Here is a 55,406-nt window from a genome sequence, read left to right as displayed (position 1 = left end):
TTAAAGAGGGAATAGTAATGAGAATCAATATACTAGCTGGACTTATTATCATGACATTAGGTGCGCAATACGCTGTTGCAGCTAATTTAAATAACTACGATTTAGAACGGCGAATTTTTGATGTGTCTTACCAATTAAACCAGATAGCCGAAGAACACACCACCGATTTATGCTCTGGAGATGTCGCAATCGCTGCTGCATACCTGGAGTCAGCAGGACATGAATTGCAACACCAAAACAAAGACAGGGCGCTGGTTTCTATGGCCTATGGACACAATGAATTAAAAGAAATCAGCAATGCAAGAAGTTACTGTGTTCATCTATCACCAAAGATAAAACCTTATCTTGCAAAAGTTATCGTGATGAAGAGTGAACTTGAGAACATCACCGTTCCAGATACAGATCAGACATCGGATTAATTTTAAAGAATGAGAAAAGGAGTACTTAATGAACGCAATTAAAATAGTCATGTTATCGATGACATTCTTGGTTGGAAGTGGAGTGACTTATGCTGAGCCAGAGACAGGGATTGAAAACAACGTAAAACTTAATCAGGTACTTACAGCCAATGTTCCAATGAATGAGGAACAGGATGTCGAATATTTCAAGCACCTATTTATTAATGGGGGCCTTTATGAGTTTTTGTTGGCTCTGAATACCGAGGTGCCAGAACTATCTAAAACAGCGGAGTATGTGGCTTTGTACAAAAAACTGGATTTAACAAATCAGATGTTGTCACAAATTTTAGTGGAACTGAAAAAAAATAATCAATTATTAAGTCAAAAGGAGTGACCATGGATGGATAAGTACTCTTTTTAAAACCGCGATTTATTAAATAAAAAAGAATAAAAAATGAGCACAAATTGGGGCTCAGGGGATTTCTTTACCCAAAAAATGGAGATTCATTAAAAATGAAACAAAAGAAGCTTAAAAAATCATCAGTATTCCTAAGTACCTTGCTTTTATCGGGAGCCGTGTTTTCAGCTTCTCTGGATAAAGAGGCATTGGCTTCAGAGTGCCAATTTTTGGGGACTAGTTTGAGCCAATTGGCAAAAGCCAACCTCAAAGAGTATTGCACAACCGATATAGGTTATTCAGGAAGTATGCTGGAGCAATCTGCCTCCCTAATTCGAGGCGAACGCATAGAGCTCGCACGGGATAATCTCGATCTTGTGAATAGGACATTAGCACGTGTTGCATCTAATTATAACGATTGTCCTTATTTCTCATCAATGACACGGCCTTTTGCACAAAAAATAAATCATTTAATTCACGAATTGGATTCACTCAATCAGCGTTCATCAAACTAAAGGAGGGCATTATGAATGTCAGTACAGTAATCAGAAAAAGCAGTATCAAGCTTCATGAATTTATACAGTGGTCAGTCCCCTTGTTGGTCTTCAGCTGGGTTGTTGTTTTATGTCTTACCAATACAGGATATGCAGAAGGTCAAAATTATTTAAGTGCGATGAAAGGGGATGTCAGTGCAACCTTTGGTAAGAATTCGGATTTGCCAGGTTATTTATACGCGGGTGAAACACTGGTGGCCGGCGTTACCTGGATGAAAACCAAAAGTCCCTGGGTGTTTGTGGGGTTGCCTTTACTCATGATTTTCACCCATTGGGGTTTAAGTTATGTCGCATAACTATTCCACGTTTATGTTGTCAGAGGAACCACGCATTGCTGGGATTCCTTTGACCACTGGACTACCTGTGTATTTGCTCACGGGTATTGGATTACTCATCGGTTATGCACCGCAGCTTTTTGTAATTGGGGCCGTTTTAAGTTTAATCATGCATTTTCAGTTTGGTGGACTGCCTTTACGGGTTTTATTAGGAATTATTTATTGGTCCTTACCACATGCCATGACAACGCTTATTTTTAGGTCATTCCCTAATTCAGCGCATCGAATCTACGTGGGGTGAGTTTATGGATCGTGTATTTCGTGACAATGTGCTTTCAAAAAATAAAGTGTTGCTTCATCTGACACTGGCTTGGGCGGTCACTGCAACCATTGCCGTGTTCATTTTGGGTGGGCTTTGCGTTCATGTCGTTAATAACAAAGAAACTCATTGGTTGCCCATCTGTATCGAAGACGGTTACTTCTTGAGTAACTCTTCCTTTTCTCCTTCCTATATTAAAGACATGACTAAAAGGGTCATTCAATTACGATTAACCTACAATCCAGATACGGTAGCAGCTCGATTTGCTTCATTAGTGCATTTAATTCCTGCGTCTCATCAAAAGGCATTCAAAACCATTCTGGACTCAGAGTCCTCTGTGGTGAAAGAAAAAAATATCAGCTCTGTGTTTTATGAAAAAGACATTGAAATAGACGAATCCACCTTACAAGCCAAGGTAAAGGGTATTTTAAATCGAACCAGCCATGGTCTGGAAGTTAAGCCACAAAGCAAAGTGTATTTAGTCCAGTTTGATCACCTGAACGGGATGATGTGGCCTAAGGCTATTAAGGAGATTCACCAATGAAATCACTTCACATTCTCGTGTTAAGTTGCGTGCTCCTTACCTCACTGCATGCCGGCAATACAGCCGCCTTGCTTAAATTTGAAGAAGGGGAGCGATTTACGTTGTCTTTGTCTTCTCTTAACTTTAATCGCATTGATGTGGAAGGTGAGCGAATTATTAAAGTCAGTTTTCCTGAACATTCCTTTATTGTGGAGCAAAGCAAAGAGACAGAGGATGATTTAGATGGTGCTGTAGTTTTAAAGCCATTAGCACATATTCCGTTAACCGTCTATTTCACAACAAGTCTGAATCATCATTTCTCAGCCACCATATCTCCGACTGAAGATTTGGGTAAAACCATAAAATTGGTATCCAAAAAATTAAAAGGATTTGATTATGCGAAGGCAAAAGAGCAGAGCCAATATCAAAATAGCGATTTAATGACGGCACTTATGGAAGGGACCCAGCCTTCCGGTTTTCAAGAAGTGGAGATTAAGCCCACGACCTTTCGTTTGCATAAACAGTTAAAAGTAACTCTGGTGAAACAATACCGAGGAAAAGATTCTTCGGGATATGTGTATCGCATTGAAAATCAATCCCAAAAACCAATGGAATTAACGCCAACATTATTCGATCACCCCAAACTGGTTACGATGGAGCTGTCAGAAAAAATGTTGCAAGCCAGTCAAACCGCCTATTTTTATGGCATTTACCGTGAACAATCCAACATCGGGTAATAAGGAAGCGTGTCATGATGAAACCGTTTAAAAAGTTAATGAATAAAAGTAAAAAAGCCAATCTTAATCAAAGTGCCAAAATGGAGCAGCTCCGTAATGGCTTGGCTTTTCTGCTGCTTGGTGGATTGTGTTATGGATTCTATCTTTATTCGTCAAAGACACAACCTACGCTTCCTGCAAATAAAAAGCCTGTGTTTGATGGGGTATTAGACAGCGCCTTTAGTAAATTAAGTGATGAGGCCGTACTTGAAAAACAACAACGCCAAATTGACGCACTCAAAGCCTTGGTAGAAAAAAATAAAAAGAACACACCAAACAAATCAGACGATCTGGTTTCCGAAAACCAAGCCTTATTAAGCGCTATGCAAAAACAATTAGAGAAGCTGGCGCTTGAAAATAAAGAAATCAACGGAAAACTACAGGTTGCACTGCTTAAAAATTCACAAACCAGTTTAGCTGCGGTGGCCGCAAGACCGCCTACGCGTGAGGAAATAGAAGCGCGTCATAAACAACGTATCCTGGATGAAAAAGCCTATTATGGAAAAGCGGGGCTTGAAACGGTTCATTTTAATTACCGCCGCCAACAAAAAGAAGAGCGCACACCGGATAATTACGTATGGGCTGGAACCCACGCCGAAGGCATTTTACTGAGTGGAGCAAAAGGGGATGCTGGAATTAATGGTGCTAAAAATATGGGGACGGCACTGATTCGTCTGGATTCCAATGGGATTATGCCCAACAACCGTCATTCACGCCTTAATGGCTGTCTGGCTATTGTTTCAACTTATGGTGATTTATCCGATGACGCGGTAGTGATGCATCTTGAAACCCTCTCGTGCGCGAAACCTAATTTAAGTTTTGAGCAAAAGGTGTATGGCGCAGTGTATGACTTGGATGCGATGCAAGACTTACGCGGCACGTCCATTTTAAAAACCAAACCTCTTTTAGAATACAGTGCTGCTGCAGGGATTTTAGCAGGTTTTGGAGATGGGCTTAAAAACCTTAATACGGCTCAAACCATTAATCCAGCAGCAGGCACCATTACTACCTACGGCCAGGCTTCCACCCTCGTGCAATCAGCAGCAGGAGGGGCTGTGAGTAATCCGGCCAATAAAATCTCCGACTACATCATGAAAATCGCCGATATTTATCATCCATTGGTGGTGGCACGTGCTGGACGTCGTGTGTCCATCATGTTCACCAAAGGCTTTTGGATTGATAGGGCGCACCAATCGTTTGAGTCGGGCAAATCCATTGATAATCAATCGGCTCAAAATGAGGCTGCGATTACAACAACCATCAGCCGGGTAGGCGGTGAAGCAGGGGAGAGTAACAGTGGAGAGCCTTCTGGGCCACAAAACACGTTCCAATCCGATACGCAAACGGCGCAGCAATTCTTAAATCAGAATGGGATGCCCAATCAACCGCTCTTTTCAACAGTTAATCCTACAGGAGACGTACATGGTTAAAGCATGGCTTGTTTTGTTCTGTTGTTCGGCAGTGATGCTTACGGGGTGTTCACGATCCATTTTTGATCATCAGGATGTTCGCTGTCCTTTTGTCGAGCGTGGTGGGTGCCAAAGCATGGAGCAGGTGAATCGTATGGTTGATGCACGGCGATTTACACCGGATGGGCAATACGTGCAACAAGAGCAATGTGTAGGCTGCAGCGCCTATTCAAAATAAATGAAACGGAACTTTTTTAGGATTAACTATGTTCGCAACACTAAAAAAATACGTCCAGGGTTTTAGGAATTCAATCGATGACTATTTGGTGGATGGGGAGGATGAGTCGTCTTCCCAAAATACCTTAAATGTAGGCGATCACCAATACCCTCTTTTTTGTAAGGAGCTTCCTTATCATTATTATGATGAGGAATCGCATTTATTTATTAATCGTTGGAACTCAGGTTTATTGTATCGCATCACCCCGTTAACCGGTGCGAATGAAAAAATTGCAGAGCAGTTGGATTCGATTTTAAGAACCAAGGTTTCTGATGAATTTACCTTACAGCTCATCTTAGTCAAACACAATCAAGTGGGACCGGAGCTGGATGCTTTTTCAAAGCAGTTCATGAATCAAGATTTTGAGCAGTTAAGTGTGATGGGTAAAAGCCTTCGTTCGTTTTATGGTGAGGCGGCAGTTCATGGATTTAAAACCAATACCAATGTTAATCCCAGAATTACACAAACCGAGTGTTATGTCGTAGTTGATAAAATCAATGGAAAAAATGAGGAAGACGTTAAAGCCTGCTTTGCTCAATTTCGTATTGCCTTTGAAGCTTCGTTAATGTCGGCCAAAATTGGTTTTAGAACCTGTAATGCTGAAGATTTATTACGCTTACTTAATTTTTACCTGGCTCATGAACCCGATAATATTTACCCCAAATTTTCCTCTTATGAACCAACGCAACTCATTAAACATCAGGTGATTGGTCGTGATTTTGATGTGGAGGTAGCCAAAGAAGGCCTGCTTGTGAGTGGGGTTAATAATCAAGGTAAGGCATTCGAAACGGTTGTCTCAGTGATGACCATTGATGGCTTACCAGGTGAATACCATCTTTGGGATAACATTAATAACAGTGCCAATATTTTTCACTCAGAGCAAAGCATCCCCTGTAATCACATTATTTCTGTTACCTACCTGGTTGACGAGCAAAACAAAGCGCAGGGACGTGCGAATCGCAAAACCAGTGATTTGGATAAAAAAGCAAAGGGAGATTATGCGCTGCATGTTGCAGGGACTGAAAAAAAAGCGCGTGAATGGCGTCATTTTCGCGATGATTTGGCTTCAGGAAAGACGCGCTCTTGTAAAATGCTGTATAACGTCGTGCTATTTTCCAGACGCTCCGAATATGCCCGCGATGTGGAAGCCGCTCGTACCTGCTTTTCTTATAATGGTATTAAGCTCGCTTTAAGCCGTAGGATGCAATCTCCTTATTTTCTGGCAACGTTGCCTTTTTTATTTACGAATCATCTCCAAAAAGGATTTCAGCTACCCACGATGATGTGGCCTATTTCCTCATGGAATGCGACTCAATACATGCCTATTCTTTCGGATTGGTCGGGTACGGGATCGGGCATTTTATTACCGACATTACGCAATCAATTTTCTTGTATCGATCCGTTCTCTGGTAAGTTGGGCACGAATTACAACATTTCTGTGACCGGCACATCAGGCGGGGGGAAGAGTTTTTTTATTCAAATGCTGATGCTCAACGTGCTGTTCAACGGAGGGGATCTCTTTATTGTCGATGTTGGGGGAAGTTATAAGAAGTTATGCCATGCCTTAGGTGGTGTTTATCTGGAATACTCCAATTTGGCAATGAATCCCTTTACTCATGTAACGAATATTGGCAAAGAAATACAGCATATTCTTTCTTTGTTTCAATTATTAGCGTGCGCTAAGGATGGGGCCAGTGATGATGATCGAGGAACGTTACGAGAGGCAATACTTCAGGCGTTTTTTGAGCATCAACAAACCACGTTAATTGATCATGTGCAGTCTAAGCTTCTGGAATTGCATCAGAACGACCGAGAAAAATACCCTACAGGAAAAATTCTGGCGAAAAATCTTGATCCCTATTGTACTCATTCAGAGCATGGGACGGTCTTTAATGCGCCATCTAAATTAGCGCCTGATGCACGAATTATTGTCGTGGATTTAAAAGAAATTGAGGACGATGAACACATTCGTGCGCCTGTACTACTGTCTATTTTGTCTCAGTTTCAAGGCCGTATGTTTAATTCTGATCGCAGCCGTCAAAAAATGTGCATCATTGATGAAGCCTGGTCCTTATTTTCTGGCGATCAAATTGCAGTTAATTTCATTAACCGAGGTTTTCGTACAGGACGGCGGCATAATGCGTCCTTTGTGACGATCACGCAAGGTATCGATGATTATTACGCCTTTCCTGAAGCACGTGCTGCTTGGGAAAATTCTGCAATCAAACTCATTTTTCTTCAAGATGCAGATTCCCTAGCCAAGCACCAACAAGAACATAACACGTTTTCTGATTTTGAATTTAAATTACTTTCTGCATTTCCTAAAGCTAAGGATGCTGGATTTTCACAAGTTCTGATTCGTGCAGACGGTATTTCTTCGTTTAATCGACTTTTTGTTGATCCGTTTACACGGGTCCTATTGTCTTCCGATGGTCGCGATTATCAAGCAGTAATGGATTATATCGCGCAAGGGCGCTCGTATATTCATGCCGCCATGTTGGTAGCCAACAAACATTATGGTTTATCCAAAAGTGTGTTGGTAGAGGGAGGTCTTGCCGATGCTGCGTAATTATAAAGCCCAACTCTTAATTCTAGCGGGTTTGGTTTTGTCTGGCATGGTGTTATGGAGCATGCACAAGACCACACCGATTGCTGTAGTGGATATGCAGCGCTTACTGAATCAGCCGGCGGTCTTATTGAGCCAAAGTAACTTATCAGAACAAGAACAAAAGAAGGTGTTAAAGCAGTATTCGTCGTTGTTGCCTCAGACCTTGTCTCAGTATGGGGCTTCTCATCATGTGACCCTGATCACCGCAACAGTGATCTCCAGTGGACGCTTCGATGTGACGGATGAGGTGATTGCGGCAACCTTGGAAAAGCTGGGTGCATTATGAAGAAAGTAGCGGGTTTGATTGCAACACTCTTAATGAACGGAGCTCCGGTATATGCCAAAAACTTAGGCAATTACGGCCAGCTTTTTCCTGTTATTGAGCAGGACATCCGCCAGGTCATCATGGCGAAGCTGCATCGCTTAGAGAAAACAGGTGCCTTGAAACAGCACCAGCAACAAATGGTGGCGCGAGTGGAAGAGCACGTGAGAAGGCCAAAACCTCTTCATTTACCCACAACAACTACCCCTAAAACGCATGAGTTAGATCCAAGTATCGTCGTGAATCAAACACTTTATACCCATGATGGGGTGTTGATTGCTAAGAAGGGTGCGCATCTTAATCCTTTTGAACGCGTGTCATTTTCTAAAACGCTGTTTTTTTTCGATGCCGATGATCCGAAGCAACTTGCCTGGGCCAAAGCACATTATAAGCATTTTGACCAGGTGAAATTTATTTTAACCGGAGGGGATGTTAAGGAAACCTCTGGAGCTTTGGGTTCAGTTTATTTTGATTTAGAAGGGCGCTTGAGTCGTTATTTTCACTTAAAGCATGTGCCTTCAATAGTCAGCCAGAAGAGATTGGTTTGGCGTATTCAAGAAATTGGGCAACACGAGCTACACAAATAGGAGTAGGTACTATGAATAAAAAAATGGTGATTAAAATAACCAGAGGCATTTGTTCGCTTAGCGTCTATGGGATTTATCATCTATTTATTGGATTAATTCTCGCCTTCATTTTTTCTCAAAATCCTCATGAATTTCTTCATGAATTAAACGGAAGTTCATGGCCTTTCTACTTAGCTGTAGCGGGTGTTGTAATTGGAATTTATTTATCCCTATCTTCCTGTCTTTCATTTTGTGAGGGAACAGCAAGCCATCAATACCGAATCATTGATTGGAATAAGGTTTATTTTTATATAGAAATTTTAGTCCATATGACCTGGATTTTGCTCCCAACACTCTTAATCCAGTATGCCGAATCGCTAAGAGCATTGAATCATTCATTGATTATTTTTGGTGTTGTTTTTTTCTTAAGTTTTGCAATGAGAAGACGCAATCGCCTGCATATTCTTGGTGGATTACTATGATGAGCCGATTGCTTGCCCGATTCATGGTGCTGTTTTTATTGAGCTCGCCAAGCTTTGTTTATGCGTCTCAATGCAAAGGGCACTTTGTTAATCCAATTACGGATGTCTGCTGGAATTGTTTGTTTCCACTCACCATTGGCAGCAGTGAGATAGTTAAAAGCAGTTATCCTGATACAAAAAATCCAAGCAATCCTTTGTGTTTATGCCCCACACCAATTGGCGAGCGTTTAGGCGTCACTATTGGTTATTGGGAGCCTGCTGCCTTGGTTGATGTGACGCCTAAACCCTGGTGTATGGTCAATTTAGGCGTGCAACTGAATGTCACTAAAAAAGGGTTAGGTGGCTCACAGATGCCGGAGACGGATGGACGCGGTGCGTTTTATTACGTTCATTGGTACAAATATCCTCTGGTGTATTGGCTGCAGGTGTTAACGTCCTTAGGGTGCATGGAAACTGAAGATTTTGACATCTTATATCCGTCGGAGTTAGACCCCACTTGGAATGATTCAGAATTGGCCTTTGTTCTAAATCCTGAAGCCGTTTTATTTACCTCCCCGCCTGCAAGAGCTTCTTGTGCCTTTGATGCGACCAAAGCACTTACAAGCACCGCTGTGAACAGTCTTTTTTGGTGTCAAGGTGCGCAAGGTTCTACGTATCCATTAACGGGGTTTGTTGCGCATCAAGCAAGTCCTATAAGTACCGCAGCCTTACTTGCAGAACGCGTTGATTTTAAATTGCATCGACCTCCAACACCTGCGATACGCGATTCAATAGGCCAAGATTGGCCTGCTGTATGTCATACCTATGCATCGAGCATTATGCCCAAAGACCGTTATCGCTATCAGCTGGTGAATACCTTGCCTGAAGCACATCATTGCCATCCGTTTGGGCAATCGGTGATTGAGTGGGAAGCAGGGCACACCTATCCAGGTGACGGAGATAATTTTGGGTTTTTGATTTGGAAGAAAAGAAACTGTTGTTTTCTTTAAATGATGGGGATGAATCATGAATGCATTTGGAGTTTTTTTAAGTAGCCTGTTTTTAGCCACGGCAAGCCATGCCAATGTGAATGATTTTATTAATGAGGCATCGGTAACGGGGAAGGCTCTGCACGATTCAGTAAGCCAAGACACCTTGGCTCATTGGAATGTGACATCTAATCAATCCTATGCACAAAATAAGACTTTGATTGATCAGATTATTGAACGTTCACGCCAAGGAGCCCCCGTTGCTCAAAAAGGGCAAACTGTTGATGGAGCCGTATTATTTGTTTCTTTTTCCATGCCAGAATCCTTGTTGTTTTCACTGAGCAATGAGGCAGCTGCTTATAAAATTCCAGTAGTGATTAATGGTCTGATTGAGGGGGATTTTAAAAAAACCATAAGGGTGTTTTCCAAGCTTCATGCTAAGGCCAAGGAGTCCAAATGGGCATTTAATGGAGTATCGATTGATCCTTTATGGTTTGAACAGTTTCATATTACTGCGGTGCCTGCACTGGTTGTGAGCAAAAGGCCGAGCTCCTGTGGACAGCAAATTATTTGTCCCGAACAGACTTATGATGTGGTGTATGGCAATGCATCTATAAAAAACAGTTTACAACTCATTGCACAGAAAGGGGACAGTGCAAACGAGGTGGCTCAGGCTCTTTTGGAGAACACTCATGTCTAAGTGGGTTGTTTTCATGGCATTACTTTCTATGGGATGTTTTGCGAATCAAACAGGAACGGATTTCAAAACTTTTAAAAATTACGCTAAATCGTTAAACGCCCAACCTAAAGATGCCATGCACGGATTTGATCCCCATGCGCTGTTTGATCAGTACTCAGAGCACCCTGCACAAGAAGGGTATTATCAAGGGGTTCAAAAGGAACAAACGGATTTATCAAGTCAGGCTAATGCGGCGATTAAAAATGATCCTGGTGCTCAAACCGTTATTGATCATTTTGGAACAAACAAATTTGAACTGAATCAAGCTAATTCTGTATTGGCTCAATCTCAATTGATTCAGGATGAAAGCTATGCGATTACGCACGGAGAATCCAATAATCGCGTTCAATGCTCCAATCAAAAGCCTGTCTGTACAATGAAGACGCATGAAGAACAGTGTTTCAGCTCTCGTTCATTGCCCGATCAAACCTGCTCCAAGAACCTTAAGGTCGTGGTGGATTCTGAAAAAGTGGTGCAACGCGCTGATTTTTCGTTTTCGGTCGCTAAAAAATGGACCGGAGTGATTAGTGTGAATTTGGTGACTGGAGCAATCACTAATGCAGTGGCAGGCTCGGTTCCTTATCCCATTCGGATGAAACATCCTTGTGATGGAATGAGTGCCACCATTCATTCAATACGAAATAATGGTGCGAATGCTTATTGGGTTCAGGTGATTGGCACCCCAACATGCGCTAATAATGGGTTGTTGACCTTTTATATTAATAAAGAATGGGGCCGAATCTATCCTATTCAAGTTGCTTTGACGGTCACGGCGCATTCCAAACCCTACATTAGCCAAGAATATTGGGACAGTAATTGCACGAGCTTTGAAAATAAGGGTTCGCTGTGTCGAATCAAAAAAGAACAATGCACGGATACTCAGTCACCTAAAGTAATTGATGGTCTTCCTGTATCCCGTGCGTGTTGGGCAAAAGAGCTGACGTACTCTTGTTCCAGCGCGGTTGCTGATGAATGCCTCGTGCAGAAAAACAAAGGGTGTTTTCAAACGGCCTCTGAGTGCGCGCGTTTTGATAAGCAGGCTTGTGCCCTGTATAAACAGACATACAGTTGTCAGGAAAATGTGTGTGAAGCACCTATCGAATGTATTAAAGACTTATTTTGTGCCGATGGTGAGTGTACAGAGCATTCCCAAACCCAAAACAGTGATTTTGGGCAAAGCGTTTCTTCTTTAGCGGTTGTGGGGGAAGCGGGGCATGAATTAAGTCAACAACCCAATGCATCTCTTTTTGGCGGACAGGCAGTGCAATGCAAAATATGGCCCTTGGATCTTATTGATTGTTGTCATGATAAGGGATGGGGAAAAGACATTGACTTGCTTCATTGTCGTGAGGAAGACAAAGCACTGGGTCGTGCTAAATTAAATTATGTGGCTCATTATCTAGGTGAGTATTGCAGTGAAAAAGTGGCTGGGGTTTGTTTAGAACACAAACGCTCTTACTGTGTCTTTCCAAGCAAAATGGCCCGAATTATCCAGGAGGCTCGTCTTACACAAGTGAATGGTCATGGTTTGGGTGATGCAGAACATCCAACCTGTTCAGGAATGAGTGTTGCAGAACTGCAGAAGATGGATTTGGGGCGGGTTGATTTTGTTGAGCCCATCTATCCTTTTGGCCATGGGACGCCTAATAAAGCGGCAGGGATTGCAGGCGATCTAAAGATCAAATCTCAAGATCCTAAAAAATCCATTGATGAAGTCACTCGAAGAATGCAAAAAAAGGCAGGTGAATTATGAGCCGCCTGTTGATGCTGATGGTATGGGGACTGTTCGTGACATCGCTGCATGCGGACATTGTGCAGGAGCATGCAAAAGGATTTCATTGGTATAGCGTTGAAGAGGCGCCCAAACCGATTAAAAAAATAGTGCAGCCACGACCTGCTCCTGTGGTGAAATCCCCTTATGAGCGCTTAATGGATAAACGTCAGGCCACACTGAATAAGTTGGCCGAGGCGTTGCTCTCTCCTTCATTTGATTCAACACATGAATACATGAAGGCGCAGATGGATTATTCAAAAAATAACCAGCAATTTGTACGCTATTGGCAACAAGTCTTATTAGTCCATCCTGAGCTGGATAGCACGCTTAATTTTCCAACCGATAACTCGGCGATTGCAGTACGCAATGATGCACAAAAAGTATTAATCAACAAAGTCATTCAAGAAAGCAGTACACGTTTCGGCTTTATCTTATTTTATCGTGGCACGAGCTCCATTTCACAAAAAATGGTCATGCATTTGATGCCCTTTATTAAAGAATATGGTTTTTCCATGATTTCAGTCAGTACTGATGGCCAACTCATTGATGGACTTCCTAATACTAAATCAATTTCTCTGGAAACGGTTCAAAAACAAGTAGCGCTTGAGGCGAAGTACATGCCCGCTCTTTATTTTGTGGATTTAAAGAGTAACAAGATGTCGCCAGTGTCTTATGGGTTTTTATCTTTAGAAGAGTTGAAGCAGCGCATTTTTGATGTGATGACGCAGTTTAAACGGTTTAGTTATGAAGGAGTGAATGAATGAAAAAATGGTTATTTTTAATCGTGCTATTCCTTCTAAGCACACAGTCTTTTGCGAATGTAGCACTGAATGAATTAACCCAGCTCTTAAATAAAAAACAAGAGCAACAGGTATTGGAGCGCACCAAAAACAAAAGAATCAATGTGCTTTCGGAACAACATTACTTTATTTTTATATACCGCTCCACATGCCCTCATTGTCATCAATTTGCGCCCATACTTCGTGATTTTGCATCCAGTTTTCATATCCCTGTAGAGGCTTACAGTTTGGATGGAGAGTCTTTGGATGGATTTGATTCAGCCAATTTAACACCCGAACTGTTTCAAACCTTATATGTATCTGGTGAATACAAGCCCGTAGTGCCAGCCCTGTACCTCGTGAATCGTCCTACCAATCAAGCGTATGCCGTGTTGTTTGGTGAGGCAGAGCCTGCACAACTTGCAAACCGCGTGGATGAACTTATGACGCATTTGGAGGAAAAATTTCATGATGAATAGATTCACAACTTCGCGAGATGACTATGTTTAAAAAAACCGTTGCTGCCTTTTTGTTGTTAGGGACCAGTCAGCTCTTTGCGAATGCAGAATCCGATTTATCCCATTTTTTTAATAACTTAGGGTTTGATGCCAATGTGACGGGATCGCATGCCTATCAAACACAAGCTGCGGGTTATGCGGCACTAGGTTCAGTGTATGCCCGTAATCAAGTACGTACCATACGTCTTGCGCATGTGGATGTTCCTGGAATGCGCTCTGGTTGTGGCGGTATTGATCTCTTCGCTGGAGGGTTTTCTTTCATCAAGTCAGATCAGATTGTGAAGTTCATGCAAAATATTTTATCCGGAGGAGCAGGCTACGCGTTAAACCTGGCCTTAGAAACGGAGTTACCTGAAATTGCACATGCGATGCAGTTTATGCAAAAACTGGCGAATGAAATTAATGGCACCAATTTTAATTCTTGTGAAATGGGTGAGAATTTAAGTGCTGCTGTGTGGCCGCGAAATAGGGCGGCACAACAGCGTCTTTGCGAAGATTTGGGTCGTCACAAAGGAACCTTTACGGATTGGGCCATGGCACGTCAGAAATGTTCCACGGGAGGTGAAGCTGACTCCATATTGGCTGAGGCTAAAAATAATCCTGAATACAAAGACAGGGTGCTAATCAATACCAATGTGGTTTGGGACTCCTTACAAATTAATCAGTTCATTGCACAAGATCCCAAATTAGCGGAAGTATACATGTCCATTTCAGGAACCATTGTCTTTAACGCGAAAGGGGCGCTAATGACCTACCCTTCGCTTGCAATCAATCAAGATTTTATTAAAGCCTTGTTGTACGGAGGAAAGTTACCCAGTTACCACTGCACTGATACAGGGCCACAGTCGCATTGCTTATCTATTGATGCCACAAGCACGCAAGAAATCAGTGCCAAAAAAGCCTTAGTAGCTCAAGTGCAAGAATTACTGCAAGGGATTTATGACAACATTAAAATGGGCAAAGAATTATCCGATAAGCAAAAGGGGCTGATTGAGTTAACACAACCCGCAGTTTTCAATCTTATTTCTGCCAATGCGCAACAAAACACGGGTATTCAAGGCAGTTATGAGCTGGCTCAAAGCGTGGCAACGGACCTTTTAGCACAATACCTTTCCAATTCCCTCGATATCATTCGAGCCTCTCTCTCAGGAAAAGAATTAGGTGCTCATAATGAAGAGCGTTTATACAAAAATCTGCAGACGGCACAACAGTTTGTGGCTCGGTTTAGCACGGAGAGTCGTGAGCGGTTTAACGCGGCTTTACAAACGAATGAATTAATCCGCAATAACGTTAAACAAGCATTAAGTGCATTAACACCTACCTTAAGAACAGCCTATTACGGAGATGCGCAATGAGTCTTTTAACCATTTATACGCCACAAAATGGAGAGTATCTAAAAACAGTACTGGATGCTATGGTCACGCTGCTTGGCACGTCAACCTACAAATCGGCTCAGGACATAGTGAGTATTCTTGCAGTAGGCATTGTCGGGTTTCAATACGTGAGTGGTAAAAGGATTCAAGCCATTAGTCGTTATGTTTTGTGCACGTTTGTCTTTTTGTTCTGTATTCTAGGAATCAAAACGCCGGTAGCTATCATTGACATGCAAACAGCGAATTCAGCGGGACCTGCACTAACCGTAGATCATGTCCCTTTAGGCGTTGGGCTGCCTGCGGCACTTATTAGTGGCATTGGGTATGGGATTACTCAAGTATTTAGTGACGTGTTTCATATGCCGCAGGATTTAGATTACACCCGAACCGGCATGTTGTTTGGTTCACGTACCTTCTTAGCGTCCACCAGTTCTAATTTGTCTTTGTCGCCTGAGCTCTCTCGTGATTTATCCACCTATATTAGGCAATGCATTTTTTCAGCCAAACTTTTGGGGAGTCAGCAAATTGCACCCAATGAGATGAAGAACAGTTCTGATTTAATTCGGCTGTATTTTGAGCATCCATCTCCCATTTATCGTGTCTTATTTCATGATGGTACTAATTTGAGCTGTATAGAGGCTGCTGCACGTTTAAAACCAGAACTTAATGAGGGAATAGAAAAACAACTCGTTCATTTATCCAATATTATGACCAAGGGCGACAAAGAGAAGTTTAGTGATGGTTTGGCGGCAGCTCATTCCTATTTTATGAACGTGTCCAAAGATGCGGCTCAAGTACTCACGCAAAATATTTTAATTAATGCCACCCGTGAATCCGCTCTTGATGCCTTTGCTTTTGCTGGTGCGGATGCGGAGCTGATGAATTACACCAACAGTTCCAGTCTACAAAAAATGCACGTGGCTGAAGCGAACAGTTTTTGGCTTGCAGGTTATCGGCTTCCTTATTATATGACCGTCTTTTGGATGTTGACTCTGTGTATTTTCCCTTTAGTGATGTTGTTAGCGCTGATGCCCGCCATGCATGGGGTATACATGATCTACATGCAAACCCAAGTGTTTTTATGGTCTTGGCCTCCGATGTTTATCATTATTCATTTTTTTGTGTCCTTAGCTTCCTCTACCACACTGACTTTATTTGGTTCTAAAAATGGTGGGGTTACTTTTTCAACAATTGATTCCATCGCCAGTATTCAAAGCAGCTTTGCGTATACGGCAGGGGGCTTGGCTATTAGCGTTCCAGTGATTTCCCTTTTTATTGCCAAAGGCTTACCTAATTTATTAAGTGCTGCGTCTCAACATCTAGGAGGAATGGCGCAATCGTTATCTACAGGAGAGGCTCAATCGGCCACGCAAGGAAATATTTCCATGGCGTCTTACAGTGGTTGGAACATGAACTACAACAACACGCATGCGAATAAATGGGATACCAATTATCAGCATATGGAAGGGCGGGCTACTGTTCAAGCGGATAATGGTGCCTTGCTTTCGCAAGGAATGGATGGGTCGCGCGTGATTAACGCACAGTCTGCAATGAGTCAGATGGCAACGCGATTACACGCATCTGACAGAATCAGCGCTTCATTGCAAGACAGTGCCAGCCAATCGTTCCAGAATGCCCAATCGCATCGAACCAGTGCAGACTCTCATTATCAACAAGCCTTGAGTGGACTCTCTCAATTTAATGAAAGTGATGCCAGTGAGGTACGGGAAGGAACGGGTATTAATAGAACGCTCAGTAATGCGTTGAATCAAGATGTTCGTCAAATGCAAGACGCGGTTAACCAATACAATCAGCATCATGACAAATCAGGACAAGTGTCGTGGGATGCGGCGTTTTCGGCCAGAATTGATACACGCAAAGGGATATTTGGATCGTTCGCCCACGCAGTAACGGGTATTTCTGGGGAGGCGAGCACGAGTTTGAAAACAGGTTTATCTGCTTCTAACTCGGTTCAAGCCTTTTTTAACTCAAGTGAGGGTCAATCGTTCTCTAGCGCATTGAACCACATGGAGTCTACAGCTAAGACGCACCACTTGGATGCCAATGATTCGTTTAACTTGTCGAAATCGGAACAAATCGCAGCCAACCTATCTCAAGGACATGCTTTATCCGATATGGCCTCAGCAGAATACAGTAAGGGCGAACATTATCAACACATGGCTAACCGTGTGAAAGAGCACTCCGACGGGATGGATAGAGTATTGGATCAAGCGTTTCACGATTGGGCGGTGCAGCATCATGGGGTCCAGGTAGAAAAGGCACTGATGGGGACCGATGCTTCGAGCTTAAGCGCACAACAACAATTGGCCGATCAGTTTATGAGTTCTTCCCAAGGACAATCGGCAGTCAAAGCGCAAGTAAGCCGCATGATCCACTCATCACCTGATCAAGTGAAAAGTCAATTTGAAGCGCAACGTGCTTCGATGACTGCCCATCAAAAAGCACTCATCAACCAAGCCCATCAGGATGGTGCTGGAGGCGTTTTAAATAAATCGCAAGAGCGACATTTAAGCCAGGTGCAAGATAACACCATCCAGCAAGCGCACGATCTGCGTATGGATAATCGAGAAGATTTATCGAAAGCCTATCGACACCAAGAGGGCAGTACACAACAGGAGATTAAGGCATCTGAAGCGGATTTAGTAAATCGGCAAGCAAAACAAAAACAGGATTATGTGGACAATGATCGTTGGTACAAGGAAGGACGTTATGAATAAGCAAACACGTGCGCTTGGAAGAGCGGTCAAATCGATGGATTTAGAATCATGAAACAAAGTTCCTTGCAAAATATGTGGCAATTTATGAGTGGCGGTCAGATTTTTGACTATAAAACCAAAATGATGATTCAGGTGAGTAACCGTATTTTTCACTGGGCTGTCTTAGGTTTTGTCGTGCTTTTTTCGCTGATTATGGCATTTTATGCCTCCTCTGAATTAAAGCTGGTGGTACTTAACCACATTTCAAGGTTTCTGGTTAAATTCCATAATGGGGAGTATGTGTTATGGACCAATCTGAATGGGAGTAAAATCACAGCGCTTTTTTATCAAAAAAGCCCCCTTATTCAAGCATCCGTACATCTGGCTCAAGATGTTCTTTGGAGAAAAGCGCAAGTTTCTTTATTTTTTGGTGGGGCGGTATACCTGTTGATTACACTGTTGTTTTCCCGTTTCTTTATTAAATTAGGTGAAAAATACACTAAAGATCAGTTTGTTTCCGGTACGCGCTTAGCTGCCTCGCCTAAAGAAACCATCAAATCGGTCAACGAATCACAACGTGGCGCTTCAGAAATTAAACTTTTGAATCGTCTTCCTATGCCTAAGTATTCTGAAAAACAAGGGATGTTGTTTCATGGCACAACGGGTTCTGGAAAAACGCAAGCCATGATGATGCTTTTGGAGCAAATTAGGGCTCTGGGCGAGCCTGCAATCATTTATGATAAAGAATGCACCATCAAACCGTATTTCTTTGATGAGCGCATTGATGTGGAGCTCAATCCCGTTTCAAAATTATGCGCTAATTGGAAAATGTGGCGGGAATGTGCCAATCCGTTGGAGTTTGGTTCGTTTGCCACCTATTTAATTCCTAAATCAGTTCAAGGCAGCGATCCGTTTTGGGTGGACTCAGCAAGAACCATTTTCACCTCGATGGCATGGAAAATCAGGGATTATGCAGAAAAAGATCCCGTGTTTCTTCTTCAATTATTACTTACTACCTCCTTGGAGGAAATCAGGAATATTCTCAAAGGGACTGAATCTGAAAATCTGGTGAGTAAGGAAATTGAAAAAACGGCCATTTCCATTAAATCCGTGTTGGCAACCTATACCAAGGCGTTGCGCTTTCTTGAGGGACTTGAAAAGTCGGGTAAAGAAGACTTTTCGATTAAAGAGTGGATTGAAAATACATCCGATCCTAAAAAGTATAATAAAGGGTGGTTATTTATTACGTCACGCTCCAAATACCATAAAGAAATAAAACCTTTAATTTCTTTATGGTTAGGACTTGCTATGCAAGGAGTGCAATCCTTGGTGGCTAATAATAAGGGGCGTATATGGCTTGTCATGGATGAATTAGCGAGCCTGCATCGTTTAGAAACCATTTCAGACACTCTGGCAGACATTCGTAAATTTGGTGGGTGTGTTGCCATTGGCATCCAATCCATTGCGCAATTAGATTTTATCTATGGAACCCATGAAGCCGGAGCCATTGCGGATCTACTCAATACCTCCATTTATTTTAGGAGTCCAAAATCGAAAGTCGCTAAATGGGTTTCCGAAGACTTAGGCCCACAAGTGATTAATGAGATGAAAGAAAGTCAGTCTTATGGCCCTGATTCTGTTCGTGATGGGAATACGGTGGGTTCGCAACGCACCAAGCGAAATACGGTTGAAGAGGGCGATATTATGACTCTTGATGACATGGAATGCTATGTTCGTTTGGTAGGCAATCATCCCATCACGCGTTTGAAAAACAAATACATTGAACGTAAAGAAATTTGCGTGCCTCTTATTGAGCGAACCATCAATTTTGATGCATTGGAAAAAGTAAATCACCGTGCATTGATGGTTCAAAATAATCCTCAACGAAATGATGACGTTAAAAAAATCCATCAATTTGAAACACTGGCGCATGAGGTATCGGATAAGGATTTAGTGCCTCCTGAATCACCGTATGCGGAACCCCAAGCCCAAGCTGCCACGAATAAAAACGACACCGATGCGATTGAGTTGCGTGAGGCATCCATTGTTATAAAAGAAATTTTTTAAGTCATCCAGGGAGGTATGATGCTGACCTTAAATAAAATAAGTGCGGCCAAAGACGCGGTGCATTATTACACCAATCAAGATAATTATTATTTAAGCGATCGAGATTCGCTTAATAGTCTGTCTCGATGGATAGGCAATGGTGCGCAAAAGTTACAATTGTCCGGTCAAATTGAGCCGTCGCAATTTTTGCAGTTACTAGACGGACAATTACCCAGTGGGCAATTGCTGGGTATTATCGATAAGGGTGAGCGTCAGCATAGACCTGGGACCGATGTGACTTTATCAGCACCTAAGTCCGTATCCATTTTAGCTTTGGTGGGGAAGGATGAGCGCTTGCTGCAAGCCCATCAAGAAGCCGTGAATATTACCTTTGGTCGCATTGAACAGCTCGCCGCAGAAGCACGCATTACATTTAATGGTGAAACTACATTTGAAAAAACCCGTAATTTAGTAGCAGCCATGTTTGTTCATACGACGTCACGTGAATTAGATCCCGATTTGCACACCCATCTACCTATACTCAATATGACCGAACGTTCCGATGGATTATGGCGTTCTTTATCCTCACGAGCGAAACACGATAAAGAACATCTTGATCATGGTTTTCGTGAATTAATTTATTCCAACCAGCATTATTTGGGATTGGTATACATGTCCTCTTTAGCAAAAAAAGTTAAGGAGTTGGGCTACGATATTCGCATTAAAGACCGGTACGGTAATTTTGAGGTGGTTGGTATTAGTGATGAAGCTATTACTGCTACATCCAAAAGGCGCGTACAGATTCTTGATGATATGAAGGAGCGTGGCACAAACAGTGCAAAGGCTGCCGAGAAATCTAATTTATCAACGCGTAACCCAAAAGTGGAAATAGACAGCCAAGCACTGCATCAACAGTGGGTAGACGAAATTAAAGAGCTTGGTATTGATTTGAGGGGGATAATCCAGGAATCCAAATTAAATATTGGGCGAGGAGCGGTTGAACGCACGCATACCACACCTTTAAGTCCTGATGCGCAAAAAGCCGTGAATGATGCGCTGGTTCATTTGTCCGAATATTCAACTCAAATCCAGCATGGGGCTTTGGTGCGTCAGGCCATGACTTTTTCAGCAGGTCTTGTGGGTCATGAGGACATTGAGCGAGAAATTGAATCTCTTTTGTCTGCAGAGGCACTTCAGGGGAAACCCTTGGAATATTATACAACGGCGCATCTTCTTACACGCGAGAAGGACTTTATTGCAAAAACTACCAACGAGTTAAAAGTAAGTTTTTCGATTCCAGTACCAAATCACGGGCTCTCTTCCCAGGTATTTAAAAATAGCGAGCGCATTCAAATCATTGATGTAGAGGGTTTTCGGTGCGAAAAAGAGCTGATTCAAGACATGGTGAATCTTGCGGAAGCACATCAACTCAATTCCTATGTGTTGCATCCAGGCAGTCTAAAAACACAGCAACTTCGAGCAGACATCAAACATTTGGATACAGGATTTATTTCCAGGATTAAAAATTTGTTTAAAGACGATATTGTACATACGGTGTCTGGGTTTCAATATCATTATGGAAAACACATCAAAGCGTCACCGTTTACGAGAAAAAAGCAAGATTTAGTGATTGTTCATGATGCGCAAAAACTTTCTTTTGATGATTTATCTGAGTTAAGCGATATTACTCAAGCAAGTCAAAGTAAACTCATTTTATTGAACAACGCGGCAGGAACCTTGGGTTTTAGTGCAGGAAATCCGATTAAGGTTTTAAAAGAGCATGATATTCATTCGTATAAATCGTTAACAGCCCCTATCAAAGGGGAGCTCAAGCTCTCGATTGGAAAACAAGCTAATGAATCCATGAGTTCCGCTTGGCTTCAATTGACGCCAGAACAGCAGCAAAAAAGTGCGTTGGTTGCCTTGAATAACAAACAAAAAGAGGCCTTGACGAACCAGATACGAGAAGGGCTTGTGCAACAGGGTCAGTTATCTAGGCAAATGAAAAGGGTCACGGTTTTGGCAACAGCCGCTATGACACAAACGGAAAAAGGATACGCCCACTCTTATAAAGCGGGTGATAAAATTACGTTTTATAATGAAGGGCGAATACCGAAGCACTATAAGGTGTGTGACGTTGGTGCCAAGGGGCTGTATTTAGAAAATGCCCAGGGCAAGATTAGCCTGTTTGCTTATGATACCAAAGAAGACTTTCGTGTATCACGAGAAAAAATACTGGAAGTCGCTGTTGGTGAGCGGTTAATCAATGAACAATCCCTAGTTCATCAGCGCGTTAAATATGCGCCTAAGAGTTCGTTTGTTGTGTCAAAAATTACTGAAGAGGGGATTTATGTTCGCCATGAGTCCAACACCTTATTTTTGACTAATAAAGCGTTGTCCGAACATCATTTTGATTATGATTATTGTAAAAAACCGCATGAGATAAAACCAGACACCACACAAGTGTTTATGGCGGCAAGACCGTACCAGATCAATCGTAATCTCATCGGAGAAATTGGTGAAAACGCGCAGCAGGTGCTTTTATTTACGGATGATGAACAAAAAGCACAGCGTTTTTTAGAAAAAGAGCAATTGAAATGGACTGCTTATGATGTGCAACAAAAAAAGCCCGATTTAGTCTATCGTGATATGGCCTATGCCAATAAAGCTTTGGCGCGAGAAATCAACTCGTTAATTCATCATCTGAGTCTGAAACCAGAAGATAAAGAGGGCATTGCAGCCACAGCACTCACGTATGCGCTTGCTAAATGCACGGAACGCAATGCGGCTTTTAAACACAGTGATTTAATAACCCATGCTTTAATGCATGCATTAGGAGAGGCAGATTTTGAAGACATTGCCCCATTACTGAAAGGACGAATGGCCGATTCTCTTGTTCATTTGGATACCTATTGGACGACCAAAGAGGCATTACACATTGAAGAAGAGATACTTAAGGCTAATTACAAAGAGCAAAATACAGTAAAGCCCATTGAGCCTTCTGCGCAAAAGCTTTTGTCTTTACCTGAAACCTTAACGCAAGGACAAAAAGACGCCATAACGTTGGTGGTGAGCACATCCGATCGGTTTGTATCCATTCAAGGGCTTGCTGGTGTGGGTAAGACCACGATGATGCGGCATGTGAAGGACATTGCTGAAAACAATCAATTTCAAGTCCTTGGACTTGCACCGACGCATAAAGCCGTAGAAGAGCTCAATGCAAATGGTATCCAGGCACAAACCGTGGATAGTTTTTTACGCAATGACGGTGGGTTGGGTGCCAGTCACTTAGTCATTGTGGATGAGAGTTCCATGATTGATAATGAGAAGTACCATGCCTTACAGCAAAAGTGCATTGACGCTCAATCGCGAATGGTGTTTACAGGGGATATTACGCAGTTGCAATCGCTGGCCTCAGGAATTCCTCACGAGCTCACTATCAAAAGCCAATTGCAAAAAACAGCGTTTATGACGGAGATTGTGCGTCAAAATCCGAACCCTGAATTAAGAAAAGCAGCGGAGTTTGCATCACGTAGAGAAATTAGCAAGGCTTTTGAACTCATAAAAAACATCGATCCTGAAGAGTATGTGCAGCGAAAAACATCGATACAGGGATTGAATCATTCATCACTGGTTGAAATTAATTGTACTGATGAGGAAGGAAAGAAGGACTATAAATCCATTTATCGTGCTATCGCTGATGATTTTCTCAGCCGAACCCATGAGTGTCAAAAAAATACGCTAATAGTTGCTCATGCGCACGAGGATAGAACACCCATTGAAGTGTTACTGCGTGATGGTTTGCGCAAGCAACATCAACTACACAGTCAAGATATATTGTGTAAGCGCTTATTTCCAATCAGCCTGGATCAGGCCGACCAGATACAAGCACATTCTTTTGAACCAGGCGATGTCATTCGGTTTGGTAAAAACTATTCAGTGGCTAAAAAGGACGAGTATTTCACCGTCAAAGCCATTGATAGTGAAGCAAATAAATTGTTCTGTGTTGATGCGTCGCAGGTTGCGTTTACAATCAGTGCTTCTATTTTACCCAAAACAATGCCTTCCTTTTATAAATTGCACGAACGGCCTTTAGCCTCAGGGGATCGGATTCGGTTAAAGCGAAATGATGATGCTCGTGGCATTATTGCCAATGAAGAATATACGGTCACACAGGTTTTTGGTAAAACAGTAGGATTAAGCAACAATAAAAATCAGGTAACGCTTAATTTAAAGGAACAATCAGATCTTCATTGGGATTATGCTTATACAAATACAGCTTATTCCAGCCAGGGTGCTACCTCCAAGTTCATGATTGCTTTGGAATTGGAAGATCGTCTTGTGGTAACTACCCACCGATCTCATGAAATTGATGCAACTCGTGCCAGTCATCAAGCAACTTTTTATACTGATAATTTTGAAGGGTTGGTCAATAGACTCGAAGATCCATTAAAACAACGCGATGCGGATAAAACCTCTGCTGTATTGACCGAAGAGGCTTATCGCTTGAAGCAACAGAAACAGCAACGAATCAGTACACAGTTAATGGATCGCGCTCAAGAACCTATTTTGGAAGAGGCTAAGGAGCAGAGAAACGATTCTCGACCCGTAAAAAAATACGAATCTTCTCAAAAGCCGTCTATTAATGCGGATGAACTGTATAAAGGATTATTGAACGTCTCTGATTCTTTAGTAAAAAGCCTTTTAGGAGAACCCAATCCTAAACTCTCTACTAAAAATGTATATCGCTATGGTTCTCTGGGAAGTCTTAAAATAGAGCTTAATTCAGGTTTATGGCATAACTTTGAAACGGAAGAATCGGGCAATCTATTCCATTTAATTGAGAGGGAACAAGTACTGTCTGACTTTAAAGAAACCTTGGAATATGCCGCGCGATTTATCCATTATATCCCTGAGCACGAACGTAAGGCACCACAAAAATTGAGTGAACGAAAAGAGAAGCCAATGAACGAAGGGAGGCGTCAATTGGCTCAAGCATTATTTCAAAAATCACAGCCTATTAAAGGAACTATTGCTGAAAAATACTTAATTATACATCGTGGACTGGCTCATTATGAGCATGCTGATCTGCGGTATTGTAGTTCGGTATATACCAAGACCGAAGATGGACAAAAGCATGTTCCCGCACTATTGGCTTTTAGTAAGGACGAACAAGGTAACATACATCATGTTCAGGTTACTAAACTAGACCCTCAATCGGCTAATAAGGATAAGTCGTGTGTGGCGGTGAAACAAACATTTGGTTCAATCAGCAATTATTTTGTTAATTTAAATCACCAGGGTAAAGGCGATATTGCGTATTTTACCGAAGGGGTTGAGACAGGATTAAGTATACTTCAAGCCAATGAACATGCGCGTGTGTATGCTGTATTGGGGAAAGCCAATTTTTCAAATATTGATCCAAAAGATAGTCCTAAACAAGTGATTATTTGTTTGGATAATGATGGAAAAGACACCTATAAATACGCAAAAAATGAACAAACCAATACGATTATAAAAGCCGCTCAGCGATTACATGATTCTGGTATCCAGGTGTCCATTATGATCCCTAAAAAAGAAAATACCGATTTAAACGATGTGCTTGTTAAGGAAGGAAAGGACGGGCTAAAAAAACAATTAAACCGGCTCATGAGTTTAGAGGAATTTAAAAAACAATGTGCTTTAGAGAACAAAGAATCGGAGCTCAAAAAAATAAATCAAGATAAGAGCATTCAGTCGTTGATAAAGCAGGATCGCAAACTGAATACACAAAATGACAATGAGTTTATACGGCTCAATCAAGGGTTAATTCATGGAATTAAAGAGCGCGTGCATCACAGAGAACTTGTAGAACGTAACCGTACTTTTAATAAATCACAGCCTAATCGAGAAATGGAGCGAGAGCTTTAAATTTAAAAATCAATAGCCATGAATCATGACTGTTCTGCACTATTTTTTCACTAAGGTATTATGCTTAATGGAGTTTACTATGCTAAAAATTGTATTTGCTTTGTTCCTAATCTGCTTTGTAATCGAGCGGTTAGCACCTGGTTGGAAGTTACCTCATGTTACAACCTGGCCTATTAGGGTGGTATTGCTTAATTTAGTGCAAATTGGAGTTGTTACATTGGCGGGTTATACCTGGGAATTATGGTTTTCTTCTTGGTCCATTTTTCATATGTCGCACTATTTACCTTCTTACGCAGGTGGTTTTATTGCCTATTTTATCGCAACGTTTGTGTTTTATTGGTGGCATAGGGCGCGTCATGAATTTGATTTTTTATGGGTTGGGTTTCATCAAATCCACCATAGCCCTCAAAGACTTGAGGTCATTACGTCATTTTACAAACATCCAGGCGAGATGATTGTGAACTCTATTATTGGCAGCCTGCTTGTCTATACAGTTCTTGGTCTATCCCTTGAGGCGGGTATGGTGTATACCGCATGCACTGCGATAGGTGAGTTTTTCTACCATACCAATGTTAAAACCCCTCGGTGGATAGGATATATATTTCAACGTCCAGAGATGCACCGAATTCACCATCAATTCAATCGGCATAAAAATAATTATGGGGATATCGTATGGTGGGATATGTTATTTGGCACCTACGAAAACCCCAAGGAATGGGGTAAAACGTGTGGTTTCACTCCTGAACGAGAGGAGCAACTATTCGACATGCTAACTTATAAAGATGTTCATTCAAAGTGAGTTGGTTTAATCAGAAATCAGGTGAGTTATCTTTTTGAACAAGCTATTAGGATTCGTTTATCTTAGTGTGGCGGCCAATGTGATTAAGGAACTTCTTTCCACAAGGGGTGCTCTAACCAGTTTCGTGGAATTCCCATGCTCTCATGTGCCCAATCATATTGTTCAAGAATAGGCTGAATAAGCTTCTCAGATAAAATGGCCCAATCTACGCCATTTCCTGCGGTGGTTAGTAATTTTTTGATGATTAACAAGATGATATATGAACGATCATTTCTTGGTGTAATGGGGGGCAGCCAAAGCTGATTAATGGCATCAATCTTGGGTTTAATGGCTAAATCTTTATTCCATAGACGGCTATGGTGAGCGCATATATTTCTTATATAGGTTAGAAAGTATAGCCAATTGGCCAACGTTTTTGGATGTAGCTTATAACGTTCAGCAATGATCCTTTTGTCTTCATTTTTAAGACCTTTAAATAAGACAGACAGGGAACCAAAGGATAAAACTTCTATTGCCATCCATACAGGCAGCTTAGGATAACCGAGGTATTTATTTTTATAATGCTCAATAAAGTACTCTCTGGAACGTTTTATTTCATTATTAATTTGCGTTAACCATGCGTTGTGATCAAATTGTTGGTGGAAGTTTTCAGGATTCGACAAAGCAAATGCGCCATAACTATGAGCAAGATGGTAAGCAATACTAGTCCTTATCGAAATTTCAATTCGTTCTAGTCCATCCATTATTAGTAATCTTAGCTTGCGATCGAATTCGTAGAGCCCTATGACATGTTCGAATGTAACATTTTCTTGAAACTGTTCAGTGATATAGCCTGATGGATTTGAGCGTTTAAATGGCAAGCAGTAGGCACTCAGTCGATAATAATTGGTATTAGAAAGACTTTGCAGAGCCGTTGGCCAATTATTTATAATAAGGCCTTTTGTTTGGAGTTTCTCTAGTTGGGCTTGGAAACTTAGGGCTGGTTTGAGATATTGAATGAGAGAATGAGTCATAGCAATCTATATAAAAAAACCGCCAAGGTTACGCAAGGACTAATGTCCTCTAGGCGTGGCGGTTGTGTTACCCTAATTATAGGGTGGTTCATATGATTTTTTCAATCTTTTAATAAAATTATTTCTTATAAACATAGGGTTTTTCGCTATTTTATGAATTAAATGAGGTTATTTTGCCTCAAGATAATAAAGTAATAAGTATTTACCTCATGTTGCAACATGCCCTATTAAAGACACCATGGAAGGAGGCTGAAAAAGGTTTGTCATCAACCATCCAGGGGCTTATCAGAACATTAATTTTTAAACTTCAATTAATAATAAGTTGCTTTCCATGGATGCATGTAGTGTTACCACATCGGTGTTTGTGATTTCAGCACCATCTCCTTGATTAAGTTCAATATCGTTGACCAGCAGTTTCCCCTTGGTAACTACAAGATAAGCATTACTTTGTATGTGATGTGATACGGATTTGTTACTCCCCAAATTTCCGGCAAAAATTTTTGCATTCTGATTAATCGTTAAAGGGGCATTTCCATCACCTGATACAAGCAAAGATAAGGAATCGCTTGTTTGGTTATTGGGAAATTGATGCGTTTTCCAATTTGGCTTTAGGTTGGTAGCCCGGGGTTTTATCCATATTTGAAATAATTTTGTTTCAACTGATTCGAGGTTATATTCGGAGTGAGCTATGCCTGTCCCCGCAGTCATCACCTGAACATTACCGGCTTCTGTCCTGCCTTCATTTCCTTGGGAATCTTTATGTGTTACAGCGCCTTGTGTCACATAGGTAATAATTTCCATATCTCGATGCGGATGTGTAGGAAAGCCTGTCCCTGGTTGGATCGTATCATCATTAATTACTCTCAAATTGCCAAACCCCATACGTTGAGGATTATAGTAATCAGAAAAGCTAAAATGGTAGTGGGTGTTAAGCCAGCCGTGATTTGCAGTGCCTAAAGAGCGGTAAGGATAAACAGTTATCATCATGGTTCCTTTAAACGTGTATTTCCAAGAAGTATAGTATTGCTTTAAACTATTGTAATTGGCTTAAAAGTTAATTGATAAGTAACTAATAGTTAATAATATGGCACATTTATCGCAAATAGAGATCTTTTTAGAAGTAGTAAAACATCAAAGCTTTATCAAAGCAGCTCATGCTTTAGGTATAACGGGACCTGCTGTTAGTAAACAAATTCAAGCTCTGGAAGATAGGCTAGGGGTTCGTTTACTTAATAGAACCACACGCTTGATTAGCTTGACCGAAGAGGGTTTGACTTATAGTAAGAAAGCTGAAAAAGCTTTGAGTGATTTACATGAAGCGGAACAGGAGGTTCTTGAGTCTAAATCATGCCCCACAGGACTACTAAAAATCAGCTTACCCGTTTCGTTTGGTACTCAGTACCTCATTGAGCCTATTAATCGCTATATGCAACGTTACCCTAATGTAGCGTTAGAAGTTTTATTTGATGATCGGCGAGTGGATTTAATTGCAGAAAATTTTGATGCGGCTATCCGCATTGGGATACTCGATGATTCTCGTTTAATTGCTAGAAAGCTTCATTCTTGCCCTATTATTTTATGCGCTAGTCCAACGCTATTGGATAGATATGGAACACCGGATTCTCCACAAACGTTAACCCACTATCCAGCAATTATTTATAATAAACACAGTAATGAAGATTTGTGGCGCTATAGTTCAATGAATGGGGAAAAAGGATACATTAAATTACAGCGTAAAATGGCGACCAATACAGCTGAAATGATGGTGCATGCTTGTTTGGCCGGTGTCGGTATTGCAGCTATACCCCTATTCGCTTGTTCTGATTTTTTAAAAAAAGGCGAATTAGTGAAAGTCCTACCAGAATACGCAACATACCCTCAATCAGACATCTATATCATGTATAAATCCAGAGAGTATATTTCAACTCGACTACAGTTGTTCATAGATCATCTAATTGAATTTATTAATGATTTATCTTGGTGATTCCTCATAACCAGGGCTTCATAAGTAAACTCACGTTCCCCTCAAAAAAATCTCCATAAAATCACGAAATGAGAAGGGTACTTTAAGATACTTTTTTTAATAAATTTGGAACCATCCGTTCAATCATGGCCAATGCTGTTTCTGCATCAAAAGCACCAATTTTAGAGAGATCTTTGTTGTATACACTGTATAGAATTTCAGTAATAATTTGTACTGAACGAACACTGTTTTCGAGTAATAATTGAGTTGAATCATCGGTCTTTTTTTCTAAAGATTGCAGATAAATTCGTGTGCCAAATGATAGCATTTCTGCTGCAGTTATATTTAATTCGGTGTCATTCATTTTTGCTATTTTATTCAATGAATGAAATGTGTCTGCGCCAATATCAATAGTTACTTCCATAATGATTCACCTTCTTCTATGGGTACTGTTTTTAGGCCAATTCCGTTCATTTTAAATCGAACTTCTTTGTACGAATTATTTTGAAACCCTGAGAAATTATCGTTTAAGTATTCAATGGTTTTTTGTTTTATTTCTTTCAAAGAGTCGTCATTAATATTGGATGAAATAACTAAACTTTGATAATGATTGTGGTACATCAGATGGGGTATGGATGCATGAATTTGTTCAATCATTTTTCTTATATCGTGCAATGGATTTTCATTTTTTCTCTGCGGTGAAATCTCATTATGTAAGCAAAATTCTAAAAGGAATTTTAATGCTTTTGCAGGCGAAGTCTCTGATGAACCGCGCTTTTGTAAATCAAATTGATGTGCAATTTTATTTAAGTACTCCCGTTCATATTCTGAAATACGCAAGGTAATGACATCATTTTCTTTCATAGAAGGGCTCATTTATTGAATCAATACAAGTATACAATAGTATTATTTATGTATACAACTGTATTTTTAATTGGATATTTCGTTGATTTATAATGGGTATATGTATACAATTGTATACATGAGGGTTTTGCTTTAAATTACTCGTTTTTAAAGGTTTGTTGAATTATTTATATATAAATCATATGGTTATGTGCAAATTTTTTAAAGCAATCACATTGCGTGGTGTGTGTAGATTCAAAAAATACAACTAGGCACAATCCTTATGAAGTACTACTATTAGTATAGTTAGAATAATGGATTAGAGAGTAAATAAAGAGCGCGTACCTTTGCGCGTTTGTGAAGGAATTAATTAACTATTAAATAGGATAAAAAAATGAAACTATTTTTTCAAAAGGATGTGATAGTTGATCGCATAAAAAAATTAATACAATTACTCATCCGAATTAAAGATTTTGTATTGGAAGCGCCACCAGGTTTTCTTGAATATCAAAAAGCCATTGCATCAAAAGATAGGCATTTTAATTACATGGAAAATGAATATTTTAAACAGTATATTTTGCCTAGGATGAATAAAGGCCATGGTATAACACAGGGCGATCATTCTTCTATGAATATTGACAATCAGCAATTATTTAATAATCATTCACAGGATACATTTAGAGTAAATCCTGCTACTGGTTTGCCTATGATTGGTTCGTATGATGCGGGGGGTAGTCCATTTGGATTTAATTACAATCACTCTATGCACCATCACAGTAATCATCATTCCAGCTTTAGCAATATGCATTCCAATAACCAATTTAATTCATTTGATTATTGGAATAGATAGTATACGTGTTAAGAATTTGTAACATAAAACGAGGATATCATGCCTTTAATTACCGAAGATAAAATAAAGCAAACTGAAAAAATACGAGTCGAAATTGATGCCACTGTATATAAAGAAATTCAAGCCTATTGTGAATGGGCAAAACTGAGAAGTTCAGATACATTTTTTGAAAAATCAGCTTTGTATATTCTAGGAAAAGATAAAAAATGGAAAGCTTCTGATGAATATTCAATGATTGATTAAATTAGTATTAATCATTAATGAGTGATTTATGTTTATTAAAATGTGTATTCTTATAAATTCAATTACAATGATTTTTTGTGCGTTAAGTGCTAATAACAATAGAAAATTATTGAAGGCAATGCAGCGATGCAATGGCGGTTGTGCGCAATCTAATAAAAGGGTGGATCATATTGCATGATGGATATAAACACTATTCTTTTATTTATTGCTGTGCTTGTATTTTTGCGGTTATTGGATCTCAGTAATTTTGAGTCTACTTGCCATCAAACGATTGATCATTGGCTAACTAAAAAATTTGGAATACGTGGGTTTGAAAAGAGGGCTTATAAACGTGGATTTCTTGATTTATTTCACAAAGAATTGGCTCTTCGTTCACATCGACCAATGACTCAACGTGAATGCCATTATGCGTTTCGTGTTGCTCAAAACAAGCATGAGAACAACCTGTAAAAGTACGTGGTATAATTGCCAATGCATAAAGCATGCATTGGCAAAATGAAAGATAAAAGCAAAGAAATATCTCCTTTTATTTAAATTAACTCCCAATCCCCAAAATACCCCTCCTTGGTTTTAATTAAATCCTCATAAACGCGCATTTCCAAACCATCTCCTAGTTCATCCCATCCTGTTAAATCCTTTGCTGCTTTTAATGCGCTATCATTAACAAAGTACACTCGTGGCACGCCATAAGTCCATATAATCCCATCAACACCATTAAGTGTTGCCCCTTCGAAACCCCAATCATTCATTTCTTGTTCTGGATTATTACGTCCATGATATAATCTTAATTTCATAATGCTCCTTCAAAATCACTTTATTTATTTGTTAGCCCGTTGCTTTTGATTGTCGGCTACTCATCAAGATGGTGATTGACCGCGAATAATTGAAATTTATCTATTATTATCCCCGTTCAAAAAATTAACTCGGTTGGCTGCTTCATCTGGTGATGTGTGATCGCTTTCTGGATGCCATTTCCCAGAGGGATCATAAAATCCAACAGTCCATAAAAAACCTTTTTCTGATTCAATATACACGTACATTTTTACTTCCTTAATTTTCTAAATAAATTGATAAACATTTGCGTACATAAGCCGGTTTTAAATCTAAATTCTTAGATAATTTGTTCATCCCTTTAATAGTGAATGAAGAGCTATAACCGTTTTGATTGATATATTCCAGCCATAATGCTTTGCCTTCATGCCAGTATTTCCTGTCACTATAGTTCATTATTTACTCCTTAATTTTGTTTAAAGGCCGTAATTCAAATTTACGGCCTGTTTTAATCTATTTAATCAATTGCAGCATAAATCTCTCTAGCTTCTTTGTGATACTCGATGTAATCCTTTAATAAATAATACTGATGGATTGTTTTATCCGATTTAGTTTTCCAACAGAGTTGATTAAGAACACATAGGGTTGTAATGATTCCAGCAGCATCCGCGCTTATTTCGCCAGCATAGCCGTTGCCTTCCACGTAGATAGGGAGTAGTTCGTCCATGTCAGGAGCTAAATAAAAACCACGATTGCTCAATTCGTAAAAATGCCAATAGCCACCGTCGTAAGAAGAACACATTACTTTTAAGGTGTTGTAGATGGCTTGTTCGGCATTTAGCATCATGATGCCAAAATGCTTAGGTAAAAAAGAAAGGCGTTGCTTATCGCTAACTAATTTTGAAGTAATAATTGTTGTCATTTTTGATCCTTAATGTTTTCTATTATGTTCCTAAGTGAACAAATACATTATGGCAAAAAATGGCGATCTTGTCAATAAAAAACATCTTTTAAATTGACGTTTTTATTGTTGCATGAGGAGGCTATTTTATTTCAAGATGTAATTTATTAGCTTCATTGACATTGATTTGTTGCATTCTTGTTTTAAATTCAGACGCGCTAAGTCGTTGGCCTTGATCTAGCTCAAACCGGCTTATCGAGTCCACAGGGTGAGGGGTGCGTTCTTTTTCCCAAGAGACTCGCACAAGGTATTCATCCTGCATTTTTATATAGACAATATGCGCATAAAAATTATTGCCTTTAAAAAATTGCTTATGTTCAATCCAATCTTGGGAATTTTTGTCAATTGGCCAGCAAAGTGTGTGTATTTGATGCTTTTTATAACGATTTTTTCCTTTGAATAGGTCATTTAAAAAGTTCTTAAGCCCTTGGCTTCTAAAATAAGTATGTCCCTCATCACCATAATGTTTAAAAAATAGCTCGGAAAATCGTTCTATTGGGCTTTTTTCGATAACAAAAAAATATGGCCAAAGAAGCGGTTTAAGAATCAAATAGCGTCTAATATCAGGCCTTTTGAGCAGCAAATCATTATTGTAATATTTTTTTAAGTGTTGAAAACTGAGAAAGCCGTGGATGGAATAACATAGGGCAATTAATCCACCAACTATATAGACCATTATCAAAAACTCTTTTACACTTACATCCATTGTTTACCTTCCATAATTTCTAAATTAAGCCTATTGTTATTGGAATTACCAGAGCATAATCCCAATAACTCTGCGATTAATTTTTTACGTCTGTGCTGGCAATATTGCCTGTTATAATGCTTTGTTGCAGTTGCGATGCGATATCATTCGGTAACTGTGGCAATAAGATCGTACTCGATTTGTTATGTGCTCCTATTTCTTTTAATGTATCAAAATATTGGGTGATCAATACCAAGTTCATTATCTCTGCAGACGTTACTCCAGGTATGGATTTTTGAAAATCTTCTACCGAATGGCTTAGTCCATCGATAATTGCTTTTCGTTGATTGGCTATCCCTTCACCTTGTAATTGCTTGCTTTCTGCTTCGGCCTCGGCTCTTTTGACCATTAATATTTTTTCTGCTTCTCCTTTGGCCTGAGCTGCAACTTGTAGGCGTTGTTGTTCGTTAATTTCATTCATTGCGTTTTTTACTTTAGTCTCTAGCTCAATATTCGTTACTAATGCTTTGACAATTTCAAATCCAAAGTCTTTCATAGTGCCGGTTAAGTGGTTTTTAACGGCATTAGCAATGGTGTCTTTTTTTTCAAAAATGTCATCCAAGATCATTGTTGGCGTTTCAGAGCGTACTAGATCAAGCACATAGGCTGTAATTTGTTGCGTAGGATCTTCCAACTTATAGAACGCATCATAAACGCCGTCTTCTTTGATGCGATATTGCACGGAAACTTGAATCTGGACAATCACATTATCTTTTGTCTTCGTTTCGACTTTGACATCTAATTGTTGGATTCGTAACGATAACTTACCGGAAATCCAATCAATAAAGGGTATTTTAAAATTAAGTCCTGCATGTGCAATAGAATGATATTTTCCTAATCGTTCAATAAGTGCAACCTCTTGCTGTTTGACAATAAACAGGCCTGTTAAGACAAAGATTAGCAAGAGAACGGCAATACCAATTAATAGTTCAATCATCATTTATATAGCTCCCTTATAGTTATAATTTATTGTTTAGTGTTAAAAAAAAATTCAGCAGTAACGGCAGGAATATAAATGGCCATACATATTCCAATTTTTCTCGCATGGATTCCAAAATGTCTTTTTTTGCGGCCTTTGGAACGTAGTAGGAGTGAGATAAATTTAATACAAGATTTTGATCTTTTTTATCTCTCAAAGTTACTTTAATGGTGTTATTCCCCCATGTTTCTGAATAGGTAAATTGATAGGGATGTGCGTTATTAGGTTTCATTTCATTAATGGCCACCACCTCAAAATCACTTATTGGTTTTGGGCTTTCATCTGAAAATCCGAGTTCATAAACGATCTGTTTGCGCTTTACTTGGATATCCGATTTTTCGTTATACGATGTTTCAATTTTTGATTCAATTACCTTTTCTTTAATTGGAGCCAATTGAAGGGTGAATGCGCTCATGTATCTTTTTTCAGCTAACGCAATTAACCTGTTTTTTATCTGTTGATTTCTGCGCTCTAATGCTAATCGCTTATCCTGGGGTAAGTCGCCTTGAGCTAATAATTGATTGTTGCGCTCGTATTCACTATACAGCTCGCCATCAGGTGATTCAAAATCCGGTTCATGGTAAGTGTCAGTATGTCCCTTTTGCGAGAATAAAATAGAGCCTGCAGCTAACCCAGTTAAAAATTTAGAGTGTTTTATCGTGGGCGATATGTGTTGTGATTTCACCTTTCCATGGGGATGAGCTACTCTAAATGATTTAGAATACCCTGAATGAGCAGGAAAGGATAAAAAAGACCCCATGAATAGGGTGAGGGCAAAAGTCCTATTTATAGCAATTAAATAGTTATGATTTCTTAAATAACTCATGTGCGATTCCTTTGGGTAATTTTTCATCAAACCATGTCCAGAGTTCGAATTTGTTCGTTCCTTTTTTAAAATGCAGAAAATCCTCTTCAATTTCATCTTCATCGTTTATTGACACATCTCCTAACTGCTCCCATAAATTTAAATAATCCATTGTGTTTCCTCCTAATCGGTGAACAGGCTAGAAAAAATCTAGCCTATTTAATTGAATTATTTTTCTTCTTCGGTTGGAAATAAATCGTCTGAAACGATTTCTATCACATCCCAATTAATCCCTATGGTGGCATCATGATTTTTTTTAAGATGTTGTAATACGATGCTTGCCTGTTCTTTACTGAGTAGTGGCCTCACATCCAACACATCCTCTATAGACCAAACGATACTTATTTCTTGTGTTAAATTATTTGTCTTTTCTGTTGATATAGTGCTCATCAAAATCTCCAATTTTTTAAACCATTAATTAGTGGTAACTCCCTGCTGATGCAGGGAGTATTTTAAAAGTCTAATGATAAGAGGAATAATAAAGAGGAACGCCATCCCAAAGACTCGCGTGAGAGAAGGAGCTCATGCGGACTTGGCCTTGCGCGTTTGCTCTTTTTCGAAATGGTTCATCAATAAAACAATTGGGTTTGGCTTTTGTTTTGCCGCAAAATTCATCGTTGCGCTCGGTGATTCTTTCTTGGGCAAGTTCTCTGAGTACAACAGTCGATGTTCCAATTAGTTCAATGACTTGATAAAAATCAATGTTAGTTTGCTCATAACCCCAAGAAGTATAAAGAATGGAGCCGATTTGAAGAGGGTGTTTAATCATGATGTATTCCTTATTTTATCTATTATGTTCCTAAGTGAACAACTACAGTATGACAAAGCTCACATAAAAAGTCAACTAAAAAGACCCTTTTTTTAGATTAAATTTAAAATAAATCTTTTGCCATCCCGCTCAAATAGCAAAGAAGGGGCATTATCTCATTATCTATAAAGCTAAAAAATTTGAAACGCTTGGGGATTCTATGGAAAAATCCCCAGAAATGAGCGTTATATCAGTGTTCATTTTTCCAGTAAGTACGCCAACATGATAGATCATCGCCAGAAAAGCATTCATAACCATAACCAACTTTTTCATTGCACCAAATACACGTATCGTATGGATTTTCAATATCATGAATGAGCATATGATCACCTTTTTTGCAGTTAAGTAAGTTCAGTTCAAGAGTTATAAAGTGCACCGCATCCTCTAGCTGCTTGAATCGCTTTCCTTTGCTTAATTCAAGCATGCCTATTACATCTTCAAACAATACAGAATTCATGATTTACCCCTTTATGTATTACTGGTTTTAGCTTTAGTAAGGATGAATTTACCAACGGCATTGTTCTCTTGGTAGCATAATGATAATTGTTGGATTGCCATTATCATCACGCAATACTCTTGCTTTTAATAAAACAAAAGCTGTTTGTAATTGCATACCATGACCTGGCAAAGGATATACCCTAAAATTGATAACGGATCTTTTGTATAGGCGGATAATTGAGCGAGCAAGCATTAAAAGAATATTATTCAATTTTAAGTATTCAACGCGTTTCATAATAAATATATTGTCGTTGTTTTTTATATACTTATCCCAAGCAGCTTGTGTGACCATAACTGGAAAATCAGCGTAGCCAAAATCATCCGCTTGTTCAGAAATATTAATTAATGTGCTTTGGTTAAGGGTATGCGGTTTATTTTCCGTTGGGTTTGCATGAGTATTCATCGTTGTTTCTCCATCAATGGTTAGTCGAGAGAAAGCCCATTTAAGGGCTTTCTATTTACGCAAGGCGTGCTTGTTCTTTTTGTGAAACGTGCACGCTGCCGTATTTTTCTCTAATCGCATTCATTGAATACTTGCCAAAAGAGTGGGAACGTAAAGCATCGGCAGGCCTAAAGTACCAGCATTCTTTTTTGGATGCCCATTTAAATCCCGCTGCTTTTAAAGTGTCTTTGTGAGGTTTAGTATTTCCTGAAACCCAAACCCATGCACCACAAATTTCAATGATTAAGCCTAAAGTGCAAATTTGATTTAATGCATTGGCTACGTCATCACCATACGAAGCTGCATCGCTGGTGACGTTAGCAACACCATCAAAATTTTTTAACACTTCATAGGCCACATTGATCATTTTCATGATTTCAAGACCGGCTGGATTTCTATCGGGGTGGAATTTTGAGCAGGCTTTTTTATATGCCTTTTTGATATCTTCTTGAGATACTTGGCCAGAAAGACCCAAGACTTTTAATGCATCGTATTGATTCATGATGATTCCTTATTTTTTCTTTTATGTTCCTAAGTGAACATCCATAGTATGGCAGATCATAACAAAAAAGGTCAATTAAAAAGATCTTTTTATTTTATCTTTTTTATGGATTTTATTTGTTGACATATTTTGTTGTTATGAATAAACTAAATAGAGTCATTAGGACAATTAAAGAAAACGAGGTAATTATGATTCATTTAAACCAAACCAATGCACCACTTGAGCTGGCCTTTTCTTTAAACGAGTTATTAAGGGCGTTAATGCTTACATCTTCATCAACCAGAAATCAGGACATTTCTTATTCCTACTGGAATAGGCTGTCTATTAAAGAAGTCATAGGCACTCATTTAGAATTAAATACTCTTGTTCATTACCCTCTGTTGTGTACTGCATTAAGGCGGTTGGAGCGTTTAGATTACCAGGTCGAACTTTCCTTAGAAGATATTCCTGAAATGAATCAGCAGGGGATTGGTGCGATAACTCAAGCTTTAGCGGAAATAAAAAACAAACTATTGAGTGCACGAACGCAAAAAGCTAGCCTTGATGCTCAATTTAATAACCTTGTTTACCTATATGGACAAAATGAAACAGCACCTGTATTGCGTGCTTTTAAACCTTATTATTCTTTACGAAGAGCAGTTTATTATCAGCAGCACACTACACGTGCCAGAAAAATAAATATTTCAGGTGTTTCTTTTTTCATGCATTACAACGGTCATCGATTGCAAAAACTAAAAAAACTTCATGAATTAAATGAACATCAATTATTAAGTCGCTATTTTGATGCAACAAAACAGGATACGACAGCAATAACCCCAAGAATGAAAACCTATTTGTTAGGAGGATTCATCAACACGCCCGTGTTTGCGTTTCGCTCTAAATACGATTACAAACAATCGGGTAAAAAATACTACATTGATTTGGCAACAAACAAAACATATACGCGGTTAAACGATGCAAAAGGCTGTGCATCGCAATACTGCAAGAATTCATCACTTATTTTATTAGAGGCCTCTTAATGAAAAAACTATTGCGATTCGAGGTGAAGCAAAATTTGCGTAGACCCTCAAGAATTTATGTTAGATCAGCGGATGATAAGAGCCTGTATGGCTCTTTCCGTATCGATGAACCGGATTTGTTCGATGGGTGGGATAATCTTTCAATTAATCAAAGCGTCGAATTAAAACAGTTCATACAAAATCTTAAGGCAGTTAATCAACACCTAAATCCTTCGCCAACAAGCGCGTTGATTGATTTGCGATTTAGATTGCCTTATGAATTTATCGACGTTTTGGAGCAGATTGAAATTATTTGTGATGAACAAAAAGTGGAGTTAAACATCTTTGAACCCATGGTTAGCAGTATGATACAGCAAATTAAAATTGCAGTGGGAAAGCTTTCAGGCTCCAGCAAAGAGCAGGCGTTAGCGCTGCTTAATCAGGTAAACCTTGCGGAATATAAAAAACAGGATTTTAGTAATCAAATAAAATCTATTTTTTCAGAATTGCAAGCCGTTGCTAATCGTTCTGAAAAATTGCATCACAAAGCGAAGACCTTATTTGATAAGGATAAAAGCTATTCTCCTCTGGCGATTAAAGGCATGGCCGGAGGAGAAACAACTCCTTCGAAATGGCTGGTGGCTTGCGCTGTTGAAGTATTGCTCGATGAAAAAAGCGATATTCTTTTTAAAATTCTCACCGAAGATGATGTGTTTATGCTATGGGGGAAGCAATTGCTTGATCAAGGGCATAATCATAAGAGCATCATGCATAAAATAGAGGCGATCAATAAAAATGAGTTAATTAATAAGATTAAAGGCTATAAAAAATAATATGCTAAAATAGCAACCATTTGCATAGATAATTTTTACAACAGAGGTATTAAGCGTGTTTTTAACATTAACTAACGGCTTTATTATTTTGCTGGGTCTTTTGCTTGCGTGGTGCATTCTATTTTCAATTTTCAGTGAAAAATCAGCACGGCGTTTGGGTATAAAGCTCGGGATATTGGTATTGTTTTTATCTCCATTTATTGCAAGATTGAGTTACGATTTTTATGCGATTGCTTCACGGCAACTGTTTCTCATGGGCGCTAATGGTGAAATTCAATTGGCATATTCACCATTAAAAGTGCCAAAAAATCAAAACAACCATTATTGTGATCGCTTTACAGACAGCAAAGGTAACTCATTAAATCGCTCCACTGTAGGAGATAAACATCTATTTTGTGGTATTTTTTGGAATATGGGGGAACATGATGTAGTGTTTTTGCCTTACAAGCTTTTGGGAAATAACAAAGCCATCTATTGGGCTTCACCAGAACTAAAAATTATTGGTCCAATGCCTCATGAGCGCCTTGTAATAAAAAACAAAGCAAAAAGTACCCATTCGATTTCATCAGAAAAACCCAATAGAATTTATGTTGAAGCAGGTAAAACGGCACACATTATAGTGACAAAACCATTTAAGCTACCATCTGATAAGGGTCATAAGGAAAAAACCGTTTCTTCTGGCACAGTTTTATCAGGAGTTTCGCTAAAATCATTTGACGCATCAGAAAAGTTGAGTCAAGGGCACTTTAAATTATTCATTGGAAATACATCATGTATCGCCTCGTCAGACACACATATTAAGCCTGATTACGATACAGCGACTGCTATAGCTAACATCATCAGTTTAAACTGTTCTAAGGATGAGGATAATGTGCTTCCTATAGAAGCAATAGCAACTGTTTCAGGAAGAGTACTATATTCTAAAGAATAAACAATGAGCGAAATAACTGTTCAAATAATGATCGACAAAGGAATTATTATAATGCGCATGAACCTAAAAACATCAATATACTACTTATCGTTTTTACTGCTCGTTTTGTCTTATTTGTCACTTTCTTTTGAAACTGCTCTAAAATCAGGGGTCTTTTCCTCTTATGGCGATCTATTTACGCCTATAACTCACGTTTTTTACTGGCCAAGATTTGCTTTGTTTCTAGCACCTGCGTTGGCTTTGATTGTCTTTTCTTCTGAGAAAATGAAAAATTTTGAGTTTATTTTAAAAGGGTTTTTCCTTTTTACAGCACTAGTGATTATAGGTAACAATATTAGTTTGTTTTCTGCCGCTAATTTAATTCCCAATTTAAACCAGCCGCAACAATTTATACAGCTTTATTATTTTGTTGCCTGGATAAAATCAATAATTTGGATTGGGATTAGTATATTAGGTTTAATTTGGTCTTTTCAGAAAGAACCACAACCCATAAGAGCGTAAATTCATTAAAGTTAACGTATTGATGGGCGGATGAACTTTGGAGGATTATGACATGCTGTTGCGCAATAATCCTATCATTTTTATTGATCATACGTTTTAACCACTAAGATAAGAAATTTCTTACATAAAATTACGCCATTTATATGATGTTAATTTAAAATTATTAGCTATGATTAGATGAGTACGAGGAAAGACAGCGGATGTCCTATAGGGATTATTTGATCGCATTATGGACGATGCATTGCCACAAGGATGTGGCCTGTCTCCTCGGAACACCAATTAGCTTACTCCATTTTTTAAATCAATAGTCTCTTTATTTAAGGTTTAAGAGAGCGACGTATTTTTTTGTGTTTCTTGTTAGAAGGATTTTATTGGAGAAGCATCAATTCTTTCTTAATATAGATTTAGGAATAAAGTGCACGTAGGTTTTTTACCAAGATTGGGCATGTACTCTACTGATACATTCGGCATCAAGTACGTTGGCAAATCGAATAGATACATTGGTCATTTTAGTTAGAATGGCACTCAGAGAAAAATCATTCCATAAGATATGCAATAGTGCAAAATCCCATTATAAATAGTATTCCATATTGATGCACTCTAACATATTTGTATATATTTCGATCTAAATGGAACCTTAAATAGGCAACTAAAATAATTAATAGCTAATAAGGATATTTGTATACATCATACTTGGCATCTAACAAGCTAAACATGGCGCAAGTAATCGTTCCAAATATAAAGCAGGTTGTTATAACCAGCTTTAATATCGTACTTGATGAAGGTTGTTTTGAGTTCATATACTATGAAATTCCTCTATATCACAAAAATAGCCATACATACTCGTCAGAAAGAACAAGAATAGATATATTGCGGCGGTTGCTCATGCTTATCTTGGGACAATAATAATTCAAATAAGCAAAATTTTAAATCATTCTTTCCCGAATAGAAGCTCCAAATTTATTGTCTCATCCTATAAATAGTTTTTTATTTAACGTTCTTTCGATATCAATTTTTTATTTTTAGCAGAATGATGCCGCTCAATAAGATCGATATCGTTGTACCTATCAGTAGTAGCGCTTGAACTGTGGCCTGCGTCATCACGCACGTGCGCAACGGGTCGCCCGCGTATATTGATATCATCGGAAATACCCGTATGTCGCAGCCAATGTACTGTTGCAGATTCCAAACTATCTGCTTCCTCTGCAAATCCCGTGTTTCTTAAATGATCTATGGTTTTATCAAAACATTCCTGAATGAGACTACGAATATGTCTTGAACTCGTTATACCTCCGTTGCCTTTTTCTTTTGGTAAGAGAGGAGTTTGATCATTGATTGATGGAAGGGGAGTTAACTGCATGCTTGTACGATATCGTTGAAGTGCAGAAAGCATGTCATCGGACACCGCAATATCACGCATTTTGTTACCTTTACCTACAGTTTTAAACCACCAAAAACCTTGGCTGTCTTTGAAAAAATGCCTCATTTCTGGAGTCCAGCGCTCACTCGCGCATAATTCTGATACGCGAAGATATAATAAATACAGTGCAGAAATAATAAATAAGGTGCGTTCATGTTTGCCTGGCATGCTATCTGCCATTTCTTTAACAGTCGCAAGGCATGTTTGCCATTGCTTTTCACTTAACCGCATCACTTGCGCCTGATGCTGGTATTTTTGGATGTATTTACTTTTTTGTTTAATCAATGCAATAGGGTTAAGTGATACTTTTTCTTCTAACGCCAAATAATTATAAAAACTAGTGAGTATCGTAAAAATCTCACGGATGGCTTTTTGAGATAATTGATAATTCTGTTTCTCTGGTTTTAACCCATTTTTATGAGAAGATTTGCTTATTGTAACAACGAAAGGACGCCATTCAGGGTTTGGGATTCGTTCATCATTGCATGTAATAAAACGGGAGATTTTTTTAAACCCAATCCATGATTTAGGAGGATCAAGACAAAATTGAACGTAATTTTCAATGTCTTGACGTTTTAAATCCAGCAAGGATTTTTGCTCTATCAGCCAAGCCCATTGAATTAATCGCTCTACTTCACGGCGATACGATTCAAAGGTAGTATTATTGTTTTCATATTGTTTTAAATAATCCAGGCAAAGCCCCAGATCGTAGGGAGCAAACGAGGGAGCGATGTATTTTGTCCAATCTTTTTCTTTAAGATGCTGACAGGTATCAATTAATGGTGTTGGGATGGGTAATGTTATTTTTGACATAATCCACCAAAATTTTTTTCAGAATCATTAAGAGGAGTATCACTTCGTGTCATTAATTGAGGTTGCAATGCATTGGCGCCTTCTTGTTCATAGGCTTGTGATTTAATTTGCAGTTCAATACCATCTTGGCCGCATAGATCATTCGCAGCCCTTTGCAAATAAAACATTCTGGCTTCATAAGATTTAACGTTATGAATAATGATCATATTGATATTCCAAAGAACATTTTTTGCAAGCTCTAATAATTCAGGATAATTACAATATTCATAGTAAAACTGTCTCATATGGCGTAAATTTTGTTCCGAATAACTATGTTCATTAGCAAATGCTTTACATAGATCGCGTGACAGATCAGCCAACACAGGGTAACTCCATTGATATTCTTCTGTAACACGAGCAAGAAACTCTCCCACAATCCAGTGAAATTCAATAGTGGCACAATTCGTACTTTGAACAAGCTGCTGTTCGACTGCCAGTATGGTTTGTTCTGCTTTTTGTAAAATTTTTTGATAATGTACTTGTTCAATTTCGTTGGTCATGCCATTGATCTTCCCATCATAGGACATACAGCTCACAGCTGTGAGCAAAGGTTTTATTTATCTATAATACTGAATTTTTAGCGGCTTTCCAATAACACCAATAGTATAAACTATTGGTGTTATTGATTGAATATGCTCGCGCAATCAGATTGTCCAACCCAATATTTTAAGTTTTGCACCCCTCTATTCTGTATTCTGAAATAATAAAAATAATTATTTTCGCCAAAAACTAATGCAAGCAACCAGATATTAATAAATCACATTATGGCTTGTTTATTAATGCCAATATCCCATCATTTAATTCTTGAATTACTCCCCAAGTCTCAATTAACTTTGAAGCGGATAATTATTTACACAAATGAATACCTTGTCCTACCACATGGGCATAAAATCAGTAACATTTTTCCTTCCGACCTCTTTGCACATCATGGGTGTTAATGTATTTTGCATCCTAAGGTATAATGGATGAATTTTATTAAGGGCGAACAACATATGTCTGAAGATTTATTCGTTACCGCATGGAAAAAAGGAATTAAAATAGTAGGCGTTGAATTTTTTAATATACAAGCATCATCCATTGATGCGGCGCAGAAAAAATGGCAGTTAGAACCTAACTATACTTTTATACAGAACGCTATGGGTGGGTATAGCCATGGAAAACAAGTTTTATTAGCGATGATGTACTCATTTTTTGATCCAGAAGACGGCCAAAAATTTCTTGAAAAAACCCAAACGCCCAATTTTGTACAAGCCCTATCAATTTTGAATCAGGAATCACGGCAAATTATTTCTGAATTATGGTTGTATCACACTGGGTGGTGAATATAGGTGAATAATTAATAACCTCAATTCATTTGATACAAAGTATCAATTAATATAAAATGATACTTTGTATCAATTAGCCCTGTAAATAAAAATGCTTCTTAAAAAGAAAAAATCCTATAATCATCTATTAATTGAATTAAAGCAAAAAGAAAACATTACTGCTGAAAAACTTGCCGAACTAGCCAATGTAAGTGTTGCGACACTCAATTCATGGCTTGCAAATCCAAATACAAAAAAATGGAGGCGATTAGATAAGGAGCGCTATTACTATATAAAAGCTAAGTTATATTTCAGTTCACAAAATAGCTTTGATAAAAAAGATAATATCAGAGCTTTTCTACATCATATTGAGATGGTTTTAAACATAGCCCATAAGAGCGCCGTTACAGGCAAATCAATTCCAAAGGAAGAGTTGAAATTTATAAAACAGGCTAAAGAAATGAACCAATTAATAGTAAGCTCAATATTCGATTTAATACCCCCTGATGAGGAAGAAAAAAATCTTATTAAATCTCTTATGGAAGAACATGATTCAGAACACATTTCTGCAGAAGAAGAGTTTTATCTTGAATTCCTTGCTTCCATTAATAAAAAAGAAGTATTGCAATTACATTACCAAGAAAAACAATCTCCTTTTATAATCGCCAAAACATTAAAATTTCCCATGCGATTGATAGAGCGGCTCATCCGTGAAGATGAAGAAGAAAATATTAAAACCCTAGAGCTAAAAATAACCCAAGCAATTTCTTAATTTGAAAATGATGTCTGTATTTAATTATTTTACCAACCTTAAGTTGGAAGGTCCAAAAATATCAGCCAGTCTTCTTGAGGTTGCTGCATCAAAAATAATTCCATATAAATCATCAAAAAAATAATCTTTTCGGGGAATTTTTAGTCGATTAATAGTGATAATAGCTTTAAACATGCGCTCATCATAAGGCTTAAGTGGGCTGGATGATGATTTATACCCCAATTTTTCTGCCACACCCTCTATAGACATGGGATCTTTTCTCATGAGCCCAAGATAACATTTAGTGCTGTAGTAAGAAATAATGAAGCCTATAAATAGGTAAGAATAATAAATGGCTTCTTGTTTTCCCACATCACGAATCAATAATGGTGCACACAGGCTCAGATTAATAATTGATAGGACCGCAAAAATAGGATTGAAGATGCAATGCCCCACTGTTTTAAGAAACGCTTCAAATCGGCTAATGGGTGTGAGGCAAAATGAATTCTCTTTAGTAGCTACAATGTCAGCGTATCTTGGATAATATTCAGCAGGAATAACCAATCGCTTTCCATTTTTTAATTCAAGATTGAACGTATGCATAATCGTTTTATATAGAGTTGGGGTCCATGGTATGAAAAAGTACTAGGACAATTGGTATTTTAATCTTATTCAGTATAATTTAACAGCTGTTGAAACATTTTGGCCTCTTCTAAAACGAGATCCAGATTCGGCAAACCAACGGCTTTTTCAATCGTATCACTCAAAGGAAGCAAGCTATTTATTTGCTCCATTGTCAAATTATAATTTGATACATTTTCACGAAGACAGGCATGGAGTAATTCTTTCAATGTCGTCTCTGTTGGATGTGAATCAAAAATTTTTATAAAAGTATCGCTCTGTATAGTGGATAATGGTTTTATGCCTATTAAAAAAGAAACCAAAAGAAGAAAATCATTTTTCATTAAAGTCACTCCTTGAACTCCTTCCTTGGCATGGAATTTTTATCGTTATCCAACGAAGCTGAGCTATTTTCAGATAAGAGTAAACTGGTAAGATTTGATTCGCAACCTGTATCAATCATAAATTTTGTCCTATTTAAAATAGAATCATTTGTTAACCTGGAAACCCCTCCGTATAGTGTATAAATCTTGTTCCCTACATTTTTTTTCATAAAGCTGCTATCTATTTTAGTCATTATTGCTCCCTGTTAAAGACTCAAATATTTAATGCATTTCATTTACAGTAAGCCTTATTCCCTCTGATTCTTGCAGAACATGAATAACTGAAAATAATGACTGCGCCGTAGGGTTGCCCTTGGCACTAAACATTCTTTGTAAACTTTTACTATTTTTATGAACTCTTTCTGCTAAGGGCTCAAATAAAATAGATGCATTAATATAATCTTTTAATAAAGACTTTGCGACATCAAGCTCATCTGCTAATAAAGAATTAACAGCCTCGATTAATAGAGCCTTTCTAAATTCGGAGTCTTTTTGGGCTCTGTCTCGGATGGTACTTTTAAATTCTCTTGTTAAGGCCATAATACTACCCTTATCTTTTAGCAAATGGATCAATAACATCTTTATTATATAAGATGCTATTTTTCTCATAAATAGTAACCTATATGTTACTTATTATCAATTTTAGGGTCGCAACATTTAAAATGGTTTCGAGTGTTGAGAATTAATATCGTCTTTTCTGCACGTTTATTAAAATCTAAATTGTTCTGGGATAAAAACACGACTCATTTTATAATATAAGCATTAGATTATGGCTCAGGATTAGTAATGAATATCAGTCAATTAAACGTAGAAGAACAAATAATAACCATCAGAAATACCCAAGTTATTCTCGACTCAGACATCGCTACGTTATATGGAGTAGAGACACGGGATATTAATAAAGCCGTCAAAAACAACCCAGATAAATTTCCTGAAAACTATATTATTCAATTAGATAAACTTGAAAAAGATGAACTGGTGGAAAATTTCCACCGGTTCAGTGGGCTAAAGCATTCAACAGTAAACCCCAAGGCCTTCTCTGAAAAAGGCTTATATATGCTCGCCACTATATTAAAAAGCCCAAAGGCAACCGAAACCACTTTAGCCATTATTGAAACATTTACCAAAGTAAGAGAAATATCGCGCACCATTAAAGCAATACCTCAAACACCTCAAAACTCACCTCAATATCAAGAGCTTATGCAAAAAACAGGTGATTTAATTTCAGATCTAGTGGTTCCTGATGATTTGGACACAACGGAAACAGAGGCGAGTATCGAAGTTAACCTTGCCCTTGTAAAATTCAAATATTCTGTTAGAAAAAAACCAAAATGAATAGGCACATTTCCTCAAAACCATTCAATCCACCTATAGGCGCTTTATGTTTGAATTCGAAATTATAGCTACTAGTTATACCGTTGTAGTGGCAACCACCACTGCCATGATCTGCAAATGCAGTAACCGCAAACATATCAAAAAAATAAATAATGAACTCAACGCGTTAAGAAAAATGGTGATGGATAACGAATCAGAAATAAAACGACTAAAAGCTTGAAAAAATCCCTCTTCTAAAGATGTTACTTATCATCAGGTTTAGAAGACCTTGCAGATAACTCCTTCAGGCTTTCTCTTAAAGAGTCTAAAATAACAGCTCCTTGCTGAAGATCACCTTTTCTATAAAGAGCTTCGATCTGATATGTCCGGTCTATTAACCCAAGTAATTCACATTTATTGGCCAAAACCTTCACATCCATTTGTACTGAAGAATTCATATCATTATCTCTCTAAGTTAGGTGAGTATTTTTTTATTAAAAAACTGTTTGTGCAATTAATACGCTATTAATTACAGGTACTGTATTTCCCAAGTAGGGTAGTATAGAGATGAGCTTTTCTGACCTTCCAGACGTATTTTTAAATGAGCACCCCTGGAGCCAGTAATTATCCCTGGCACTCCATTAGCAACAACCTTTTGTCCTCTTTTTGCAGGTACTTTATAGTACATGCGAATATATTCCATGCTCATAAAAACATTTCCAAATTATTTCTTATTATAAAGACGCGGCTTCTTCACGCTTAAGGTATTCCAATATTTTTTCTTCATTTAAATTTTTATAAACTTGCTTGATCAATTGCAAGGCTGTAGTTAAAGCCTCTTTTCTGCTTGAATAGAAATTAGGTTCTAAATAAGGAATACATTTTGGTTTTGAAACGCCTAAAAACGAATCAAAAGCATGGCCGTAGTCTACCTCAATAAACCAAAGGCCATCAGAGCATTCAGCCAGAACAAGACCCGAATCTGGGTATTCACCCGTAACCCAACTCACTAAATCATCTAAATGCTCGTGGCTGATAGTACTATATCTTGTATGGATATTTATTTCAGTCATCCTTGTCCTTTAAGTTATTTCCCAAAAGCCTCCTGAGCAATTTTCTTTGATATCTCATCATGGCTTAATGTGACATCATCAAAATTACTAGCTAGCATTAAAGACACTTTTTTATTCTTTGATAAAATTAGCTTTTTACACGGCTGTATAAATTCTGGTAGATATTCAATAGACTTTACACATGACAGGGTGTTTTTTACAGATAATGAAGACATTAGACGAAATGATACATTAATACCATTAATTTTACATTGCAACTCATTAGCTACTGCATTCACTACTGTATGACCAACTATAAAAATGGAGCCCTTAATAGAGCATTGCTTTAGTTGACTGAGTTGCTCATTTTGCAGATTCACTAAATTAACTTTTAAGAATTGCGGCACATTTATTAGCTCATAATCTTGCTCAAATGAAGCAGACAGGTTGCCATTTCTTATAATTGGCAGGATTCTCTTGTTAAAAGAAGACATTACTACACACTTTTCATGTATTTCTTTTGATAAATGAATCAAATCAATCATTAAATCGTGAGAGATTGGCTTGGTATCATAATTTTTCAACAATACTTGCTCACCATCCTTTATTTTCTTTGCCAAAGCACACGATGAATCATTAGGATAGATATTAGAGGTCAACATAATCTTTACTAATTCTATCTTGGCAGAAATATCAATTAACTCATTAAGCTCCGTGAATTTATTTTTAGAGTATACGCCTGTTGAAAACAGAACTAATGATATCAAAGTTAGTGCATATAATTTAAAAGATGGTTTGTTCATCATTTATTCACTTTAAATATGGGGTTTACTTAATTTTCATTTGCAATTTTTTTTTGAGCCCTCTCACAAATTTCAGCATCAAAATACTTATTAGAATTTAGATTTTCCCAGGCTTCAGATAAGGAAATATAATGATCAGCAGCATGTTTTTCTGAATCCAGATGAATTTGGTAACAACACCAGCTCAACAAAATGAGCAATAAAATATTTTCTTTTAGAATAGATAGCATATTGCTTTACTCTCTCATTTAATAAATGCGCTTCTTACTCGGAATACTATTTTATTTTCAATACCAAGCTCATTACTCTTGGCCAATTTTCTTTTGATTTTTATCGCCCTCGACTATATTTGTAATGAATTCTTTTAATGAATCAATCGACTGGTCCACTTCACGTACATTTCTATTGGTAGGCTGAATCTGAACCGCCAATGGCTTAAACTTCAACCAAAATTCATCTAATAGGGACCAATTTCTTTTTTCTTCGTTCATTTTTATCCTTCAAGGTGATCAAGAACTGGTATTAACCAATTAAACCTAAATCATCCAGTGAATGTGATTCACTTTCCCCAAGCCATTTACTTACACCACCTTTGTAGAAAAAATCTAAAAAAGGAGCAACCATATCATTATACCACTCCGAGCTCTTGGCCGCTCGTTGTTGTTCAGTTCCTATAGTGATTTGCAAATGAAAGATAGTTGTAGGCAAACCACTCTGGCAGTGGGCATAAATTAAGCGAGTAAAATCCTCTTTCATAGTTGAATCATTGTAAATAACATCAGCAATAGGGCAAATAGATTCTGCATTTAATCGTTTTTTGAAGTAATAAATTGGGTCCAGCTTTAAATTACACTCCCCTAAAAACATGTTACATATCCTTCCAAATAGTTGTTTTGCAATAATCACCATTATAAACAATAACAAAGAGCCAAAACAAAAATATTCATACAATGAATCAAAATCAAAGAGGTCTTGAAAGGTACATTATAAGACCACTTCAGTGTTTATAAGGGTTATCGGAGCAGCCCCTCTTGACGTCTTCGTATTTAGGTCTTAAAATCGATTAATTTATGATATTTTAAGACCCAAAAGGAAAAGATGGCGAAAGAAGGCAAGGCGCGGGTGCTTACCGAGGGTGAATTCAAACGATTGCTCATTATGGCCAAAGACAGTCCATTTGCGCTGCGTAACGTCGCCATCATTTATTGCTCTTTTGGATTGGGGCTGCGCGTCAAGGAAATTGCCGCTCTTAAAATCAGTGATGTATGCGATCACCATCTTAAAGTCATGGATGAAATTAATTTGTTACGCTCAATGACCAAGGGAGAAAAACAACGTCATGTTTATGTGACGAATAAAAAAGTGGCCGGCGCTTTGCAAGACCATGTGGATGAGTTACAAATGCAAGAAAAAGAAGCCTTCAATAAAAAAGGGTACCTTTTTAAAACCCAGCGTGGTAATCGCTTTCAACCTGACGTGTTACAAAAATGGTTTCGCAAGCTTTATGATAAAACAGGATTGGTTGGCGCCAGCTCACATTCCGGTCGACGCACCTTCATTACGCGTTTGATTGAACAAGGGGCCGACATTAAAGCGGTGTCTCGCCTTGCGGGTCATGCCAATATTTCCACGACCTCAGAATACGTGGAAGATAATCCAACCCGCTTAAAACGCATTGCAAGCCTTGGTTCTTTTTAATGCAGATGCCTTGGTTCACTGCCCTGCCCTTTGTGCATCTGATTCATTTTTACCCTATTGAAGCTTATCATGATGCCCGTTTTGAAAAAGACACCCGCTATTATGTGATTCGTTTAAGCAAAGATTTATTAGAAGACTGGGTGATTACCTTAATCAATGGCCGCATTAAATCAAAACTCGGACAAAGCCGCACTCTGTCCTTTGCCAATTTTAACGAAGCTTTTGAGCACTTTTGCCTGCTGACCAAAGTACGCCACCAACGCGGTTATCAGCTTAAAACATTTGTCTGCGATAATGCCTTGCTGTTGTACCTGTTGCCTTTTTCAGTAATTACCGAGAACAACAAGAAGAAGTTAGCAGATGCCAAAACGGTTAAAAATGAAAATCGGCGCACGATGCAAAGTCTTGCTTTATTGAAAATCAGCAGTTCATCCCAGGCAACTTATCAGCAGATGGGCTTTTCTTTTTAATCACAACAACCAAGCCATGCTTTCCAATAAAGCTCTATTTTATGGCTATAATTTTTCCTAAAAGAATGAGATATAGGCAGCACCTTATTTAATGCCTATTTTAAGTGATTTTAGCAACGATTGATTTCAGACAAACTTTATCATTAATCGGCTGTTAATAATCGAATACAAGAGGAATTTAAAGGTCGATTTTTTTTATTTTTATCCCGAAAGAATAAAAGCTAGGTTATTATTTGTAAAATGAATCGAGACCCAGTTATTTTCTGATAGTCCTCGCTTTGTTTATTAGGGGTTAATTCCATATAGCGCTGGTTTATCAGCATCAAGGCTTATAACCCTTATTCAGCAAGGCTTATAAAGCGAACATTGATGGTTTCATCCTCTAACAGTAATTTCGCAACCAATTGAATATCAATAAATTTTTCTGATTTGCGAAATGTAAATGTCCCAAGCATATTAAAATGTTGCCAACAGGAGGTAACCCTTTTATTAGTCGAGTGAAATTGGTAAGTGTCCATTGGTATGGTTTCACTGAGCTAATCCACAGCGCGGACATGTCAGATTTCGCAGGTGGCGTATTATGTGAATAATCAACCTCTCAATTATTATTAATCGATTATTCAATCCAACGATCTGTCATACCCCATATTTTTTTTAAATTTAAGTAATCGCAAGCCATTAGCAACAACAATAAGACTAGCCCCCATGTCTGCAAATACGGCCATCCATAAAGTCGCTAAACCAACCAATGCCATAATAAAAAAAACAAATTTGATTGCAAGTGATAAACTAATATTTTGCCGCAGCACTTGTGCTGTTTTGCGGCTTAAATCAATAAATAAAGGCAGCATCGCTAAATCATCATTCATAAGAGCCACATCAGCGGTTTCCAAGGCGGTACCAGTTCCCTTGCCCATAGCAAAGCTAATGGTGGCTTTTGCTAGAGCCGGCGCATCATTGATTCCATCTCCTACCATACCAACAGTATGGTAACGGGCCAGTAATGCATTCATCGCATTAAGTTTCTCTGTAGGCAAGACATTAGCATTGACATCATCAATACCCACTTCATTGGCAATGGCTGCCGCGGTAACTGCATTATCTCCAGTCAACATTACTGTTTTGATACCCCGTTGATGCAACGATAGAATAGCTAATTGGCTGGTCGGGCGAAGCGTATCAGCTACGGCAAAAATGGCTAACACCGCTTTAGTAGTACTTAAAATAACAGTTGTCTTTCCTTCTTTCTCTAACTGTTCCAATTGTTTTTCGATATCAAAATTACAAACCCTATTATCTTCTGCTAGTTGATGGTTCCCTACATAATATAGTTCGTTATTAATAATCCCCATAACCCCACGACCAGGAAGGGCTTCAAATTTACTTACAGTTGCTAAAGTAGTCATAGGTTGTTCCTGGTGCCAGTATTCAAGCAATGCATGGGCAACGGGATGTTCAGAATGACTGTCGAGACTTGCGGCTAAGAGCAATAAATCGCTTCTTTTATGTGTGTTTTGATAGTCTATAAAATCGGTGACTACAGGTTTTCCTTCTGTAAGGGTTCCTGTTTTATCCAGAGCAATGAGCTTTAATTGATAACCCATTTCCAAATAACTTCCTCCTTTTATAAGAAGACCGTGATGTGCTGCCGCAGACAATCCACTGACTACCGTAACCGGGGTTGATATAACCAGCGCGCAGGGGCAAGCAATCACGAGTAAAGTAAGGGCTTTATAGATCCATTCGTAAAATGGATACCCCAATAGAAGTGGCGGAATTAACGCAACTGCCACAGCGATTAATACCATAATAGGCGTATAATACTTGGCAAATTGATCAACAAATCGTTGGGTTGGCGCGCGCTCAGCTTGCGCTTGCTCTATTGCTTTACCAATTTTAGCTAATAGAGTATCACCGGATTCTTTGCTTACGTTTACTTCAAGCGAACCACGCTCATTGAGTGTTCCAGCAAAAACACTGTCGCCAACTTGTTTACTTATGGGCATGGACTCACCCGTTATGGGCGCCTGATTAACACTACTTTGTCCAGAGATAACAATACCATCTAATGGAATGCGTTCACCAGGTTTAACACGGATAATGGTACCGGGTTTTATGCCCTCAACAGGTAATTTTTGCCATGTGCCCGCTGCTGTTTTAACAGTTGCTTCATCTGGTGCAATTTGCAATAAGCTTCGAATGGCTAATCGCGCTTTGTCTAATGAATAGCGCTCAATTCGTTCTGCCAATGCAAAAAGAACGGTCACCATCGCTGCTTCCGGCCATTCGCCAATGAGTATTGCCCCTGTAATTGCAATGAACATTAAGCTGTTAATGTTCAGAGTTTTAGAACGTAAAGCAAACAAGCCTTTCTTAAATACTGTTGGTCCACTGATTACTATCGCTGCTAAAGCCATTACCCCAACCCAAAGGGATTGCTCTGTTTGGTATAAATAAGCCATTCCCTCGGAGATAAGGGCCAACATCCCTGCTGTCGTAATCCATAGCCAGGAATTATCATATCCTGTTTTTGCAGCGCTGCTGTTACTAACACTGCTTTTGATACTGACACGCATTCCTAATGTTTCTATTTGTGCTTTAAGTGACTCAATGCTATCCAGAGAATGATAAATAGTGACTTCTTCACCAATGAAATTGAAATCCATTTTTTCAATTTCAGGAATGGCTTGGAGTTGACGGCGTATCATTTGTTCTTCGGTTGGACAATCAAGCCCAGCAACTAAAAACGTGGTTACGTTTGTAGGTTTTGTCATAACACGTTCCTTTATAATTTCTATATATCTATTAATGCTAAAAGATTAATTCTTTAACTGGTGAGTTTGATTAAATAAAAACATATTGTTGATTTAGGTTTCATTTATTTTTTGCAGTCAAATAAACCACTTGAAGCGACTTGATGAATCAAAGAATAAGCCACTTCAGAAGATACTACCATTCATCATAAAACATACTATATCGATGCAGTTATCATTTGTTAAACACTGGATTTTCATTACGTCGTTAGCCCTATTACAAGAAGTCATCTTTAATATAGATCCGTATTTACAGAGAGCTCAGTACTCGTTCAAGTCGACTTCTTACTTCGCTGGCAACCTTATTGATTTCAGGATTACCGACTAATTCTAATACTGCTTGTGGATCCATAAATTCAACAAATACATTGGCTGAATTATCCTGTCGTACAACTACATTACAGGGTAGCAGCAATCCAATAGACGGCTCCTTCTCTAATGCATGATGGGCGAATTGTGGATTACATGCACCTAGAATCTGATAGGGGGGCATATCTTGATCTAACTTTTTTTTCAGAGTTTCCGACACATCTATTTTTGTAAGAACTCCAAACCCTTCTTTTTGTAATTCCATTGTAACTTTCTCAATTGCAAGCTCAAAGGAGTACGATACTTTTTTTCCAAATCCATATTTGATGTGTTTCATTTTA

69 protein-coding genes are annotated in these 55,406 nt (G+C 38.6%); 37 read left to right on the top strand and 32 right to left on the bottom strand.

The window, feature by feature from the left end:
• The first annotated feature begins 17 nt into the window (after positions 1–17).
• The 23 genes from LFA_RS18550 (at position 18) to LFA_RS18440 (ending at position 26,529) form a co-directional block, all read left to right on the top strand.
• A complete protein-coding gene (locus LFA_RS18550) occupies positions 18–419 on the top strand; it encodes a hypothetical protein (protein WP_045097918.1) in 402 nt (133 codons plus the stop codon).
• Positions 420–447: 28 nt separating this feature from the next.
• The gene (locus LFA_RS18545) at positions 448–792 is read left to right on the top strand and encodes a hypothetical protein (protein WP_084602260.1); all 345 of its coding nucleotides are present in this window, start codon (positions 448–450) and stop codon (positions 790–792) included.
• 119 nt (positions 793–911) lie between these two features.
• Complete coding sequence (locus LFA_RS18540; RefSeq protein WP_045097917.1) at positions 912–1,310, top strand: hypothetical protein; 399 nt, start codon at positions 912–914, stop codon at positions 1,308–1,310.
• Positions 1,311–1,321: 11 nt separating this feature from the next.
• On the top strand, positions 1,322–1,645 hold the full coding sequence (locus LFA_RS18535) for a type IV conjugative transfer system pilin TraA (RefSeq protein WP_045097916.1): 324 nt from the start codon (positions 1,322–1,324) through the stop codon (positions 1,643–1,645).
• On the top strand, positions 1,635–1,925 hold the full coding sequence (traL, locus tag LFA_RS18530; protein WP_045097915.1) for a type IV conjugative transfer system protein TraL: 291 nt from the start codon (positions 1,635–1,637) through the stop codon (positions 1,923–1,925). The genes LFA_RS18535 and traL overlap by 11 nt, the downstream gene beginning before the upstream one ends.
• A gap of 4 nt (positions 1,926–1,929) precedes the next feature.
• Positions 1,930–2,487 carry a TraE/TraK family type IV conjugative transfer system protein gene (locus LFA_RS18525; RefSeq protein ID WP_045097914.1) on the top strand — a complete coding sequence of 186 codons (558 nt, stop codon included), beginning with the start codon at positions 1,930–1,932 and terminating at the stop codon, positions 2,485–2,487.
• Positions 2,484–3,203: a type-F conjugative transfer system secretin TraK gene (traK, locus tag LFA_RS18520; protein WP_045097913.1), complete on the top strand. Its 720-nt coding sequence runs from the start codon at positions 2,484–2,486 to the stop codon at positions 3,201–3,203. The genes LFA_RS18525 and traK overlap by 4 nt, the downstream gene beginning before the upstream one ends.
• A gap of 14 nt (positions 3,204–3,217) precedes the next feature.
• Positions 3,218–4,672 (top strand): TraB/VirB10 family protein, encoded by a 1,455-nt coding sequence (locus tag LFA_RS18515; protein ID WP_045097912.1) that lies wholly within the window; start codon positions 3,218–3,220, stop codon positions 4,670–4,672.
• Positions 4,665–4,889 (top strand): hypothetical protein, encoded by a 225-nt coding sequence (locus LFA_RS18510; RefSeq protein ID WP_045097911.1) that lies wholly within the window; start codon positions 4,665–4,667, stop codon positions 4,887–4,889. The genes LFA_RS18515 and LFA_RS18510 overlap by 8 nt, the downstream gene beginning before the upstream one ends.
• Positions 4,890–4,917: 28 nt before the next feature.
• Complete coding sequence (traC, locus tag LFA_RS18505; RefSeq protein WP_045097910.1) at positions 4,918–7,497, top strand: type IV secretion system protein TraC; 2,580 nt, start codon at positions 4,918–4,920, stop codon at positions 7,495–7,497.
• On the top strand, positions 7,487–7,822 hold the full coding sequence (gene trbI, locus LFA_RS18500; protein ID WP_045097909.1) for a type-F conjugative transfer system protein TrbI: 336 nt from the start codon (positions 7,487–7,489) through the stop codon (positions 7,820–7,822). Before traC ends, trbI begins: the two co-directional genes overlap by 11 nt.
• On the top strand, positions 7,819–8,445 hold the full coding sequence (traW, locus tag LFA_RS18495; RefSeq protein WP_045097908.1) for a type-F conjugative transfer system protein TraW: 627 nt from the start codon (positions 7,819–7,821) through the stop codon (positions 8,443–8,445). Before trbI ends, traW begins: the two co-directional genes overlap by 4 nt.
• Positions 8,446–8,456: 11 nt before the next feature.
• Positions 8,457–8,906, top strand: coding sequence for a hypothetical protein (locus LFA_RS18490; RefSeq protein WP_045097907.1), 450 nt, complete (start codon positions 8,457–8,459; stop codon positions 8,904–8,906).
• Positions 8,903–9,895: a conjugal transfer pilus assembly protein TraU gene (gene traU, locus LFA_RS18485; RefSeq protein WP_407927644.1), complete on the top strand. Its 993-nt coding sequence runs from the start codon at positions 8,903–8,905 to the stop codon at positions 9,893–9,895. Before LFA_RS18490 ends, traU begins: the two co-directional genes overlap by 4 nt.
• A 16-nt stretch (positions 9,896–9,911) precedes the next feature.
• Positions 9,912–10,574 (top strand): type-F conjugative transfer system pilin assembly protein TrbC, encoded by a 663-nt coding sequence (gene trbC, locus LFA_RS18480; RefSeq protein ID WP_045097906.1) that lies wholly within the window; start codon positions 9,912–9,914, stop codon positions 10,572–10,574.
• Positions 10,567–12,366 carry a type-F conjugative transfer system mating-pair stabilization protein TraN gene (gene traN, locus LFA_RS18475; RefSeq protein WP_045097905.1) on the top strand — a complete coding sequence of 600 codons (1,800 nt, stop codon included), beginning with the start codon at positions 10,567–10,569 and terminating at the stop codon, positions 12,364–12,366. Before trbC ends, traN begins: the two co-directional genes overlap by 8 nt.
• Complete coding sequence (gene traF / locus LFA_RS18470) at positions 12,363–13,151, top strand: type-F conjugative transfer system pilin assembly protein TraF (protein ID WP_045097904.1); 789 nt, start codon at positions 12,363–12,365, stop codon at positions 13,149–13,151. Before traN ends, traF begins: the two co-directional genes overlap by 4 nt.
• Positions 13,148–13,645 (top strand): type-F conjugative transfer system pilin assembly thiol-disulfide isomerase TrbB, encoded by a 498-nt coding sequence (gene trbB, locus LFA_RS18465; RefSeq protein WP_045097903.1) that lies wholly within the window; start codon positions 13,148–13,150, stop codon positions 13,643–13,645. The genes traF and trbB overlap by 4 nt, the downstream gene beginning before the upstream one ends.
• 23 nt (positions 13,646–13,668) lie before the next feature.
• Positions 13,669–15,039 carry a conjugal transfer protein TraH gene (locus LFA_RS18460; RefSeq protein ID WP_231865950.1) on the top strand — a complete coding sequence of 457 codons (1,371 nt, stop codon included), beginning with the start codon at positions 13,669–13,671 and terminating at the stop codon, positions 15,037–15,039.
• Entirely contained in the window at positions 15,036–17,795 is a 2,760-nt protein-coding gene (locus LFA_RS18455) for a conjugal transfer protein TraG N-terminal domain-containing protein (RefSeq protein ID WP_045097901.1), read from the top strand. Before LFA_RS18460 ends, LFA_RS18455 begins: the two co-directional genes overlap by 4 nt.
• Before the next feature lie 48 nt (positions 17,796–17,843).
• A complete protein-coding gene (gene traD, locus LFA_RS18450) occupies positions 17,844–19,841 on the top strand; it encodes a type IV conjugative transfer system coupling protein TraD (protein WP_045097900.1) in 1,998 nt (665 codons plus the stop codon).
• Between the two features lie 15 nt (positions 19,842–19,856).
• A complete protein-coding gene (gene traI / locus LFA_RS18445) occupies positions 19,857–25,730 on the top strand; it encodes a conjugative transfer relaxase/helicase TraI (RefSeq protein ID WP_231865949.1) in 5,874 nt (1,957 codons plus the stop codon).
• A 79-nt stretch (positions 25,731–25,809) separates the two neighbouring features.
• Entirely contained in the window at positions 25,810–26,529 is a 720-nt protein-coding gene (locus LFA_RS18440) for a sterol desaturase family protein (protein ID WP_045097898.1), read from the top strand.
• Positions 26,530–26,612: 83 nt separating this feature from the next.
• Here the strand turns inward: LFA_RS18440 and LFA_RS18435 are convergent, their stop codons facing one another.
• Together LFA_RS18435 and LFA_RS18430 are read right to left on the bottom strand one after the other, a co-directional pair.
• Positions 26,613–27,542, bottom strand: a complete 930-nt coding sequence (locus tag LFA_RS18435; protein WP_045097897.1) for an Abi family protein — start codon at positions 27,540–27,542, stop codon at positions 26,613–26,615.
• 300 nt (positions 27,543–27,842) lie between these two features.
• Positions 27,843–28,529 carry a pirin family protein gene (locus LFA_RS18430; RefSeq protein WP_331709348.1) on the bottom strand — a complete coding sequence of 229 codons (687 nt, stop codon included), beginning with the start codon at positions 28,527–28,529 and terminating at the stop codon, positions 27,843–27,845.
• 97 nt (positions 28,530–28,626) lie between these two features.
• On the opposite strand from LFA_RS18430, the gene LFA_RS18425 reads away from it, so the two are divergent.
• Complete coding sequence (locus LFA_RS18425; protein WP_045097895.1) at positions 28,627–29,526, top strand: LysR family transcriptional regulator; 900 nt, start codon at positions 28,627–28,629, stop codon at positions 29,524–29,526.
• Between the two features lie 82 nt (positions 29,527–29,608).
• On the opposite strand, the gene LFA_RS18420 is transcribed toward LFA_RS18425, so the two are convergent.
• Together LFA_RS18420 and LFA_RS18415 are read right to left on the bottom strand one after the other, a co-directional pair.
• Positions 29,609–29,929, bottom strand: coding sequence for a hypothetical protein (locus tag LFA_RS18420; RefSeq protein ID WP_045097894.1), 321 nt, complete (start codon positions 29,927–29,929; stop codon positions 29,609–29,611).
• Complete coding sequence (locus LFA_RS18415; protein WP_045097893.1) at positions 29,920–30,369, bottom strand: hypothetical protein; 450 nt, start codon at positions 30,367–30,369, stop codon at positions 29,920–29,922. Before LFA_RS18415 ends, LFA_RS18420 begins: the two co-directional genes overlap by 10 nt.
• Positions 30,370–30,742: 373 nt before the next feature.
• On the opposite strand from LFA_RS18415, the gene LFA_RS18410 reads away from it, so the two are divergent.
• From LFA_RS18410 to LFA_RS18400, 3 genes are all read left to right on the top strand, one after another.
• Complete coding sequence (locus LFA_RS18410) at positions 30,743–31,198, top strand: hypothetical protein (protein WP_045097892.1); 456 nt, start codon at positions 30,743–30,745, stop codon at positions 31,196–31,198.
• Between the two features lie 39 nt (positions 31,199–31,237).
• The gene (locus LFA_RS18405; RefSeq protein WP_045097891.1) at positions 31,238–31,441 is read left to right on the top strand and encodes a hypothetical protein; all 204 of its coding nucleotides are present in this window, start codon (positions 31,238–31,240) and stop codon (positions 31,439–31,441) included.
• 174 nt (positions 31,442–31,615) lie between these two features.
• Entirely contained in the window at positions 31,616–31,891 is a 276-nt protein-coding gene (locus LFA_RS18400) for a hypothetical protein (protein ID WP_045097890.1), read from the top strand.
• An 80-nt stretch (positions 31,892–31,971) separates the two neighbouring features.
• Here the strand turns inward: LFA_RS18400 and LFA_RS18395 are convergent, their stop codons facing one another.
• From LFA_RS18395 to LFA_RS18350, 13 genes are all read right to left on the bottom strand, one after another.
• Positions 31,972–32,235 carry a hypothetical protein gene (locus LFA_RS18395; RefSeq protein WP_045097889.1) on the bottom strand — a complete coding sequence of 88 codons (264 nt, stop codon included), beginning with the start codon at positions 32,233–32,235 and terminating at the stop codon, positions 31,972–31,974.
• 96 nt (positions 32,236–32,331) lie between these two features.
• Positions 32,332–32,481 carry a hypothetical protein gene (locus LFA_RS20105; RefSeq protein ID WP_172653510.1) on the bottom strand — a complete coding sequence of 50 codons (150 nt, stop codon included), beginning with the start codon at positions 32,479–32,481 and terminating at the stop codon, positions 32,332–32,334.
• Between the two features lie 10 nt (positions 32,482–32,491).
• On the bottom strand, positions 32,492–32,668 hold the full coding sequence (locus tag LFA_RS19995; protein WP_157010464.1) for a hypothetical protein: 177 nt from the start codon (positions 32,666–32,668) through the stop codon (positions 32,492–32,494).
• Between the two features lie 61 nt (positions 32,669–32,729).
• The gene (locus tag LFA_RS18390; protein ID WP_045097888.1) at positions 32,730–33,134 is read right to left on the bottom strand and encodes an antirestriction protein; all 405 of its coding nucleotides are present in this window, start codon (positions 33,132–33,134) and stop codon (positions 32,730–32,732) included.
• A gap of 121 nt (positions 33,135–33,255) precedes the next feature.
• Entirely contained in the window at positions 33,256–33,879 is a 624-nt protein-coding gene (locus LFA_RS18385; protein ID WP_045097887.1) for a hypothetical protein, read from the bottom strand.
• Positions 33,880–33,955: 76 nt separating this feature from the next.
• Positions 33,956–34,858: an SPFH domain-containing protein gene (locus LFA_RS18380; protein WP_157010463.1), complete on the bottom strand. Its 903-nt coding sequence runs from the start codon at positions 34,856–34,858 to the stop codon at positions 33,956–33,958.
• Between the two features lie 19 nt (positions 34,859–34,877).
• Positions 34,878–35,723 (bottom strand): hypothetical protein, encoded by an 846-nt coding sequence (locus tag LFA_RS18375; RefSeq protein WP_045097886.1) that lies wholly within the window; start codon positions 35,721–35,723, stop codon positions 34,878–34,880.
• Positions 35,701–35,874 (bottom strand): hypothetical protein, encoded by a 174-nt coding sequence (locus tag LFA_RS20100; protein WP_172653509.1) that lies wholly within the window; start codon positions 35,872–35,874, stop codon positions 35,701–35,703. The genes LFA_RS18375 and LFA_RS20100 overlap by 23 nt, the downstream gene beginning before the upstream one ends.
• Positions 35,875–35,930: 56 nt before the next feature.
• On the bottom strand, positions 35,931–36,152 hold the full coding sequence (locus LFA_RS18370; RefSeq protein ID WP_045097885.1) for a hypothetical protein: 222 nt from the start codon (positions 36,150–36,152) through the stop codon (positions 35,931–35,933).
• Positions 36,153–36,222: 70 nt separating this feature from the next.
• On the bottom strand, positions 36,223–36,531 hold the full coding sequence (locus tag LFA_RS18365; protein WP_045097884.1) for a hypothetical protein: 309 nt from the start codon (positions 36,529–36,531) through the stop codon (positions 36,223–36,225).
• Positions 36,532–36,760: 229 nt separating this feature from the next.
• A complete protein-coding gene (locus LFA_RS18360) occupies positions 36,761–37,027 on the bottom strand; it encodes a hypothetical protein (protein ID WP_045097883.1) in 267 nt (88 codons plus the stop codon).
• A gap of 48 nt (positions 37,028–37,075) precedes the next feature.
• Positions 37,076–37,471, bottom strand: coding sequence for a DUF6573 family protein (locus tag LFA_RS18355; RefSeq protein WP_045097882.1), 396 nt, complete (start codon positions 37,469–37,471; stop codon positions 37,076–37,078).
• Between the two features lie 55 nt (positions 37,472–37,526).
• The gene (locus LFA_RS18350; protein ID WP_045097881.1) at positions 37,527–38,012 is read right to left on the bottom strand and encodes a J domain-containing protein; all 486 of its coding nucleotides are present in this window, start codon (positions 38,010–38,012) and stop codon (positions 37,527–37,529) included.
• 188 nt (positions 38,013–38,200) lie between these two features.
• On the opposite strand from LFA_RS18350, the gene LFA_RS18345 reads away from it, so the two are divergent.
• Genes LFA_RS18345 through LFA_RS18330 form a run of 4 tightly spaced genes read left to right on the top strand, consistent with a single transcriptional unit; the run spans position 38,201 to position 41,275 of the window.
• On the top strand, positions 38,201–39,031 hold the full coding sequence (locus LFA_RS18345; protein ID WP_045097880.1) for a hypothetical protein: 831 nt from the start codon (positions 38,201–38,203) through the stop codon (positions 39,029–39,031).
• Positions 39,031–39,843: a hypothetical protein gene (locus LFA_RS18340; RefSeq protein ID WP_045097879.1), complete on the top strand. Its 813-nt coding sequence runs from the start codon at positions 39,031–39,033 to the stop codon at positions 39,841–39,843. Before LFA_RS18345 ends, LFA_RS18340 begins: the two co-directional genes overlap by 1 nt.
• A 55-nt stretch (positions 39,844–39,898) precedes the next feature.
• On the top strand, positions 39,899–40,774 hold the full coding sequence (locus tag LFA_RS18335; RefSeq protein ID WP_045097878.1) for a hypothetical protein: 876 nt from the start codon (positions 39,899–39,901) through the stop codon (positions 40,772–40,774).
• A gap of 51 nt (positions 40,775–40,825) precedes the next feature.
• A complete protein-coding gene (locus LFA_RS18330) occupies positions 40,826–41,275 on the top strand; it encodes a hypothetical protein (RefSeq protein ID WP_045097960.1) in 450 nt (149 codons plus the stop codon).
• A 991-nt stretch (positions 41,276–42,266) separates the two neighbouring features.
• On the opposite strand, the gene LFA_RS18325 is transcribed toward LFA_RS18330, so the two are convergent.
• Both LFA_RS18325 and LFA_RS18320 read right to left on the bottom strand, forming a co-directional pair.
• Positions 42,267–43,508: a tyrosine-type recombinase/integrase gene (locus tag LFA_RS18325; protein ID WP_052674078.1), complete on the bottom strand. Its 1,242-nt coding sequence runs from the start codon at positions 43,506–43,508 to the stop codon at positions 42,267–42,269.
• On the bottom strand, positions 43,496–44,047 hold the full coding sequence (locus LFA_RS18320) for a DUF1016 N-terminal domain-containing protein (RefSeq protein WP_172653508.1): 552 nt from the start codon (positions 44,045–44,047) through the stop codon (positions 43,496–43,498). Before LFA_RS18320 ends, LFA_RS18325 begins: the two co-directional genes overlap by 13 nt.
• Positions 44,048–44,512: 465 nt before the next feature.
• On the opposite strand from LFA_RS18320, the gene LFA_RS18315 reads away from it, so the two are divergent.
• Together LFA_RS18315 and LFA_RS18310 are read left to right on the top strand one after the other, a co-directional pair.
• Positions 44,513–44,869 carry a hypothetical protein gene (locus LFA_RS18315; protein WP_045097876.1) on the top strand — a complete coding sequence of 119 codons (357 nt, stop codon included), beginning with the start codon at positions 44,513–44,515 and terminating at the stop codon, positions 44,867–44,869.
• 94 nt (positions 44,870–44,963) lie between these two features.
• On the top strand, positions 44,964–45,623 hold the full coding sequence (locus tag LFA_RS18310) for a hypothetical protein (RefSeq protein WP_045097875.1): 660 nt from the start codon (positions 44,964–44,966) through the stop codon (positions 45,621–45,623).
• A gap of 24 nt (positions 45,624–45,647) precedes the next feature.
• Here the strand turns inward: LFA_RS18310 and LFA_RS18305 are convergent, their stop codons facing one another.
• The 4 genes from LFA_RS18305 to LFA_RS18290 all read right to left on the bottom strand — a co-directional run bounded on the left by LFA_RS18305 (position 45,648) and on the right by LFA_RS18290 (position 47,146).
• Positions 45,648–46,205, bottom strand: a complete 558-nt coding sequence (locus tag LFA_RS18305) for a hypothetical protein (protein ID WP_045097874.1) — start codon at positions 46,203–46,205, stop codon at positions 45,648–45,650.
• A gap of 65 nt (positions 46,206–46,270) precedes the next feature.
• Complete coding sequence (locus tag LFA_RS18300) at positions 46,271–46,567, bottom strand: hypothetical protein (protein ID WP_045097873.1); 297 nt, start codon at positions 46,565–46,567, stop codon at positions 46,271–46,273.
• A gap of 5 nt (positions 46,568–46,572) precedes the next feature.
• A complete protein-coding gene (locus LFA_RS18295; protein ID WP_045097872.1) occupies positions 46,573–46,800 on the bottom strand; it encodes a hypothetical protein in 228 nt (75 codons plus the stop codon).
• A 28-nt stretch (positions 46,801–46,828) separates the two neighbouring features.
• Positions 46,829–47,146, bottom strand: a complete 318-nt coding sequence (locus LFA_RS18290; protein WP_045097958.1) for a hypothetical protein — start codon at positions 47,144–47,146, stop codon at positions 46,829–46,831.
• Between the two features lie 246 nt (positions 47,147–47,392).
• Between LFA_RS18290 and LFA_RS18285 the strand changes: the two genes are divergently transcribed.
• Positions 47,393–47,941 carry an ORF6N domain-containing protein gene (locus tag LFA_RS18285; protein ID WP_045097871.1) on the top strand — a complete coding sequence of 183 codons (549 nt, stop codon included), beginning with the start codon at positions 47,393–47,395 and terminating at the stop codon, positions 47,939–47,941.
• Positions 47,942–47,987: 46 nt separating this feature from the next.
• Positions 47,988–48,161 (top strand): hypothetical protein, encoded by a 174-nt coding sequence (locus tag LFA_RS19990; RefSeq protein WP_157010462.1) that lies wholly within the window; start codon positions 47,988–47,990, stop codon positions 48,159–48,161.
• Between the two features lie 22 nt (positions 48,162–48,183).
• Here LFA_RS19990 and LFA_RS18280 read toward each other — a convergent pair whose 3' ends face one another.
• The 7 genes from LFA_RS18280 to LFA_RS18250 form a co-directional block, all read right to left on the bottom strand.
• Positions 48,184–48,378, bottom strand: coding sequence for a hypothetical protein (locus tag LFA_RS18280; RefSeq protein ID WP_045097870.1), 195 nt, complete (start codon positions 48,376–48,378; stop codon positions 48,184–48,186).
• A 71-nt stretch (positions 48,379–48,449) separates the two neighbouring features.
• A complete protein-coding gene (locus LFA_RS18275; RefSeq protein WP_045097869.1) occupies positions 48,450–48,629 on the bottom strand; it encodes a hypothetical protein in 180 nt (59 codons plus the stop codon).
• A 25-nt stretch (positions 48,630–48,654) separates the two neighbouring features.
• Entirely contained in the window at positions 48,655–48,993 is a 339-nt protein-coding gene (locus tag LFA_RS18270) for a cupredoxin domain-containing protein (RefSeq protein WP_045097868.1), read from the bottom strand.
• A gap of 14 nt (positions 48,994–49,007) precedes the next feature.
• On the bottom strand, positions 49,008–49,778 hold the full coding sequence (locus tag LFA_RS18265) for a hypothetical protein (RefSeq protein WP_045097867.1): 771 nt from the start codon (positions 49,776–49,778) through the stop codon (positions 49,008–49,010).
• Between the two features lie 26 nt (positions 49,779–49,804).
• On the bottom strand, positions 49,805–50,005 hold the full coding sequence (locus LFA_RS18260) for a hypothetical protein (RefSeq protein ID WP_045097866.1): 201 nt from the start codon (positions 50,003–50,005) through the stop codon (positions 49,805–49,807).
• Between the two features lie 72 nt (positions 50,006–50,077).
• Complete coding sequence (locus tag LFA_RS18255; protein ID WP_045097865.1) at positions 50,078–50,266, bottom strand: hypothetical protein; 189 nt, start codon at positions 50,264–50,266, stop codon at positions 50,078–50,080.
• 31 nt (positions 50,267–50,297) lie between these two features.
• Positions 50,298–50,642, bottom strand: a complete 345-nt coding sequence (locus LFA_RS18250; RefSeq protein ID WP_045097864.1) for a hypothetical protein — start codon at positions 50,640–50,642, stop codon at positions 50,298–50,300.
• Between the two features lie 231 nt (positions 50,643–50,873).
• Here LFA_RS18250 and LFA_RS18245 point away from each other — a divergent pair, with 231 nt between their 5' ends.
• Together LFA_RS18245 and LFA_RS18240 are read left to right on the top strand one after the other, a co-directional pair.
• Positions 50,874–51,473 carry a tyrosine-type recombinase/integrase gene (locus tag LFA_RS18245; RefSeq protein ID WP_045097863.1) on the top strand — a complete coding sequence of 200 codons (600 nt, stop codon included), beginning with the start codon at positions 50,874–50,876 and terminating at the stop codon, positions 51,471–51,473.
• Positions 51,473–51,943 (top strand): WGR domain-containing protein, encoded by a 471-nt coding sequence (locus tag LFA_RS18240; RefSeq protein WP_052674077.1) that lies wholly within the window; start codon positions 51,473–51,475, stop codon positions 51,941–51,943. Before LFA_RS18245 ends, LFA_RS18240 begins: the two co-directional genes overlap by 1 nt.
• 620 nt (positions 51,944–52,563) lie before the next feature.
• Here the strand turns inward: LFA_RS18240 and LFA_RS18230 are convergent.
• Together LFA_RS18230 and LFA_RS18225 are read right to left on the bottom strand one after the other, a co-directional pair.
• On the bottom strand, positions 52,564–54,717 hold the full coding sequence (locus LFA_RS18230) for a heavy metal translocating P-type ATPase (protein ID WP_045097861.1): 2,154 nt from the start codon (positions 54,715–54,717) through the stop codon (positions 52,564–52,566).
• 289 nt (positions 54,718–55,006) lie between these two features.
• Entirely contained in the window at positions 55,007–55,402 is a 396-nt protein-coding gene (locus LFA_RS18225) for a DUF302 domain-containing protein (RefSeq protein ID WP_045097860.1), read from the bottom strand.
• Positions 55,403–55,406 lie beyond the last annotated feature (4 nt).

This window comes from Legionella fallonii LLAP-10 (genome assembly GCF_000953135.1).
Classification (GTDB): domain Bacteria; phylum Pseudomonadota; class Gammaproteobacteria; order Legionellales; family Legionellaceae; genus Legionella; species Legionella fallonii.
The sequence above is the reverse complement of the archived record's forward strand: the minus strand, read 5'-3'. Positions and strand labels throughout refer to the sequence as shown.

What these genes read in the sequence shown, in the direction of transcription:
- LFA_RS18550 (WP_045097918.1), top strand. Translation starts at nt 18, where the DNA reads ATGAGAATCAATATACTAGCTGGACTTATTATCATGACATTAGGTGCG.
- LFA_RS18545 (WP_084602260.1), top strand. Translation starts at nt 448, where the DNA reads ATGAACGCAATTAAAATAGTCATGTTATCGATGACATTCTTGGTTGGA.
- LFA_RS18540 (WP_045097917.1), top strand. Translation starts at nt 912, where the DNA reads ATGAAACAAAAGAAGCTTAAAAAATCATCAGTATTCCTAAGTACCTTG.
- LFA_RS18535 (WP_045097916.1), top strand. Translation starts at nt 1,322, where the DNA reads ATGAATGTCAGTACAGTAATCAGAAAAAGCAGTATCAAGCTTCATGAA.
- traL (WP_045097915.1), top strand. Translation starts at nt 1,635, where the DNA reads ATGTCGCATAACTATTCCACGTTTATGTTGTCAGAGGAACCACGCATT.
- LFA_RS18525 (WP_045097914.1), top strand. Translation starts at nt 1,930, where the DNA reads ATGGATCGTGTATTTCGTGACAATGTGCTTTCAAAAAATAAAGTGTTG.
- traK (WP_045097913.1), top strand. Translation starts at nt 2,484, where the DNA reads ATGAAATCACTTCACATTCTCGTGTTAAGTTGCGTGCTCCTTACCTCA.
- LFA_RS18515 (WP_045097912.1), top strand. Translation starts at nt 3,218, where the DNA reads ATGATGAAACCGTTTAAAAAGTTAATGAATAAAAGTAAAAAAGCCAAT.
- LFA_RS18510 (WP_045097911.1), top strand. Translation starts at nt 4,665, where the DNA reads ATGGTTAAAGCATGGCTTGTTTTGTTCTGTTGTTCGGCAGTGATGCTT.
- traC (WP_045097910.1), top strand. Translation starts at nt 4,918, where the DNA reads ATGTTCGCAACACTAAAAAAATACGTCCAGGGTTTTAGGAATTCAATC.
- trbI (WP_045097909.1), top strand. Translation starts at nt 7,487, where the DNA reads ATGCTGCGTAATTATAAAGCCCAACTCTTAATTCTAGCGGGTTTGGTT.
- traW (WP_045097908.1), top strand. Translation starts at nt 7,819, where the DNA reads ATGAAGAAAGTAGCGGGTTTGATTGCAACACTCTTAATGAACGGAGCT.
- LFA_RS18490 (WP_045097907.1), top strand. Translation starts at nt 8,457, where the DNA reads ATGAATAAAAAAATGGTGATTAAAATAACCAGAGGCATTTGTTCGCTT.
- traU (WP_407927644.1), top strand. Translation starts at nt 8,903, where the DNA reads ATGATGAGCCGATTGCTTGCCCGATTCATGGTGCTGTTTTTATTGAGC.
- trbC (WP_045097906.1), top strand. Translation starts at nt 9,912, where the DNA reads ATGAATGCATTTGGAGTTTTTTTAAGTAGCCTGTTTTTAGCCACGGCA.
- traN (WP_045097905.1), top strand. Translation starts at nt 10,567, where the DNA reads ATGTCTAAGTGGGTTGTTTTCATGGCATTACTTTCTATGGGATGTTTT.
- traF (WP_045097904.1), top strand. Translation starts at nt 12,363, where the DNA reads ATGAGCCGCCTGTTGATGCTGATGGTATGGGGACTGTTCGTGACATCG.
- trbB (WP_045097903.1), top strand. Translation starts at nt 13,148, where the DNA reads ATGAAAAAATGGTTATTTTTAATCGTGCTATTCCTTCTAAGCACACAG.
- LFA_RS18460 (WP_231865950.1), top strand. Translation starts at nt 13,669, where the DNA reads ATGTTTAAAAAAACCGTTGCTGCCTTTTTGTTGTTAGGGACCAGTCAG.
- LFA_RS18455 (WP_045097901.1), top strand. Translation starts at nt 15,036, where the DNA reads ATGAGTCTTTTAACCATTTATACGCCACAAAATGGAGAGTATCTAAAA.
- traD (WP_045097900.1), top strand. Translation starts at nt 17,844, where the DNA reads ATGAAACAAAGTTCCTTGCAAAATATGTGGCAATTTATGAGTGGCGGT.
- traI (WP_231865949.1), top strand. Translation starts at nt 19,857, where the DNA reads ATGATGCTGACCTTAAATAAAATAAGTGCGGCCAAAGACGCGGTGCAT.
- LFA_RS18440 (WP_045097898.1), top strand. Translation starts at nt 25,810, where the DNA reads ATGCTAAAAATTGTATTTGCTTTGTTCCTAATCTGCTTTGTAATCGAG.
- LFA_RS18435 (WP_045097897.1), bottom strand. Translation starts at nt 27,542, where the DNA reads ATGACTCATTCTCTCATTCAATATCTCAAACCAGCCCTAAGTTTCCAA.
- LFA_RS18430 (WP_331709348.1), bottom strand. Translation starts at nt 28,529, where the DNA reads ATGATGATAACTGTTTATCCTTACCGCTCTTTAGGCACTGCAAATCAC.
- LFA_RS18425 (WP_045097895.1), top strand. Translation starts at nt 28,627, where the DNA reads ATGGCACATTTATCGCAAATAGAGATCTTTTTAGAAGTAGTAAAACAT.
- LFA_RS18420 (WP_045097894.1), bottom strand. Translation starts at nt 29,929, where the DNA reads ATGGAAGTAACTATTGATATTGGCGCAGACACATTTCATTCATTGAAT.
- LFA_RS18415 (WP_045097893.1), bottom strand. Translation starts at nt 30,369, where the DNA reads ATGAAAGAAAATGATGTCATTACCTTGCGTATTTCAGAATATGAACGG.
- LFA_RS18410 (WP_045097892.1), top strand. Translation starts at nt 30,743, where the DNA reads ATGAAACTATTTTTTCAAAAGGATGTGATAGTTGATCGCATAAAAAAA.
- LFA_RS18405 (WP_045097891.1), top strand. Translation starts at nt 31,238, where the DNA reads ATGCCTTTAATTACCGAAGATAAAATAAAGCAAACTGAAAAAATACGA.
- LFA_RS18400 (WP_045097890.1), top strand. Translation starts at nt 31,616, where the DNA reads ATGATGGATATAAACACTATTCTTTTATTTATTGCTGTGCTTGTATTT.
- LFA_RS18395 (WP_045097889.1), bottom strand. Translation starts at nt 32,235, where the DNA reads ATGAAATTAAGATTATATCATGGACGTAATAATCCAGAACAAGAAATG.
- LFA_RS20105 (WP_172653510.1), bottom strand. Translation starts at nt 32,481, where the DNA reads ATGTACGTGTATATTGAATCAGAAAAAGGTTTTTTATGGACTGTTGGA.
- LFA_RS19995 (WP_157010464.1), bottom strand. Translation starts at nt 32,668, where the DNA reads ATGAACTATAGTGACAGGAAATACTGGCATGAAGGCAAAGCATTATGG.
- LFA_RS18390 (WP_045097888.1), bottom strand. Translation starts at nt 33,134, where the DNA reads ATGACAACAATTATTACTTCAAAATTAGTTAGCGATAAGCAACGCCTT.
- LFA_RS18385 (WP_045097887.1), bottom strand. Translation starts at nt 33,879, where the DNA reads ATGGATGTAAGTGTAAAAGAGTTTTTGATAATGGTCTATATAGTTGGT.
- LFA_RS18380 (WP_157010463.1), bottom strand. Translation starts at nt 34,858, where the DNA reads ATGATGATTGAACTATTAATTGGTATTGCCGTTCTCTTGCTAATCTTT.
- LFA_RS18375 (WP_045097886.1), bottom strand. Translation starts at nt 35,723, where the DNA reads ATGAGTTATTTAAGAAATCATAACTATTTAATTGCTATAAATAGGACT.
- LFA_RS20100 (WP_172653509.1), bottom strand. Translation starts at nt 35,874, where the DNA reads ATGGATTATTTAAATTTATGGGAGCAGTTAGGAGATGTGTCAATAAAC.
- LFA_RS18370 (WP_045097885.1), bottom strand. Translation starts at nt 36,152, where the DNA reads ATGAGCACTATATCAACAGAAAAGACAAATAATTTAACACAAGAAATA.
- LFA_RS18365 (WP_045097884.1), bottom strand. Translation starts at nt 36,531, where the DNA reads ATGATTAAACACCCTCTTCAAATCGGCTCCATTCTTTATACTTCTTGG.
- LFA_RS18360 (WP_045097883.1), bottom strand. Translation starts at nt 37,027, where the DNA reads ATGAATTCTGTATTGTTTGAAGATGTAATAGGCATGCTTGAATTAAGC.
- LFA_RS18355 (WP_045097882.1), bottom strand. Translation starts at nt 37,471, where the DNA reads ATGAATACTCATGCAAACCCAACGGAAAATAAACCGCATACCCTTAAC.
- LFA_RS18350 (WP_045097881.1), bottom strand. Translation starts at nt 38,012, where the DNA reads ATGAATCAATACGATGCATTAAAAGTCTTGGGTCTTTCTGGCCAAGTA.
- LFA_RS18345 (WP_045097880.1), top strand. Translation starts at nt 38,201, where the DNA reads ATGATTCATTTAAACCAAACCAATGCACCACTTGAGCTGGCCTTTTCT.
- LFA_RS18340 (WP_045097879.1), top strand. Translation starts at nt 39,031, where the DNA reads ATGAAAAAACTATTGCGATTCGAGGTGAAGCAAAATTTGCGTAGACCC.
- LFA_RS18330 (WP_045097960.1), top strand. Translation starts at nt 40,826, where the DNA reads ATGCGCATGAACCTAAAAACATCAATATACTACTTATCGTTTTTACTG.
- LFA_RS18325 (WP_052674078.1), bottom strand. Translation starts at nt 43,508, where the DNA reads ATGTCAAAAATAACATTACCCATCCCAACACCATTAATTGATACCTGT.
- LFA_RS18320 (WP_172653508.1), bottom strand. Translation starts at nt 44,047, where the DNA reads ATGACCAACGAAATTGAACAAGTACATTATCAAAAAATTTTACAAAAA.
- LFA_RS18315 (WP_045097876.1), top strand. Translation starts at nt 44,513, where the DNA reads ATGAATTTTATTAAGGGCGAACAACATATGTCTGAAGATTTATTCGTT.
- LFA_RS18310 (WP_045097875.1), top strand. Translation starts at nt 44,964, where the DNA reads ATGCTTCTTAAAAAGAAAAAATCCTATAATCATCTATTAATTGAATTA.
- LFA_RS18305 (WP_045097874.1), bottom strand. Translation starts at nt 46,205, where the DNA reads ATGCATACGTTCAATCTTGAATTAAAAAATGGAAAGCGATTGGTTATT.
- LFA_RS18300 (WP_045097873.1), bottom strand. Translation starts at nt 46,567, where the DNA reads ATGAAAAATGATTTTCTTCTTTTGGTTTCTTTTTTAATAGGCATAAAA.
- LFA_RS18295 (WP_045097872.1), bottom strand. Translation starts at nt 46,800, where the DNA reads ATGACTAAAATAGATAGCAGCTTTATGAAAAAAAATGTAGGGAACAAG.
- LFA_RS18290 (WP_045097958.1), bottom strand. Translation starts at nt 47,146, where the DNA reads ATGGCCTTAACAAGAGAATTTAAAAGTACCATCCGAGACAGAGCCCAA.
- LFA_RS18285 (WP_045097871.1), top strand. Translation starts at nt 47,393, where the DNA reads ATGAATATCAGTCAATTAAACGTAGAAGAACAAATAATAACCATCAGA.
- LFA_RS19990 (WP_157010462.1), top strand. Translation starts at nt 47,988, where the DNA reads ATGTTTGAATTCGAAATTATAGCTACTAGTTATACCGTTGTAGTGGCA.
- LFA_RS18280 (WP_045097870.1), bottom strand. Translation starts at nt 48,378, where the DNA reads ATGAATTCTTCAGTACAAATGGATGTGAAGGTTTTGGCCAATAAATGT.
- LFA_RS18275 (WP_045097869.1), bottom strand. Translation starts at nt 48,629, where the DNA reads ATGAGCATGGAATATATTCGCATGTACTATAAAGTACCTGCAAAAAGA.
- LFA_RS18270 (WP_045097868.1), bottom strand. Translation starts at nt 48,993, where the DNA reads ATGACTGAAATAAATATCCATACAAGATATAGTACTATCAGCCACGAG.
- LFA_RS18265 (WP_045097867.1), bottom strand. Translation starts at nt 49,778, where the DNA reads ATGATGAACAAACCATCTTTTAAATTATATGCACTAACTTTGATATCA.
- LFA_RS18260 (WP_045097866.1), bottom strand. Translation starts at nt 50,005, where the DNA reads ATGCTATCTATTCTAAAAGAAAATATTTTATTGCTCATTTTGTTGAGC.
- LFA_RS18255 (WP_045097865.1), bottom strand. Translation starts at nt 50,266, where the DNA reads ATGAACGAAGAAAAAAGAAATTGGTCCCTATTAGATGAATTTTGGTTG.
- LFA_RS18250 (WP_045097864.1), bottom strand. Translation starts at nt 50,642, where the DNA reads ATGTTTTTAGGGGAGTGTAATTTAAAGCTGGACCCAATTTATTACTTC.
- LFA_RS18245 (WP_045097863.1), top strand. Translation starts at nt 50,874, where the DNA reads ATGGCGAAAGAAGGCAAGGCGCGGGTGCTTACCGAGGGTGAATTCAAA.
- LFA_RS18240 (WP_052674077.1), top strand. Translation starts at nt 51,473, where the DNA reads ATGCAGATGCCTTGGTTCACTGCCCTGCCCTTTGTGCATCTGATTCAT.
- LFA_RS18230 (WP_045097861.1), bottom strand. Translation starts at nt 54,717, where the DNA reads ATGACAAAACCTACAAACGTAACCACGTTTTTAGTTGCTGGGCTTGAT.
- LFA_RS18225 (WP_045097860.1), bottom strand. Translation starts at nt 55,402, where the DNA reads ATGAAACACATCAAATATGGATTTGGAAAAAAAGTATCGTACTCCTTT.